Origin of the sequence: Sunxiuqinia rutila (assembly GCF_050589705.1) — a bacterium.
Taxonomy (GTDB): domain Bacteria; phylum Bacteroidota; class Bacteroidia; order Bacteroidales; family Prolixibacteraceae; genus Sunxiuqinia; species Sunxiuqinia rutila.
This window is the reverse complement of sequence record NZ_JBNGOT010000011.1, coordinates 1-57,671: the sequence shown is the minus strand read 5'-3', so window position 1 is coordinate 57,671 and position 57,671 is coordinate 1. Positions and strand designations below refer to the sequence as shown.

Below are 57,671 nucleotides of genomic sequence, written 5' to 3'. Positions count from 1 at the left end.
ACCATTGTCGCCAAGGTTTATCGTAGCCAAAACCATAAAGAGTGGCTGATGCTGTTGTAATTGTATTTTCCTTCGAATTTATGTTGGCGATTTTTACCATATCATCGGCATAGCCCCACATAAAGTATCCGGACATCCAGGGATCTTTCTCGTTTGCCCATTTATCTATGCGCGAATTTTCGTATTTGATTACCCCTCCACGATTCGTAAAATCATCATTTCGAGGAATAGAGCCTTGCTCCAGTACCTTCCCCATAGGAATCATCTTTTGGTTGGGCCAACGCGATAAGTGCATGGGGATTTTATTGACAAATATTTCGCCCCAAGCATTGCCATAGGGACGAGCAAATCCAACGTTCCGCAAGCTTCCATAATTGGTGATTCCAGCTTTTTTTAGCTTGACGGTGTAGTAATTTTCGGGAGCATCATCACCGGAATTTTTTTGGATGAATTTTAGGGGGATAGAGGTGCCTCCGGTGAAAAAAACCGGATCATTAGGGTGTCCTTGTATCGCAATATTAGATAAGCTTTCATCGAGTGAAAGTGTTTTATTGATGGGGTAGGTTCCTCCTTCCAGATGAATGGTTACGAACGACTGGTCGCCGTTTGCTCTATTGGCTTGGACAACATTTAATGCTTTTTGGAGTGATGCAAATGGTTGCGTTTGGCTTCCCGAATATTGATCGCTTCCGGTAGGGGAGACAAAAAGACGATTTTCTTTTGCTGCAAGTGATGTGAAAAACAAGAGCCCCAAAAGGACAAAGCTGAAATTGAATGTATGATTCATGTGGATTTATTTTTTCGTTATATACCTACACTTTTCCCGTCTAAATCCCACTCAGGATTTACCTGAATGCCTAAGTGCTTCAGAGCCGTAACTGCAATGTCAACAACATTGACTTGTTGATTAAGTAGGCCTTTTTTGACATTATTCCCGTTGGCAATATAAAAGATGGTGGTATGTTCCGGGATATCTTTCCCATGTCCGAAATTGCTACCTCCATGATCGGTTGAAACTAAAATTAGCCAATCTTCGGTATGGAAAGTTGGCCGTTCTTTTATGGCCTGAACTATTTTGCCAACTAATAGGTCTGCTTTTTCGATTGCTTTTAAGTATTGCTGACTTTCTGTTGTATAGTCATGCTTGTGTCCGGCTCCGTCTACTTCATCCAATTGGACAAACAGGACATCCGGATCGCTATCTTTTAACAAATCAACAGCTCTGCGGCTTACTTTTTTATCTCTCAGGAGATAGTTGGCAATATCGGCATCACCTTCTTGTAAAATGTTATGAATGGGGCTCCAGTTCACCACCGAATAAGTTTTCATCGTTGGATTTTGTTCTTTTATCCGATGGAAAAAATGGGGATATGCTGACAGGTTCGGGTTTTTATATTCATTTGATATTACTTTATGCTTTTCGTGCCATACACCGGTAAGCATTCCGGTCCAGCAGATACCACTACTGCTAATCGGATCTGTTTGGGCATTAAAAGAATAAGCTCCATTTTTCCATAATTGATCTAGGTTAGGGGTTCGAGCTTCCAATAAACAATCCGGTTTACAACCATCAATGCCAATAATTAGGACTTTGTTTTGTGCAGTGGCAAGAGTTACTGTAAATGACAAAATCATTAACATAATGACACTTCTTGTTGCTTGATAGCCCAGCTGTGTTGCTTGTTTTTTCATCATCGTTTATTTTAGAATGAATACTAGCGAAAAAGATAATAGTATTATAATCAGGTGTATTGATTTCATCCTTTAGGTTGGATTAATGGTTTGCCATCTGTTCAATTACATCTAGTAATAATTTAAATTCTTCATCAACAAACTTCGTATCGTAGGCTTGTATCTTTAGTTCTGTATTTAAAATGTTATGCATAATTTCTTGGTGGTTTTTCTCTTTTAATTTTGCAATAGCCCATTCAGTGTAAGCGTTGTTTTCTCTGTTTTTCTGAAGTAATTCTTCAAGCATTTCATGCTTCTCAAAATTTTGCAAAACCCTTAATTGAAGATATAATTTTGAACTCTCGTTTAGGTATTCGGGGGTGTGGTGTTTCATGATTTGATGGAAGTATTGGTTTGCTTTTTCGATATCTCCCTGTTTTTGATGAGCATTAGCCAAGAGGTAATTGTCCAGCCTTTCATCAACATCGTAATGTTTACCAACTCCTAAATGTTTGGGCCATTTTTTTGCATTTTGTGCGTATTGGATGGCTGAATTATAATCTTTATTGATATATGCTTTGAGGGCTTGACGAATGTAAACTTCATGGTAAATAATTCGACCTTCAGTTGCTCCTTCGAACGGTAATACTTTAAAATCTTTTAAAAACATCGCACATTGCTCATATTTTTTGGAGTCTAACAAGATACGGGCATAAAGCATTCCCAGAGACGACATTTCAGGACGACTCTCAAATAATGCTTTGGCTTTTTGGCTTGCAGTAGTCAAATCGCCTATCTCTTGGTAATAATTGATCCAGGCAAGTTGCAGGCGCCAATTGGATTTATCGATGGTGTTGGCATGTGATAAGGTTTGCTTTTTTAACGATTTGTTTTCAGGAAATAGTTTCAACTTGGCTAAATAGAAAGGAATAAAGTCGGGTTCATCATTGCATTCGAGAAATAACTCTTTTGCTTCTTGAGGATTATCCGTGCTCCATCGCTGCAAGGCCAGGTAATATTTTAGTTTCCAATGCGGGTTTTCTTTAGCAAAATAGCGCAATATGGTTGCGGTTTCCTTTCGATGTGGGAATATCATATCAGCTGGCATTTCAAGCATTTCATTTAATTTTTCCTGTTGATGCTCTTGATCCAAGTAGGCTAACCACAATGTAACAATAGGGTGGACTGGCGATAGCTTTAGCAGTTCTCGTGATTCGTGTGTTGCTCCATAACTGAGGTATTCTGCGGCTAATTCTAAATAACTTTCAGCTGGAAGTTCGTTGGTTACTTGCTGTTGTACATCTTGTGCTTGGAGCATGCCCAACATAAACAATTCAAAATGATAAAAAAGACTGGTTGCATCAGTATTATAAATACGATTCAAAACTTTTTTGGCTTTTTGGGGAAGGTGCGTTTGGCGATACAATAAGGCTTCCATTTTAAGGGCAGCGATGTTATTCGAATTAAAACTCAATGCCTTTTCTATGTATTCTAATGCTTCCTGCCACTTTTGCTCAGCCATGAATATTCGAGCTAATGAGGTATAGGAGGCTGTTCGGTAGGAAACGTCTTGGGAGGCTATTGAATAGCCGCTTTTTGCCTTGTTTATATTTTTTAGATCCTCATTGATTAAGCCATAGAGGTAATTGGCTAATCCGTCATAAGTATTTATTTCCAGTGATCTTTTTACGTTTTCTAGCGCCTCGGAGAGATTTTGCTTTCTGTAGTAGCTTAATGACAACCTATTTAATGCAGGTGCATAGCTTGGTTCTTTTTCGAGGCTGGCGATGTAAGCTGTATGTGCCTCTGTATATCTTCGCTGTTTTTCCAATTCAAGTCCCTTGCAGTATAATCCGTAGGCCGACTCCCAATTGAACTTATCGTTTGGCAATACCGGACGATCCGTTAAGGATTCTTTATCGTTTGAGTTGTAGCTCAGTAATTTGTCTCCAAGCTCAACAGTAAACTCTGTCTTTGGCGGGAGTAGGATTGTTTCTTCTACTAACTCCAGTGGACTCAGATTTATTTTTTTCTTGAAGATTTCCCCTTCCTTTGTCTTTACGATTAATTTTTCATTTAAGGGGCAAAGTGGACTCAGTCTCAGTGTTAGTTTTTCGCCCTGTTGTTCGATATTTAATACGGCATGTTTTGAAGCAGCGACCATGCCTTTGGTTCCCTTTAACGGGAACCAAATTTCATGCATGATATCCGTGTCAAATGGTGTAAACTCTTGGTGCTTAAAAGGGGTGAAGGTACTGCTATGGGCGGCTTGGTTGAACAGTTTCCCCGCTTGATATTCGATATATTGACCATTAGAGTCGGTTAACAAATCTTCCCATATCATGCCTTGTTCTGAAAGACCCCAGATCCATATTTTTTTTCCGGGTTTATCATCATAGCTGGCATGGTGTCCAAAGCCAAAATCATCGTCGTGCCAGTAGCCCCCGAAAAAATCGGAATACGTACCCAAAACATGGTAGGATTTGTAAATACCAAAGTCATTGTTTTTGTACCTTGAAATATCTCGGTTATTCTCTATCGGCCAGTTGCCCAATTCTCCTCCATGGCCAATCCTTTGGTTACCTGGATAGATGAATTCCAAATCACCATCTGCTTTAGCTGCTGCATTCATCCAGTGATAGTAGCTTACCGGAACTTGATTAGCGTTGAACCAGGAAACCTTAGTTTCAAAATAGGCTTTGTCTTTCTTGAGTCTGATTTCGACATTCCATTTGGTACGTGAGGGCAAATCTAAGGCGCCCACAATACAAGAAACGCTTCCATCCGGATTTTCTTTCAAGGCGTAATCAACAGGTGTAGCACAGGTAGGTATGTGACCGATATCTCCGAAATTGTATTCCAAGCCTCCAGAAGACCAAGCTCCACGCATAGCAACATCCCGAAATTTGACCACATCATTGAAATATAGGAATTCCTTTCCTGTTGATTTTTCTATGGCGCCCCAAATTTTACCACCTACAGCAGGGCAAACATACACTTTAATGTATGGATTCTCCAAAACCACCATCTTCCAATCCTGAAATGATCCCTTATCGGTATATCCGTCAAACCTAAAGTAAGGGTAGATTCGATTGATGGAGGGTATCGGATCTGGTTGGGAAAACATATAGGTTTTCATGTTTCGGTTTTCCTCGTATATGCTTGCATTTTGAGCTTTGATTGACTGCATGGTTAATCCGGTTAGTAAAAAAACAAGTATGGTTTTTAGATCCATTTCTTAATTGTTTTTAATTCTTTTAGCTTCTAAAATAATCGTTTCAAAAGGTTTAAGTGTAATTTTGTGATGTTTATTGGAATTTACAATTAAATCTTTTGTATCCTTTTTTTGTCTTTGTGGGCTTTTTAATTTGAACATGCCTTGATAATTTTGAGGAAGTTCAAAAAGCTCATTGAGTTTAAGCTCATATTCTACTGCTTCACTGGTTGGGTTTCGCAGGGACAAGATACCTTTTTGAGGTGACCACGATGCAAAACCATAAACTTCCAGATTCATTGGGCTTCCACCTACCCAATGGGTATCTTTTAAGATACTTTCATTTGTTTTTGCCCATTTTGCTGCTTCGGCAAGTATGGGCCAGAATTTGGGGTTCATTCGGTCATGACTGATGTACAACTCTTGCAAGCTGGAGCCTCCTCCAAAAAATGACCAGACCATATCTGAGAAGTCACCAAGGCTGTCGTTGATACATGTTTGGGGATGCCCAAGATTGGCATAGGCAATCCCTACTGACATGATGGAATTTAGCGGATAATAGGGGGCTTTTTTTACGATATTGTTATAGAGAGTGCCGTCTCTGTAGGTCATAAATTGCTGAGTTCTTGATCCTTCGCCAGCCAAGTGTAAATCGCCCGATCCACGCCAGGTGCAATCGGCATATTTTAACCAAAACGGAGAGGGCCAGGAACCAACCGTAATATTTATGTAAACATTAGGATTATGTTTCCGGAGGGTTTTTATCAATCGGGTTCCTGCCTCCATATCGGGCAGGTATTCGGGATTTGAGCCACCAAAACCATCATATTTAAAGTAGTTTACCTTGTAATTGTTCAACATATCAAGAGAACGCTCAAGAAAACGGTTGTAATAATTTTTCCCGGCCAGGCTTAAACCTTTGGCATTGGTTTCTAACCCTTCACGATGCGCTGATTCCACACGTCGCCGTTGATTATCCAGGTAACCACCAAAGGGCGACATCCAAACACCAATTCCTGAATTGTATTCTTTGCACAATTCAGCCTGTGGAGTAAATCCATCAGGAAATTTCACCGGGTGGAAATACCAAACGCTGTCTAAATTATCCCAACCATCATCAAAGACAAAGGAATTAAGTTGAATGCCATATGGTTCAATAAATTTTTTATTCCAGGCATGCATGCGCTCCAGCAGCTGTTCCGAGGTGAAGCTTGATGCTCCATCGTCGGTAATGTCCCACCAGCAATTGTAATGCAGAAACTGCTTATAAGGTCGAGCCCGTTCTCGTTCGGTATAGCAAAGAAATGCCCTTCGCTTTTGTCCTTCCGGCGCAACCCCACACACAGCCCATTCGGAGATGAACTTTCCGAGGACTAACTCGTCAGTTCTGTTTACATAAAAATTGAGCAAGTCATCTGTTTTTCGGTGGATGTGAAAAAGTCCTGTTGCGTTCTCTTTATTTTCTATTTCAGCCCTTATTAAATAACTGTTTTCTTCCTGGTAATTATTAAGGATGAGATGGTAAGAGCTACTTCCATTTTTGCCACATAGCGGATGAGAATCAATTGCTACTTGCTCGCCGTTTTCCAATAGGGCTATTGACCGAACATTGTATGGGGCGTTTCCTGAACCATGCTGTGCTGAAACCATATATTCACCCGGAGCATCAATCATTTCTGTTACGTCAATGGACTCCTGTTGCATACTTCCAATTTCTCGGGTCATTAGAGCTTTACTATGTGCTATTGGATGCTCCAGACCAAAGAAAAAGTTTCGATATTCGATGGGTGAACCTAGCACAGAACCAGCCATTCTTGCCCCCTCCAATTTTCCATCGAAAAAAGTGACCTTCCTAATTTTTGTAGCTTCTTTTATTGCTTTTACTTCGATATTCTGGCGGATGTAATTTGAACCATCACGGAGCTGTGCTTTCCATCGGATGGTAATATTTCCGGATTTATCAGCCAGCAATACACTTACTTCTTTTCCTGCAAAACGGAGTGCCTTAGTTGGTAAACTATCAGTGGGTATAATATTTCTAACTACTGCTTTTTGAAGAAGCTGAAAATCGAGATTGGTTAATTTGTTACCATTTTCCAGTTCAAGGGCAAATAAACTAATGCTTTTCAGATTAACCGTTTGTTGATCGTATTTGTTGGTGAACTCACGAAATACGATGGAATTATTTTCAATGCTCCATTTCGCGTTAAGGGCTTTATTGGATAAAATAAATTCTGTTTCCGTCAAATCACATCTGGCATCGGCTGGATATTCACCAGGGAAAAATGGGGTTTCTTGTGTCTTCGAATTCTGACAAGCTGTTACATTAAGAAGAAGACACAGTATGACTATATGGTAATTTCTTCTGCCAATTCTGGAGAGCTTTTCAAAGGAGAATTGCTTAGAGAAATCATTCATTTTGCTTTTCATTTATAATTTAACTGTTCGTTTCATTTAAATTGATGAATCCAGAGAGTGTGAAACTTTTGCTATTGGTGATACAATAGTTTTGAGAAAAGAATCTGTGCTGTTGGGTTTGCTTTTAGTTTGTTCATGAATTCCAATTCACAAATTATAATTTCTCCTTTTCCTAAAGGCAATTCTGCGATAGCCGCTGCTTTTCCATGATCTTCGACCCAATTGGTATTTCCGCTTGAGAGTATGGGAGTCCATTTTTCAGCGATAACAATTTTGTTTAAGAATGGCATGATGTATTCAGCCTGTTCATCATACCACATTCTGAAATCGAATGGCTGGACATCTTTCGTAAACCGGTGGCTCGTTTGAGGAGATACAAAATAGTAGCTTCCCATTGAGGTGTTTTGCACAATGACTTCAGTTTCTCCAATTTGGTGTTTACCAACGGGAACATCAAAAACAATGATTCGTTTGCCGGATCTGGCAAGCTGCTCAAATTCTTCTTTATTGTTGTTGAATAACTGAAAGTCGTTTATCAAAATAATATCGGAGGAATAAAAATCTTTATTATTCTCAATTTTCAATGCTTCTAAGATGTATTGAGCTTGTGCTGTGGTATTTCCCATTGCTGTAATTTTTTTACTTGCAGCTGAGTTTTGGACAGGAAAAACATCAATATTATTTGTGGTTGAATCAATTAGCTTGCCGTTTTTATCAAAAAGTGCTGCCCGCAACTGATAGGTTGTTCGTTTGCTAACCACAGGAGCTTTAAACGAAATATAGCCCTGAAAGCGCGAGCTGTTTGCCGGGATATCGGTGTTGGATTGTCCGGAGTAGATTACTCGGCCATGTTGTTCCAGTTGATACTTTAGCACATAATCTTGAGGTGTGGTGTTGGGATCATGACAAATCCAAGCTTCTGTTTTGGTCGTTTCACCTGCCCAAAAATGATGTCTGTCTGTACGCAGAGAAACGATGGTCGGCTTAAGAGCTTCCTGGTAAGCGAAAAAGCCCTTTTTGGGATTGCGGTCAACGTCCATAATCGTCTTCATCCAACCGGCAGGCCAGGCATCGATAAACAGGTGCATTGCAAAAGTGACCATATTGGTATCGCGACGGAAGGCTTCGGTAACCGTTTCAAGCGCCCATGCTTGATGGTCATGGCTGGCTTCGACCCAGTCTTCCAGCGAATATTGGGTATTGTACCACATGTAATGAAACTTATGAGTTTGGGCTGCATAAATGCGATTGGCTGTCCAGTTTTTCTCATCAGCTTTGTTTTTGGGCAACCACTCTTTTGGATAATACTTATACATGGTTTCCACAGGATCCAGTGCTTCTGCTCCAAACTCACCACAACCATAATACCAGCCGGGTTTTACCCACTGCCAGTAGCCGCGCACCAGCTTCCCAATTCCCAGACCTTGCCCGTTGTACCAAGTGTTATAGCAGTGGTTGTCAGGCAATCCTGGTGTGGGGGGATCATAGTCGCCATCACTTTTCTTGATAACACGATCGGGGTTTTCTTTATGAATGGCTTCATCCATGGCTCTAAAAAGGGCAAAGTACTCTTCGGGATGGGCCATATTGCGGTGAGGATGCCCTTCACCGTTGGGGAAACGCTCATTGATGTAGGTTACCAGTATGTTGCTGGGATGATTTCTGATCAGTCGTTCCATTTCTGCACTTTGCCGGACACACTCTTCCCATTGATTGTAACGAATGCCCCCAAAGGTTGGGAAGTCTGTTTGAAGCATGATGCCAAGCTTGTCAGCATACTCATAAATTTCAGGTTGCACAGGGCGTTGTGTTAAGCGGATAAAGTTCATATTGCAAACTTTTGCAAGTAATAGGTCGTCGATTAATTGATCCCAATCTTTTCGGTAAACATCCTGTTGTAAGAACCCCATGGAGTTTGCCCCTCGTAAGCGAATTTTTTCGTTGTTGAAGTAAAGCCGTCCTTTGGGAATCGAAACAGTATCCATTTTAAAGGAACGCATTCCAAACGTTTGCCTGTAAGAGTCGGTTACTTCTTGTTGTTGATTAATGACTTGTACTTGTGCTTGATAAAGCCAGGGGGTGTCATTGCTCCATGCCCTGAAGTCTTCCATGGGAATGGTGTAGGTAAAGTAGTTTACCCCATAGCCCAGTTTTATCTTGCTATGTTCCCAGTCTGTTGGTTTTTGGAGGTCTCCAATGCCCGGAATATGAAGGGCTGACGGCACAATTAGCGAATCTTTGACAATTGTAGCTTCAAAGTTTTGTCCGAAGATGGAGATGTTGAAAGTAACAGGTAGCCGTTCTTCATTAAAGTTGTTAACCTGAATTTTTAGTTCAGCCATCTCTTTGTCGTAAAGTGGGCGTATAAAAACATCCTTTATATGGATGGCGTTGCGTATTTCCAGATAGCAATCCTGGTAAATTCCCATACCGGCAGCACATTGATGTCCGCCATCGTAGAAATTGTCATAGCCTAATCCGGTTACGCCATATATTTTATCTCCAAATATCCGTTCTTTGCCTGCTGCAACAAAACCGGTTGTTGTGTAATCATTTTCAACCTTGACCAGCAAGCTGTTTTTCCCAGCTTGGGCAAATTTGGAAACATTAAACTCAAATGGTGCGAAAAAGCCTTCGTGGGAGCCAACATAAGTGCCATTCAAAAAAACACTTGCTTTGTAATCTACACCTTTAAAACATAGGAAAAGTTCCTGTCCATTTAGAGTTTTTTCAGGAATGTTCAATTCTTTAAAATAGTAGGTGACGGCTCTTCCGTATGGAGCGTCAAAATGAGGAACAGTTACTTGTTCCCATGTTCCTTGTCCTTGCAAGGTGGCAATAAAATTCCTTTGATCTTCTGTTGTTTCTTGTCTCCATTGAAAATTTTTCAATGGTATTTTTTTTCGATAGCTTTTAATTTGTGGTGCTAACTCTTTCATAAAGGGGAGGAAGGTTGCACGAGCTTGTTGTAGTTGTTTTTTTACTTGTTCCGGAGTGCGCTGAGGAGTTTGGACGATAAATTTATTTTTGTCGTTCCTGTTGAATGGAAGGAAGCTGTTGGGCAATACCGGAGGTGTTTTTTCTTCGAGCAGCTTATAGCGTTCGTTTTGTATTTTATTGCCTATTTCTGCAAAAAAATCATTCTGAGCAATGCTGTCAACAGGGTTTGCAAGTATGCAAAACAACAAAGAAAATAATGCAGGAGTGAGTAATCTTTTTATAACCATGATCTACTATAAACTGATGGATTTTGAAAGCTAGATGACACTAGCAATATGCTGATGTCATCTAACTTTTATATTTTTTGGATGCTGAAATCAATATCCTGGATTTTGTTTAAATTCCGCACCAACATTCCGGTCGATAACCGACTGTGGTATTGGGAATAAATTATTGTACTCTTTTATTGTACTCTTCGAAAGAGAATATCCAAAACGTTTGGTGCGATCGTAAATTAAACCTAACCTTCCAAGAGTCAACGTTCTGAATTCTTCACCGTAAAGTTCACGCAGTCGCTCATCCAGAATATAGTCGATAGTAACATCAGAAGCTGTGATTAAAGGAGCCTTTGCACGTGCTTTAATTACATTAATATCATCAGCAGCTTTGTCTTTCTGTCCTTTGCCTAAATATGCTTCAGCACGTAATAAATAAGTTCCGGCTAACCTCATTACATAAAAATCAGGAACAAATCCATTATCTGGCTTTTCGTCTTTGTGCTTATCGGTGCCAAATTTCTGGAAGTTTGGATAAATGTACCACATTGAGTCTTCTTTTGCCGTAAGAAATGATTTTGGAATCAGATCACCTTCAGCATAAGAAACTCCATCCACTGTAACATCAGCAGCAAAGTAATACTTACGCTTAACACTTGATTCAAGGTTTCGAATATCACCCTCTGTATTTTTCCAAATGCCATAATTAACATGGTCGGTTCCTCTTAAGAAAGCAACTCCGCGACCGGTTGAGTCTGCCGCTGTTCCGCTATAACCTGCTTTACTAAACAACCAATATCTGTTCCACATGGCACGTTCAATGGTTGGGCGACCATAATTAACAGTTCCGCCCGGTAAATTGTATTCGAATTGAGCAACCCAAATAGCTTCTTTATTTCCTGTTTGATAATTGTGATTTCCCATTCGGAACAAATCCCAATAGACGGTTTTGTCCGGTTCATCGGCACGTACCCCAAAACGCTCGGTCATTAACTGGTAATCTCCATCTGTGCCATCAATGACCCTTGTGGCAGCGGCAATTGCCTGATCGTAATCTTTTAAGCAAATATAAATTTCGGCCAACAAATGATCAGCTGCTGCTCTAACAACTTTACCCGGAGTATCAGTAGTTAATGGTAAATTGGATTTTGCAAATTCCAGGTCTTCCTTAATAAATGTATAACATTCTTCCTTGGTATTTCTTACGAAATCAACCTTAGGCTCTGTTAAAGGCGTTTCGATAATGGGCATTCCACCATAAATATTTACCAGGTTACGGTACGACCAGGCTCTGAAAAAGCGGCCTTCTGCAATAATCTCATTTTTCTCGGTTTCACTATTCCATTTCACACCCTCCTTTTGAGCTGCATCAATTACTGTATTGGCATACTTAATCATCTGGAAATTGATATTATACCAGTTCCCATTGAAGCCTTCAAATTCGTTAACTTTCGTCCAATCATTGTAAGCCACATCCTCAGCCAAGGCATAGTGCATAGCATCCATTCCATAACCGTTTTGCCATATATTAGCTGCTCCATCTCCGGAGTTGTACATCGATTGTAAAGTTCTGTAATTTGCTCCCAACAACGATTCAAACTGAGATTTAGTTAAAAATGCATTATCTGTTGTTAAGGCATCCTTCCTTTCTTCGCTTAAAAAGTCTGCATCCGACTCACAGCCCGGAAGCACAAAGATTCCTGCTGCAATTATTGAAAATATAATATTTCGTAATTTCATAATGTTTTAATATTAAGTTATTAGAAACTTAGGTTAACCCCCATCGTGAATGTTCTTATTACCGGACTTGAAGATCCAATTTGTCCGGCGTTTTCGGGATCAAGCCCTACCCAATCGGTAATAGTTAAAAGGTTTTTGCCACTTACAAATACTTTCAGGTTGTCAACTTTAAGCTTTTCTGTAATTTCATTATTAAATGTGTAGCTTAAAGAAACATTTTGCAAACGCCCAAAAGCTCTTGATTGATAAAATCCATAATTAAGAGAATTGCTATAATCAGGACGAGGGATGGTATTACTAGGATTATCTTCTGTCCAGTAATCCTGATTTAACCAGTTTCCTGTAATTGGAATTAAACCTAAGTAAGCCCTTTCATTACCAGCCATGTAGTAATTATTCTTACCTCCTCCGGCAACAATAGCCACATCCATATAGAGTTCAAAATTCATATAACTCAAGGTATTTGAAATATTCATTCTGAAATTTGGATTACTGTTCCCGATGATAGAGCGATCATCAGCATTTATTTTGCCATCAGGTTTTCCTGTAAGGTTGCCATTTTCATCTTTTCCGTTTATATCCACAAATTTCACATCGCCAGGTTTTGCACCATAAGTTTCAATGTATTCTGTGTCCTCGGTCTGAACAATACCATCAGTAGTATAATTATAGATCACTCCTAAGGATTCTCCAATAAACCAGTTACTACCAATATCGTTGTCTTCTACTCCGTCTCCATCAGCATCTAAACCGTACAAGGAAACCAGTTTATTCCGGTTTAACCAAAAGCGTAGACCTGATTGCCATTTAAAAGCATTGGATGAGTCTACATTAATACTGTTCAACGACAGTTCAAATCCTTTGTTGTCAACCTGTCCAATATTGGTTTTAACACTTCCGTAGCCGGTCATTATGGGTAAATTTCGAGTAAGCAACTGGTCGGTTGTTTTACTTTTATATACATCAATATCGCCACTTAAGTGCCCACCGAATATCGAAAAGTTCAATCCTAAATTCATTGCAGTTGTTGTTTCCCACGAAAGTTCTTTATTAGCTAAAGATGAAGGATATGAATAGTTAAAAGAGGTTTCACCAAAAATAGTGGTTCCAAATGCAACTCCTGCCGTTGTTGCATAAGGACTGATCCCTTGGTTGCCATTTTCACCATAGGATGCACGTAGCTTTAGATAATCGAGAGCAGGAATATTGTCCTTTATAAAATCTTCTTCGCTAATTGTCCAGGCAACTGATGCCCCTGGGAAATTCCCAAACTTACTTCCTTCGCCGAAGGCAGAATATCCGTCTCGCCTGAAGCTTGCTGTAACATGGTATTTGTCATTATAGCTGTAGTTTGCTCTTGCGATATAGCCAATATTGCTATATTCACTTACGGAAGTCGTTCCACTCTTTTTTTCAGGATCAGCCAGGTTTAATCCATTATATCCCAATACAGACGTTCCCAGTTTTGAGAAATCGCTGGCAGCAAACCTTACAACCTCGCCTAAATATTGGTCGCGGGTATAACCTGCCAGTAGATCAATATTATGTTTTCCGAATGATTTTTTATATGTTAATAAGTTGTCTATTATCCATCTGCTGGAGGTACTTGTTTGATTATAGCCATTTGTACTGTTTAAAAACTTTGTAGGATTCTCAATATCCTCTGGTTTCCATGTGTTTGCATAAGCCATTTCATGAGTGAATTGCGCCCTCCTTCCAACTCCTTTACGTTTTGAGTAGTTTAAGCGATAGTTCAACCCATCAATAAAAGGTACTTTTACATTTACAAAACCTTTTCCGCTAAAGCTCCAACCTTTGTCTAAGTCATCGGTATAAAAACCAGTATATGGGTTATATAGGAAGCTTGTGGTAGGGTATCTTTGAAGTACTTTATTTTCGTATCCTTCCACCCATTTATAACTGTATGGGGTGTACCAAGTTGCCATGTACATTTCTGGAGCAATACCGGAATAGTCATTTTCTGTATAATTCATATCTATACCGTATGACAACCAGTCAGTAATGTTGTTTTCAAGTTTAGCTGTTACGCTTGCTTTAGTAAAATTATCGTTATCTAGAATACCTTTTTGGTCGACATATGTTCCTGATACATAATAGTTCACTTTTTCTGTAGCACCTGAAATACTTGCTTGGTAATTCTGAATTGGTGCAAATTGAGTTACCTCTTCTATCCAATCCATTTGGTGATCAGCATTGTACGCTTCTAGTTCCCGGGGGCCTAATATATTTTCTATACTTAAGTCTTCAACACCTGTTAATCTTAAGTTTTCTCGTCTCCATTCTAGGAAATCTTCCCCTTTTCTCATCTCTGGAACACGAGTCCAGTTTTGGATTCCCAAGTAGGAGTTAAAATTAATTACCGGTTTCCCCGATTTCCCGCGCTTAGTTGTGATTATAATAACTCCGTTTGCCGAACGTGAACCATAAATGGCTGCAGCGCTGGCATCCTTCAATACATCCATTGAAGAAATGTCATTGGGGTTAATTTCATTCCAACTTCCTGTGAATATCATTCCATCCAGAACAATCAACGGAGAGTTATTACCTGTAATTGAGTTTTGCCCACGAATCATTAATCCGGGAGTACCACCGGCACTGGTAACAGCCCCAATATTTACACCTGTGGTAGTTCCCTGAAGAACTTGTAAGGCTCCGAGGTTAGGCAGGTTTACCAAAGGCGTGTTATCAACGCGAACACTCGCAACAGAGCCAGTTAAATCCTTTTTTGTTGTTGTTCCATAGCCAATAGCTACTACCTCTTCCAGGCCAATAACATCACTCTCGAGTGTGATTGTTAATTCTGTTTGATTATCTACAACGACCTCTTTTGACTGCATTCCAACGAAGGAAATGAGAAGTACATCATTTGTTGTTTTAAGCTGAATAGCAAAGTTCCCTTCTGGATTGGTAATGGTACCATTGGTGGTGCCTTTTTGAATTACGGTAGCTCCAGGAATTGGGACACCTTCCTCGTCTAAAACCTTTCCTTTTACAGAAAAGCTTTGAGCAGTAGTTGAAAGTGTACATACGAGCAGCAGTAATACTGCAAAAAACAAATTCTTCATAAGCATGATTTTTTAGTTAGAGTTATGAGGGTAAACTTACCACAGATAGGCTGTGGAGAATAGAATTGATTCGGATAAATTTTGACAGGGATTCAGGAAATTGACACAAATTCGGAATTCTTTAGTACGCTTTCGGAATAGCTCTTTTAGTACTTTGGAAAATGCTACTTTTATTGACTATTAATTTTATTAGAGAAAGAGAGTGATGAGTTATTTGTGCCAAACACTAACTGTAGTATTTGTTATTATTTCACTTCAGGTAAACGGAGGTAAACTGAATTTCATTCAATATGAAATGAAAGATGGTTTATCTTTTAACAATGTTGATTGTTTGGCCGAAGATGAAGAGGGACTAATTTATGCTTGTACCAATCTTGGATTAAATGTTTTTAATGGCAGTGAATTTACCGTCTATAATCAATACAACACTGACGGTTTTTGTAATAAGATTTCAGTTGTCTTGCCTTTTGAAAAGGGATATGTATTAATTGGTACAGTTGAGAAAGGTCTTTTTCTATTTGATAAATTTAAAGAGAAAATAGTACCACTCTTTATCAATGAAAAGCAGCAGCTGGGTTGGATAACTGATATGAAGATTGATGCTGATCGAATGATTTGGATTGGCATTGAAGAAGGGAAATTGTATTGTGTCAGCAGCGATGATTTAATCAGCAAATATAAGAAAGGAGAGGCACTAAGCTTATCTCGAATAAGTCAAATACCCGTTTTGAGAATTAATTCATTGTTGGTTGTGGATCATGGAATATTGCTTGGTAATGATGGATCTGAAGTATATCGAATTCGAAAAAGTGGAATTGGGTTTATTGTTGATTCCCCCTTGCTTTTGAAAGAAGTAAAGCGGGTATATAAGATTACCAAAAAGGGAAATGCTATTTTCCTGGGAACTGATCGCGGATTATACCGATTAGACAATCAAGAGTTACTTTCATATAATGAGACCTATGCGCTCAATGAGGCATGGCAAATGGAGGGCCTAATAATTCGGAGTATATCTGTTTATTTGGAAGATTTGTGGGTGGGGACCGAAGGACATGGCTTATTTAAAGTATCGATTGATTCCCTAGCGGAATCTGCAATTCAGCAGATAAATTATTCTAACAGCAAACGCAATGGAATTAATTCAGATTATATTCTTTCATCTTTAATTGATTCAGATGAAAACCTTTGGATTGGAACCTGGTTTGGAGGAATTAATCATTTAGATTTGAAAAAGCAGAATTATGTTTTCATTTATGATCAGCAAAATGAGAATGATATTTACTCGAACATAATCTGGTGTTTACAAAACAAATCGGAAGATGAATATTGGGTAGGAACACATGGAAATGGACTATGCAGCTACCGATTGGATGAAAATAGCTTTGTGCAGGAAAAGTATAGTCCGGAACTCCAGTCGATATCGTCGATGTATCAGACATCTGACAATAACTATTTGTATGTTGGAACCTGGGGGCATGGAGTTAAGGTCTACAAAGCCCAATCAATGGAAGCCTTGCCACATATGGAAAAAGCTTTGACTAGGTTGGCCGATGATCGTATTTATTCAATACTCCCAGATCCCAATGGGAACATATGGATTGGGTGTTTTAAAAATGGCTTACAACGTCTATCCAAGGAGAATCTAGAGCTGGAACCAATTGTATTAGCAGAAAAACAGATCGATATTCGTTTCATATTAATAGACTCCATTAAAAATACTATATGGGTCGCTTCTTTGCAAAACGGACTATTTCGAGTTGAATGCTCTGAAACTTGGGAGCCAATGTCCGTACTCCATATCGATAGGTTTGACGGACAAACAGAACGTCTTAAGCCTGAATCCTTGTTTTTGGACGCAAACAGACAGTTATGGATTCTATCGCGCGATGGCTTGGGATTTTATGATGAAGCATCACAAAAAGCGAAAAAACTGACTATTCTGAGTGGATGCATTACCACAGGAATGACGACCGATCACCAAGGCTCTTTTTGGGTGAGTACCTATAACGGAATTTATAAGGTGGATCCCGAGAATGGACATTCAGAAGAAATGCTGACCGATCATGCCTTTCATTCCATCATATACAATAAAGAAGAAAATGTACTGCTGGCAACCAGCGATGAAGGAGTTTTGAAAATTGATCCTGATCATGAGATGAATACAGGGAGTGAGCCAAGAGTAATTTTGTCAGAATTGAAAATACTTGATCAGGAGGTGAAGCCGGGAACCAAGTTTGCCGAAAAAAAGATTTTAGACAAACGGCTAAATTATTGTGATACCCTGATCATTCCTCATTTTAGTCATACGTTCTCAATTCGTATGAATACCCTGTCTTTTTCAAAAATACAAAAAGAGAAAATTAGCTATATACTTGAGGGCTTTGAAGAAATCTGGAATATTATGCCAGGAAAGTCGGCAAAAGCAGTATATACCAATGTCCCTCCAGGACGTTATCAGTTTAAAGTTAAAGCAGCGAATGAGTATAACCAGTGGTCGGCCGAACGTAGCTTGTTGTTAATTAAACAAAAGCCATGGTGGGCAACGCATCTGGCCTGGGGCATCTATCTTATTTTGGCAGCTGGGGCTGTGTTTTGGATAGTCCGTGAAATCAATATACGATTTAAAATTAGACAAGAATTAAGGATTGAACGAATTAAGCAGGAACGCGAACATGAGTTGTATCAACAAAAGGCTGTTTTCTTCACCAATATTTCACATGATTTGCGCACTCCTCTGACCTTAATTATTGGACCTTTGGAAGAAATGTTGGAAAGCAAACAGTTTAATGATAAGGTGGAACAAACACTTCAACGTATGTTGAAAAATGCCCGAATGCTTTTGGGATTAATTAATCAAATTCTAGATTTCCGAAAAGCTGAGACAAATAATTTGAAACTGGAGTTAAAACAGATTGATCTGAGTGTATTTCTGCACCATGTCTATAGTCAGTTTAATGAGTTAGCGCAACAAAAGAAAATTGATTTTGATTTGGTTTGTCCGGAAGACTCTATCATGTTGGCAGCAGACCCTCAAAAATTGGAATCGATATTGTTTAACCTATTATCGAATGCAATTAAGTTTACGCCTTCCTATGGAAGTATTCTTGTTGAATGCCGCACTGATGATACAAATGTGATTATTCGGATCTGTGATACAGGAAAAGGAATGGCTCAGCATGAAGTTCCTAATATTTTCAATCGCTTTTATCAACTGAAACCTTCGGGAAAGTCCCTAGGCACGGGGATTGGATTAAATCTGGTGAAACGCTATATGGATCTTCACGAAGGGAGTGTTGAGGTACAAAGTAGCTTAGGAAAAGGGAGCCAGTTTACACTTATATTTCCGCGAGGCGAGGTGCAGGGGCAATATGAGGAATATAGTTTTCAAACATCCATTTCTTCTTTAAATGTTGAACATCAAGAGAGCATAGAGCAGGATGGCTTAAAAAAAGAGCCGGTCTTGGTTATTATTGATGATCATCAGGATATTCTTGATTACCTGAAAGATATTTTGGAGAAGAACTATCGCGTTTATACGGCAATAAATGGGAAAGAAGGTCTGAGCTTGGTCGCTCGTAAACACCCTGATCTGGTTATAAGTGATATTATGATGGAGGATATGGATGGCTTGATGGTGTGTAAAAAGATAAAATCCAATTTGAATAGTTCTCATATCCCGATTATTCTTTTAACGGCAAAAAATGCATTGGAAGATCGGATTGAGGGATTTGACAGTGGAGCTGATGAATACATTGAAAAACCTTTTAATAGTAAGCTATTACTTACTCGTGTTCGTACATTGATTGAACATCGCGAACTAATGAAAAAACGCTTTCTCCTTTCTGACCTAAAAAGCACAGATGTGGCTCCGTCTTCGGTTGATGAAAAGTTCATGACCCGAGTAGTTAGTATTATCGAGTCGCAAATAACTGATTCTGACTTTACGGTGCAAAGTTTGGTTGATGAAATGAAAGTGAGTCAGGATCAGCTCTATCGGAAAATAAAAGCATTGACAGGCTTGTCGATCAATCACTTTATCCGTCTTTTGCGATTGAAACGAGCAGCGCAAATGTTGGCTTCGGGACAATACACTGTTAGTGAGGTGGTTTTTCAGACAGGATTTAATAATCCGTCATACTTCACGAAGTGTTTTAAAACAGAATATGGAGTATTGCCAAGCGACTATATGCAGAAAGCAAATGCTTAGTGTTAACACGAAGGAATTGTACGAGGTAGTCGGTATTTGAAAAGGAAGAATTCTTGTTTTTTCCGTGTTTATTATCGTGTTTTTGTGACTGAGAATAACAATTCACTATTTTGTTGACGAATTAAAGATTGATTTTTAAACCAACTAAAAAATAGATTTACATGAAAAAACGACTACTCCTTGTAGCGCTTGTGCTCGGTTCTTTATCGGGTAAACTGTGGGCGCAGGTGAATTACCTGAAAGAATCGGATGCTGATTTTCAAAAACGTATGGAATGGTTTACCAATGCCAAATATGGCATGTTCATTCATTTTGGCTTGTACAGTCAGCTTGGGGGAATTTATGAAGGAAAAACAGTTAAAGGCTATGCGGAATGGATTCAATCATCGGCGGATATCTCACGGGAAGAGTATGCCCGGTTAATTGATACCTGGAATCCAAAGGATTTTGACGCGGATAAAATAGCACGGTTAGCCAAAAAGGCTGGCATGAAATACTTGGTGATTACCACAAAGCACCATGAAGGGTTTTGTTTGTGGGATTCAGAGTATACCGATTTTGATATTGCCAGTTCGCCCATGAAAGGACGTGACCTGATTCAGGAACTATCTGATGCCTGTAAAAAGCAAGGAATCAAATTCGGCACGTACTACAGTATTATTGATTGGAATCACCCTTCGCAACATCGCAATGATTCTGGGAAAGATGGATGGAATCGTTGGGGCCAGGTGGCTATGATTTCTGAGAAAAAGCAAGAATACATCGCTTATATGAAAAATCAAATCCGCGAATTGGTTGAAAAGTATGATACTGAGATTTTGTGGTTTGATGGCGATTGGGTGAATTGGTGGGACATGGAAACTGGCGAGGACCTGTACCAATACATTCGTGCGTTGAAACCGTCGATCATTATCAATAATCGGGTGGCCAAACGAGCCGAGTTTAAACGAGACTTCGGAACCCCGGAACAGGAACATCCCGGAGATGCACTGGATCATTACTGGGAGGCGTGCTATACCATGAATGATTCATGGGGATTTAAAAAAGAGGATCATAACTGGAAAAGCGCTGATAAAGTTTATACCCAGCTCATGGAAATCAACGAAAGAGGAGGAAATCTCTTGCTAAACATTGGGCCCGATGGGGAAGGCAATGTTCCTGAAGAAAGTGTTCAAATCCTAAAACAAGTAGGCAAGAAACTAAAGAAGAAATAGTCCTTGAGCTTGTTCAGTAGAAAGATTCCTGTTATGGATTAGGATGAATTCTAACGGGACATGAGTCTGTTTAAGGATGGAAAACTTACGCTTGTTTTTCTTCCTCAAACAGACTTTTCTTTTTTTGATAATTGCCGGGAGTTAGCCCGATTATTTTTTTGAATTGCCGGTTAAAATAGGACAGATTATTGTAGCCACATCGGAAACAAACTTCAGAAATCGAAAGATTCCCTTCAATTAAAAGCTTGCAGGCAAAACCTACCCGCACTTCATTGATAAATTCACTGACCGATTTTCGTGTCTTTTGACGAAAGAAACGACACAAGGATGCAGGAGTCATATTGGCAAGCAGAGCGAGCTCTTCCAGTTTAATTTCTTTTTCAAAATTGGTGAGGATATAATCATAGATTTTGTCAATTCGCTTGGAATGGTGTTTTTGATAATGATCGGCAAACGGAATGCCTGATAGAATGGTATGATTTTCCACTTGAGCTAATTTGTGTAGCATTGTAAGCAAGTGTGTGAGTCGGTCAAAGGGTTGTTGGTCGATCATTTTTCGGAGTTTCCGTTTTACCGGATGTCCCTCGGGTAAATGGTAACTGATTCCGCGAGGAGAAAGCTCCAATAGTTTTTTTATTGGCGCCATCTCTGGTAATTCCCATAGACCTTGCCCTAAAAAGTCTTGTCCAAAATGCAGTACAATCGCACTCACTTTCTTTCTTGAGTTGTGGTCGAAGTAGCTGTCATCACTTTTCCAAACATGGGGTAATCCAACTCCTAAAAGCACCAAATCCCCACTGGCAAAGCGTGATATGTCATCTCCAATGAAACGGGTTCCTTTGCCGTGAATAATATACACCAGTTCCAATTCAGAGTGATAGTGCCAGTGGTCGTAAAAGGCAGTACGGGTATCTTTCCGAATTGAAATGGATTGGTGAGCCTGTTTGGTTAGCTTAAAATATTGTGCCTGCATAAGATGTCATTTAGTGATAGTATTTTGTTACAAATAGAATCAAATTTACTGGATTTATTGATCTATTGAAAATATAGTTCAAGTTACAGGTAAAATGATTCAACAATTCTATGGAGGAACAATGTAATTTTGAACTATTCAGGAAAGCGCTATTTCTTTTCAACAAAAGGGATAAACGATTTCTGGTAAGATTCAGATAGAAAGTACAGTGAGATGTAATGATTACTACTACAACCAATAATATATAATGAGATGAAGAATCTACACTTTTTAATTTGTTTATTCATGTTCTTACTAATTGCTCCGTTGGGTTACGGACAATTAGCTGTTGTTCCTCGAAACTCCTCGGTAAGTCCTGTGAAAGTTGACTTGAACGGGCGATGGAATTTCAATGATTCCTTTTCCGGAAACCTTGCTGAGGTGGGCAATCGAGCAAAAAGATGGCCTCAGATTGAAGTCCCTGGAGAATGGTCCATGCAGGGATTTCAGGTTGAACCTGGAAAGGCCGGAGTTTATTCGCGTTCGTTTGAAGCGCCAAAAGCTTGGAAGAACTGTCGGATCTTTTTGCGTTGCGATGCTGTTTTTAGTCAGGCCGATATTGTCATTAATGGTAAAGAGGCCGGTTCGCATGTCGGGCCGATGGTTGCTTTTGAAAAAGAGATAAGCTCTTTAATTAAGCCCGGAAAAGAGAATCGGGTAACCATGGCGGTAACAGCCGAAACGATGGCCGATACTTTGATGTCTGGAACGCAATATGCAGCTCACCAATTGGGTGGAATTTTGCGTAAGATCTATTTGTATGCAGTGCCTGAAACATATTTGGCTGACTTAGTTGTGGAGACGCCTTTGGATAACCAATACAACCACGCGTTGTTAAATGTATCAGCGAATCTGAAAAATGCTGCATCGGTTGACCAAGCGGATATCACTGTTCGTTTATTCAGTCCAAGCGGCGATCAAGTTCAGTTAGCCGATTCGCGAAAAACAGTTCAGTTCGATGGAGCGAAAGAGCAAGCTATCCAGTTTTCATGTTCGGTAAATAGTCCGAAAAAGTGGGATGCTGAACACCCTAACCTATATCGCTTAGAGATTGAGCTAAGTTCATCAGCTGGAGTTGAAACCATTGTCCGGAAAATTGGCTTTCGTCATATTGAGGTCGTTGGAAACCAGCTCTTCGTCAATGGAGTAGCTATTAAGTTAAAAGGGGTTAATCGGCATGAGGTACACCCACTACGAGGAAGAAGCCTTACATCCGAATTGTGGAAACAAGACGCCGAATTGTTTAAGCGTGGGAATGTGAATTATATTCGGACTTCACATTATCCGCCATCCGAAGAGTTTATTGCCTTGTGCGATAGTCTTGGCTTGTATGTTGAACTTGAAAACCCCGTCAGTTGGGTAGGCCATCATGCCAACGAACATTGGAAGACGCATGATGCGAAAGATTCGGATATGTATCCTTATTTCGAAAGCATTGCACGTGCCGATATTGCATTCTTTCGGAATCATCCAAGTATCTTAATCTGGTCAATGGCTAACGAGTCGATGTGGACTGATAATTGGTCGCGCTTGGCCGACTTTTATGCCGAAGAAGATCCGACTCGTCCGGCTACCTTTCACGATCAGGCCTATGGTGGCTTCAACAACTACGGGAGTAAAAAAATGCCCATAGCAAATATTCATTATCCGGGAACGGGTGGTCCACGAGTAGCTGAGGACTTTGAACGTCCGCTTTTGTTTGGCGAGTATGCTCACCTGAATACTTATAATCGGGAGGAAATTGTAACGGATCCTGGCGTGCGCGATGCATGGGGAAGGGGCTTTCGAAAAATGTGGGAAGGCATGTACAAAAGCCGTGGCTGCTTGGGCGGAGCTATCTGGTCAGGTATCGATGATGTTTTCTATTTACCTGATGGACGTGCTGTTGGTTACGGTGAATGGGGCCCAATTGATGGCTGGCGACGCGAAAAACCAGAATACTATCACATGAAAAAGAGCTATTCTCCGGTAAAAATACATAATCAGCAGGTTGATGTGCCTGAGGCTGGGCAGCCTGTTCGTTTGCAAATTGAGAACCGGTTTAACTTTACGAACCTGAGTGAGTGCAAGATCTACTGGGAAGTTGGAACGGAGCAAGGAACGGTGGATATGGTGCTGCAGCCACAAAAAACAGGCATCCTGAATATTTATACTGGCAACAGCAATCTTGATGGAAAAATACTGACGGTGCGTATTGTTTCGCCTCAAGGCATTGAAGTGGAAGCTTGTGCCATTGAGATCGGGAATGTGAAACGCGATGATTTTCCTTTTCAGAAAGTACAGACAACTCAAATTTCAGCTTCAGAAAGCAATGAGCAGTTAACGATCGCAGGGCAGGGATTTGAATGGTTATTTGATTTGAGCAAAGGCGACTTGAATGGAGCTTGGGTCGATGATAATAAAGTGTTGGCTGGTGGAGCTGAATTGATGATGCTTGAATTAAGAACAGGTTCCTGTAATACCGAACATAGCTTGGAGATTCCGCTGCATAATTCGATTTGTACGGCCAGGGAAGTGAATGAGGTTACTTGGAAACAAACACAAGATACTGTGCTCGTTTCAGTGCAGCTAAGCTATGCCGAAGCAGAGGGAGTAATTAATTACTCGTTTACAGCCAATGGCGATGTTCATGTTGATTACCAAATGAAATCAAAAGTGAAGATGAATCCACGGCAGTGGGGATTAGTATTTTCAGCGCCTGCTACTTCAGCAAATTTACAATGGTATCGTAAGGGCTTGTGGAGTTGGTATCCTGAAAATCACATCGGGCGTACCAATGGTAAAGCAGTCCCTTTTGGCGAAAAAGCCTTCCGTGTTGAGTCGTTTGGTCAAGTGCCGGAAAATGATTGGCGTTATGATGCCATTCTGTTGGGAACTAATGATTTCAGGGCAACGCGTGAGAATATATACTGGGCAGCTTTGTCTAATGCTGGAGGCGACGGAATTACGGTTGTTGCTGATGGAAAACAGGCCTTCCGCTCCTTCGTTGACGGTGCTGACAAAATCAGTTTCTTGGTGGCTGGCTATTCAACCGGTGGAGGCGATTTGTTCTTTAGTGGACATTATAATGATGAGCGTATACCTCTGGAAAAAGGAAGTATCCTGCACTCAACAGTAAAATTACAGCTAATCAAAAAATAGAAAAAGGTTCTTTGGGTATGGTGTATTTGAGATAGCTGGAAACAGTTTATCAATACACCTTAATCTGAAGAACCAAAAGTAACGGAGTTAAATCGATAAATATGAAGAAGTTTAGTTTGTTAGTTGCTATTCTGATATGCACCTTAGCGGTTGGAGCGCAACTTACATTTGATCGTCAAAAACTGGAGACCATTCGCTGGAGTCCGCTTCCGACGGAAGTTTTAGGAATTAAAAAACTACAGTTAGACCTGAATGGAAACTGGCATTTTAATCCGTCGCCTGAAGATTCATTCTGGACAAAAAAGACCGTGGCAAATTGGAAAACCATTGAAGTGCCAGGCGAATGGGTTATGCAGGGCTTCGAGGTGGATGCCGGACAGTATGCCGGATATCAGCGGAATTTTCAACTGCCGGAAAACTGGAACGGTTACCGTATAAAACTCAAGTGTGAAGCGGTATATAGCGAGTGTACTGTTTGGGTTAATGGCCAAAAAGTAGGAGGGCATCTGGGCGGATTTACGCCTTTTGAATTAGATGTGACGGATGCCGTTAAAAAAGGAGAAAATACCATTGCTCTTCAGGTTCGTAGCGAAAGTGTGGCCGATACGCTTTCTTCGGGATCGCAATATGCGGTTCATCCTTTAGGGGGAATTTCTCGTCCCATTTATTTGGTGGCACTTCCTGAGGTTAATGTGGCTTCGTTTCACGTTCGAACCCAGTTTGATGAAAATTACGAAGATGCTGATTTGTTGGCTGAATTTACGCTGAGTAATGAAACGGCACAGTCACATCAGGTTGCATTGAATTTTAGACTGACAGACAATCTGGATCAACCGGTTGCATTTGGAGGCGACAATAAACTGACGGTTGAGACACAAGAAGGCAGGAGCACCGTTTCTGCCAAACTGAACGTTAAAAAACCGGCTCAGTGGGATCCGGAACATCCCAATTTGTATCACTTGCATTGTGTCGTATTGGTTGATGGAAAAGAAACAGCAACGATAGTGCGCCGTTTTGGGTTTAAACAAACCGAGGTTCGCGGCAATCAGGTTTTTGTAAACAACCGCCCCATCAAGTTAAAAGGTGTTTGCCGGCACGAGGTGGATCCTCTTCGTGGACGATCACTTACCGGTAACACTTGGTACGAAGATGTAAAACTCTTTAAGGAAGGAAATGTCAATTACATTCGTACTTCACACTATCCTCCTAACCAAAAGTTGCTGGATGCTTGTGATGAATTGGGGATGTTTGTTGAGGTAGAAGGTCCTTTTTGCTGGGCTGGCAAGAAGCCTGTTAACAATTCGAATTATTTTGAAGCTATTGTTCAGCCCATCCTTGAAATGGTTGAATTGAATAAATCGCATCCGTCGGTTTTGCATTGGTCAATTGCCAATGAGTCGTACGATTTTAACGAACTTTTTAAAGAGGCAGCTGATTTGGTGAAGGAAGCAGATCCCTCACGTCCCCGTATTTTTAGTCAATACGGACCTGACGGCGATGGCGAATATTTAGAACTTGCAAATCATCATTACCCAGGTCCAGGTGGCCCCGATAAATACAAGAATCATAAACGTCCGATTACTTTCGATGAGTATGTACACTTGAATGCCTACAATCGTTTTGAGTTGATGACTGATCCGGGTGTTCGCGACTTCTGGGGCGATATTCTTTACCACATGTGGGAGAAAATGTATGCAGCAAAAGGTGTGCTCGGTGGCGCTCTGTGGGCTGGTATCGATGATACTTTTTTTTTACCATCGGGACATGCTGTTGGTTACGGTACCTGGGGGCCTGTTGATGGCTGGAGAAGGCCCAAACCGGAATACTGGCATATGAAGAAAATCTATTCGCCTGTAAAAATCAAGCTGGAAAATGGACAAGGAGATGAGCCTGTAAAGCTGACAATTGAAAACCGCTATTTCTTTTCGAATCTGAAAGAATGCCGAATTGTTTGGACCAACAATGATGAGCAGGGGATATTAGCTGTTGATGCTGAACCTGGCGCAACGGTGGAGGCTATTTTTCCGTTTAGCAATGATGAAATAGGAAAACTTGCTATTTCGGTTTATAAAGATAGTGAAGTTGCTGTAGATGAATATGCTTATGATTTATCGATGCCGAAAGCAGAAACGCTTGCAAAGAATGATGACCGCTTTAAATGGAGCCAGAAGGGTGATCAAAAAATTGCCGTAAGTAAAAAGCTGAAGGTTGAATTTGGCCCCGAGGGATTTCATGTTTCGGATTCAAAAGGGCACGAAGTGTTAAGTGACTGGCCGGTATTGATGCTTGTATCTGCTAATAATAAGGGCGATACACAAATGACCAAAGAAACGCCGGACTATACGCTGTATTCGCCCACAGCATCCAATCGAAGCATTCGTTCGGTAGAGCTGGAAAAAGGAGAAAAGCAACTGAAGATTATTCTAACGGAAGGATACGACGAGGCTACAGGTACTATGGAAATTAATATTCAGGCTGATGGGAACATGAACGTCTCATACGATTACACCATGCTGAAAAATGAGAATTTCCGTCAGTGGGGCATCGCGCTTTCTTTGCCTGAAACATTCAATACCCTGAGTTGGGAGAAAAAAGGACTGTGGACCGTTTACCCCGAAGATCATATTGGACGGCTGAAAGGTGAAGCGAAACTTTTTTACAACGATGAGCGCTGTGGATTAGCGGGCCCTTCGAAAAAGCCTTCCTGGGCATATCATCAGGATCAAACGGCTTACGGAAGCAACGATTTCCGTTCGACCAAACGCAATGTGTTTCATGCTTCTTTATCAACTGAAGAAGAAAGTACCCTTGAGTTGAAATCTGATGGAAGTCAGCATATACGCAGCTGGCTTGAAAATGGTAACATTCATTGGTTGGTAGCCGGATACGATAACCCGGGATCGGAACGATTCCTGCGTGGGTTTAGTTCACATGCCCGTCTTTATGATATTCCACTAACAAGAGGACAGAAACTAAGTGGACAAATAAAACTGACAATTACAAAAGAATAAATAACATGACTGATAATTATTGGAAGGATGACGAAGAGCTTTTCGGCTTTATCCGAAAGGAACTTTATACTGCGGTGGTCGGAGATATTATGGATAAAATGGGCTTGCAACATCAGTTTCTACCACCACAGATCAGACCTCTCAAGGAAGAGATGATGTTGGTGGGACGGGCGATGACTGTTTTGGAAGCTGATTGTTTTGAAGAACTGAGTCCGGGCTCTCAAAATCCACTGATGAATAAACCATTCGGCTTGATGCTCGAAGCTCTGGATAACGTAAAGCCTGGAGAGGTTTACATCTGCTCTGGTTCTTCTCCTGCCTATGCTTTAGTTGGCGAACTGATGCTTACCCGTATCAAAATGTGTGGTGGCACTGGAGCTGTTGTCAATGGCTATTCGCGCGATACCAAGGGGATTTATGATGTTGATTTACCGGTGTTTTCTTATGGCCCCTATTCTCAGGATCAGGCGCCTCGTGGTAAAGTGATTGACTTTCGGGTGCCCATCGAAATGAACGGGGTTCGTATCAATCCTGGTGATATTATTGTTGGTGATATTGATGGCGTTTGTGTGGTCCCTCAGTCGGTTGAGAAGGAAGTATTTGCGCACTCTTTGGAAAAGGCTCGAGGGGAGAAAACGGTATTAAAAGCTATCCAGGATGGGATGAGTGCTGTTGAAGCCTGGAACAAATACGGAATCATGTAAGGCAATGTATAAATAAGAAATAGCCATGATTGACGGATTTTAAGATCATGGCTCTAACGATAGAATGAATGAAGATTACAGATGTAAAAGTATGGTTGGTTGAAGGTGTAAAGTACAACTGGACTTTATTGAAAATTTATACCGACGAAGGAATTACTGGGGTTGGCGAAGCGACAAACTGGCCCGGAAGTCAAATGATTGAAGCCGCTGCTATTGAAGCAGGAAAACGTATTATCGGATTGGATCCGATGCGGACTGACTTTATCTGGACCAAATTGTATCGCGATTTGAATTGGGTTGGTCCTTTTGGTGCCAGCATGTGTGCTATTTCGGGTATTGACATGGCCTTGCTCGATTTGAAAGCAAAGAAACTGGGAGTCCCAATGTATGAGTTGCTGGGAGGGGCGTTTCGTACAAAAATCAGGCTGTACGCCAACTACTGGTTTACAGGTGGCGGTCACAATGCCGAGGACTACGCACAACAAGCCCGACAAGTTATGGATGCCGGCTTTAAGGGTGTTAAGTTTGATCCATTTGCGCATGTCAACTATTTGTATGGTGAAGACCTAAATACGGACTTGGGCTTGAGTCAAGAGCAACAAAATCGAGCTTTTGAGGTGAGCAAAGCTGTTCGCGAAGCGATTGGACCCGATGCTGACCTGATGATCGAAACGCATGCAATGCTTAATTTCAAAACAGCAGTGACCATGGCTGAACGATTGGCTCAGTTGAACATTACCTGGTATGAAGAGCCGGCAGGCCCTGAAAATGCCAATACTTTGAGAGCCTTTCGCGAACGCATCGACCCTAAAGTGTCGATTTGTGTTGGAGAGCGTCATTATACACGTCACGGAATTCGGGATCTGCTGGAGAAGCAGGTGGTGGATGTTATTATGCCGGATATTACCCGTTGTGGTGGCCCTTCGGAAATGAAGCGCATGGCAACCATGGCCGAAACCTACAATGTATTGTTGGCACCGCATAACCCGAATGGGCCCCTGTCAACATTGGCAAGTGCCCATGTGTGTGCGGCTGTTCCCAATTTCTTCCGCCAGGAGTATATTTATTGCGATGTGCCTTGGCGAGATGAAGTAATTGATCATGCCATTGAGGTCGATCAAGGTTACCTGGTATTATCTGACCGTCCGGGTTTAGGTGTCGATTTGGTTGAGCAGGAAATGGAGAAGCATCCGGGTATCCGTATCGCTAAAAAAGGTTTTTATATTTAGCAATAGGAAAGTACGAAGTGACTAAAGTATATTGACAGAGTTTTTAAGTCTTAAGTTAGTTCGAAGTTGTCCAAGAATCTATTGTCTTGGCTCTAACAAAAGTGTCTTAAAAAAATATAAACAGATAAAACCAATAAAAATGTTAGGGATTAATCTAACCGATAAAGTAGCTATTGTAACAGGTGTTTCCAGTGGTATTGGTGCAGGAGTCGCAAAAGTGCTGGCTGAAGCTGGCTGTCATGTGGCTGGTTGTGCAAGGACATCTGAAGATCAGGATAGTGTCAAAGATTTTATCAAGAGTGTTGAAGCTTTTGGGAGGAAAGCTTTTTACCAAGCGGTTGATGTTACCTCAAAAGAGCAGATTGCCTCTTTTGTTGAAAGTGTTGCCCGTGAATTTAAGCAGATCGATCTTGTGGTTTCCAATGCTGGGGTAAACGTATTTAAAGGAGCTTCGCAGTGCTCCGAAGAAGATTGGACTTACAATCATGAACTAAACCTGGCTTCGCATTGGCGTTTGGCAAAAGCAAGCCGGAAACATTTAGAAGCGAGTTCTTCAGGAGTTTTTGTCGTTATGACTTCCAACCATGCTTACTCGTCAATTCCTGGTTGTTTTCCATACAATGTGACCAAAACGGCACTTACTGGTTTGGTTCGTGCCATGGCAATTGAATGGGGACCCTCGGTGCGGGTTGTGGGAATAGCTCCTGGATTTATCGATACTCCCGGAAACGATAAATGGTTTAACTCGTTCCCGGACGCAGCCGCTGAACGTCAACGAACAGTTGATTTGCATCCGGCGGGAAAACTTGGCACCCCAGAAGAAGTTGGAGCATGGTGTGCATTTTTAGCCAGCAGCTTTGCCGCTTTTGCTACAGGCACAACTTATCTGCTTGATGGGGGGCGGTCAGCGTTGATGCAGGATAGCTAAATTAGAAAAAGAATGAGAAATCGATGCATGAGATTTTCTTTATTGCTTTTCATGCTAACCTATTACCAATATGCTCATGGGACAAAAAGTAGAAGTTGTAAAGAATACGCCAGCGGCTATCCTAGGCGAAGGTGCTGTGTGGCATCCAATTGAAAAGGTGCTTTATTGGGTTGATATTACCGGGGAAAAACTTCATTGTTATGACCCGGTAAAGAATGAAAATAAAACCTATCCAATGGGGAGCATGATCGGAACCGTTGTGCCAGCAATTGGAAAATTTTCGGTTGTCGTTGCTTTGGAATCCGGGATTCATGGAGTGTCAGGGGAAGGTGTGCTACAGAAACTGACGGGCTATCCAAAGGAAATGCAAAATAATCGTTTTAACGATGGGAAATGTGATCCGGCTGGACGTTTCTGGGTAGGCACCATGAATAAAAATGTGGTGAAAGATGCCGGTAATCTCTACGCTTTTGACGGGCATGAGCTTACCGTGAAGCAAGCCAATGTAACCATTTCAAATGGGATAATTTGGTCTACTGATGGACAAACCATGTACTATATTGACACGCCGGAGTTTGCCATCTTTGCGTACGACTTTGATTTAGAAACAGGAAATCTGTCCAATCGTCGAGTAGCTGTGAAAATTCCCAATCAGCTTGGCGCTCCCGATGGCATGACCATCGACTCAGAAGGGATGCTGTGGGTAGCGCACTGGGGAGGAAAAGCCGTAATCTGCTGGAATCCTGAATCAGGTGAGCAAATACAAAGAATTGAAATTCCGGCTCCACACGTTACTTCTTGTGCTTTTGGAGACGAAAATTTGCAAACCTTGTACATCACCACTGCCCGGGAAGGGATGACGGATCAGCAATTGCAGCAATATCCGTTAAGTGGATCTCTTTTTAAGATTCAGCTTGACGAGCAAGGCAGCAAGGCCGGAATTTTTAAAGGATGGCTGGACTAGTCAAAATGACATGATAGCAAAAGACACTCTCTTTGCTATCATGTCATTTAATTATATGTTCTGTTAATATTTTTGTTTGGACAATATAGTTCACCAATGTGAGAATATAGTTCATCGATAGGGGATGAAAAGCCTTTATTTTTATCAATCACAAAGCCAACTTAACACTAACCAAACGAAGAATAAAAAAACCGGCAAATGTTTGCGCATTTGCCGGCAATAAACATGATGCTACCAACATCATGCAGGTAAGTTAACAGCCAATAGTGGCTATTTTTAAACTTAAACGTTCAAACTTATGAAAAAAAATGTTGAGTCGGGATGTGTTTGTACCAGATACAAGCAATTTTCCCGGAAAGTTAATTTATTGTTGACAACTCTTCTATTCTTTTCTTTTTCGGCAACGGCTTCGTTGCCAGGTTTTTCAGATGATTTGTTAGTTCTGTTTTCCTCGGGAGCTCAGGAAAAGAAAATAACAGGAAAAGTTGTGGATAGTGGAGGGGGACCGTTACCCAACGCAACGGTTACGGTTTTAGGATCCACTCGTGGAGTAATAACGGATTTTGATGGTCAGTACTCAATTGAAGTTGAAGCTACTGATAAACTGGTATTTTCTTTTATTGGGATGGAAAGCCAGACAGTGGAAGTCGGGAATCAGACGACCATAAATGTAACACTAAATGAAAAGACTGACGAGTTGGATGAAGTAACGATTGTTGCCTTTGGAAAGCAGAAAAAGGAAAGTGTTCTTTCATCCATTGAATCTGTAAATACAGAAGACTTAAAAGTTCCATCGAGTAACTTGACAACCGCATTTGCCGGTAAAATGGCTGGGATGATTTCATACCAACGCAGTGGTGAACCCGGACAAGATAATGCTGAGTTTTTTGTAAGAGGGGTTACCACATTCGGTTATTCAAAATCACCACTTATTCTGATTGATGGTATAGAGTTGTCAGCGAATGATTTAGCTCGACTTCAGCCTGATGATATTGCTAGCTTTTCAATCATGAAAGATGCTACAGCCACTGCCTTGTATGGTGCGCGTGGTGCAAATGGAGTTATTTTGGTTACAACTAAGGAAGGTAGAGAGGGGAAAGCGAAAGTTAATATTCGTTTTGAAAATTCTATTTCACAGCCTACCAAGGACATTGAATTTGCAGATAATATCACATTCATGCGCAAACATAATGAAGCAGTATTGATGCGCGATCCTCTGGGGTTACCTCGCTATTCAGAAGAAAAAATTATCAGAACTGCTAATTCAGTTGATTCGTATCTCTATCCTGATAATAACTGGAAAGATATGCTGACCAAGGATTATACAATGAATCAGCGGCTCAATTTTAATGTAAGTGGCGGGGGGAAAGTTGCCCGGTACTATTTAGCCGCTTCGCTAAACCAGGATAATGGTATTTTGAAAGAAGCTGAAATGAATAATTTCGATAACAATATTGATTTTAAGAAGTACCTGTTGCGGTCGAATATTAATTTGAACATCACCAATTCAACAGAAGTGGCCGTTCGATTTCATGCTACATTTGACGATTATACCGGCCCGGTACATGGCGGTTCTGAGTTGTACAAAATGGCACTTTATGCGAATCCGGTTTTATTTCCAGCATATTACGAACCTGATGAAAACAACCAATTTACGCGACACATTCTGTATGGTAATTATGAAGATGGTGATTATCTTAACCCCTATGCCGAATTAACAAGAGGTTATAAGGATAGTGACCGTTCCTTGATATTGTCTCAATTTGAGATAGAGCAGAGTATGGACGCTGTAACAGAAGGATTGTCTTCTAAATTGATATTTAACACTAACAGGGAAGCCTCTTCAGGGATAAGCAGATTTTATAACCCCTACTATTACAGACTTGTTGGTACAGGAAGTGAATATTTGCTGGATGCTATCAACCCGGAAAGTGGTACAGAATATTTAGGGTACCTCGAAGATAATAAGGCGATTAGCATAAATACATACTACGAAGCTTCTTTAAGATACGACCGTACCTTTACTGAGAAGCACGGTGTTAGTGGCTTATTGGTTTTTATTGGAAGAGAAAGTAAATATTCGAATCCTGGCTCTTTACAGCAGTCTTTGCCATACCGCAACCTAGGATTAAGTGGACGGTTTACATATTCATATGATTCGCGTTATTTTACAGAGTTTAATTTTGGATATAATGGGTCTGAGCGATTTGCAAAGAATGAACGCTTTGGTTTTTTCCCTTCAGTTGGGGTAGGATATATTATTAGTAACGAAGAATTCTTTACTCCTCTCAGCCGGGTCGTTAACAATCTAAAGCTGAAAGCTACTTATGGTCTGGTGGGGAACGATGCTATTGGTTCTGCTCAAGATCGCTTCTTTTTCATGTCAGAAGTAAATCTAAATAATAATAGCAAGGGGGGCACTTTTGGAACCCGTTACGATTATTTCAAGCCTGGAGTAAGTATTGGTAGGTATGAGAATGATCAGATAAAGTGGGAGATAGCCAGGAAGTATAATTTGGGGTTTGAACTGGGGCTGTTTAGTGCTCTTGATATTATGGTTGATTTCTTTGGTGAGTCGCGGTCTAACATTTTGATGAATCGTATTACATTGGCTAACATGGGGCTGCAAGCAGGCGTTAGAGCTAATGTTGGTGAAGCAAAAAACCATGGTGTCGATATTTCTTTAGATTATAATTACAGTTTTAACAAAGATTTTTGGATTACAGGAAGGGGGAACTTTACTTTTGCTCGCAGTGAAATGGTCAAGTTTGAAGAACCGGACTACACTTCTACTCCCTGGGTTTCTAGAGTTGGTCAATCTTTGGATCAGGTATGGGGATATGTTGCCGAACGTCTTTTTGTAGACCAGGCAGAAATTAATAATTCTCCAACTCAGTTTGGTAAGTATTTACCCGGTGATATTAAGTATAAGGATATCAATGGAGATGGAAGAATTACACCGTTGGATAAGGTTCCGATTGGGCACCCAACAGTTCCTGAAATTATTTATGGATTTGGTTTTTCGACAGGTTATAAAAACTGGGATCTTTCCTGTTTTTTCCAAGGCTCTGCACTTTCTTCATTTTGGATTGACCAAGGAGCAAGTGCTCCATTTCGTCCTGCACCGATACCAGGTGGAGCTTCTCAGTTTTTGCGTGAAACTTTATCTAAGCGTAGCCATAGTAGTTTATTGCAAGCTTATGCTGAGGATCACTGGACTCCTGAAAATCAAAACTTGTTTGCACTATGGCCTCGTTTGTCTGAAAATGTCGTGGAAAATAATAACCAGACAAGTACCTGGTTTATGCAGGATGGCGCTTTCTTACGATTAAAATCACTAGAAGTTGGATATACTATTCCGGTTAAATCAATTGATCGACTTCGAATTTATGCAAGTGGAACTAATCTGTTAACGTTTAGTAAGTTTAAGCTGTGGGATCCCGAAATGGGAGGATCAGGAATTGGATATCCAATACAACGTGTGGTGAACTTAGGCTTGCAAGTAAATTTTTAAACCTTAAAATCCTAAAGAAATGATAAAATTTCGCTTATATTATATTATCCTGTTGTCTTTATTATCCTCTTGTAATTACCTTGATATCGTTCCAGATAATGTGGCAACAATCGACAATGCATTTACTGATAAGTTTAATGCCGAGAAGTACCTGTTCACCTGCTACTCGTACTTGCCTAAGATGGGCGATATTGATCAAAACCCAGCACTGCTGGGAAGTGATGAGGTAAGTAAAGCCTTATACCATGAAAATCAAAGAGGAGTATTATTGGCTAATGGCTATCAGAGTATTGTTAATCCTTTGTTTAATTATTGGAATGGAGGGAATGGAGGCCAGCCATTGTATGTGGGCATCAGAGATTGTAATACCCTGATTGAACGTATTGATGAGGTTTCTGATATGACTGAGCGTGAAAAGAGAACCTGGAAAGCAGAGGCTAAATTTATCAAGGCCTACCTGCATTTTTACTTGATACGTATGTATGGTCCTATTCATATCATTCGTGAGAATATTTCTATTAACGAGTCTATAGAAAATTTGAAAATGTCTAGAGATCCTCTTGATGAATGTTTCAGTTACGTTGTGGAATTATTGGATGAAGCGATAGCTGATTTACCGGAATTTAATGAGAATAGTACGCTTGAACACGGACGAATTACTGCTACCATAGCAGCAGCTGTTAAAGCAAAAGTATTGGTAACTGCAGCAAGTCCTTTATTTAATGGAGAATCCGGTTTTCAGATTCAGAATAATGATGGTACTCCTCTATTTCCAAATGGTGATGCTGCAATTGTAAACCAGAAGTGGGCAGATGCTTTAGCTGCTTGTGAAGAAGCGATTACTTTGGCAGAGCAAAATGGGCATCGATTATTGCAAATTGATGATTTTGATGAGAGTGGGAGTGTTTCTGATTCTACGCGACAGAAAGTCGTATTGGGCTATCGGGTAACCAGAAGAGATAATAATAAGGAAGTTGTATGGAGCCATACCAATAGTATTGTTACCGGATTGCAGGGCGATGCTATGCCTCAGTATTTCAGTCAGCTCGATTATCATTCTAATGGAAACTATGGTGTGCCATTAAAGATTTCCTTGATGTATTATACCAAAAATGGTGTTCCTGTGGATGAAGATGCCGAATGGCAAAATGAGAATTTGAACCAAGTAATACCAGCAGACGATGATCATCGGTTTCATTTAAAACTGGGCAAACGCACGGTGAAAAGAAATTTTAATCGGGAGCCACGTTTTTATGCCGATTTGATTTTTGATGGAGCCTTGGTGTATGGTCATCAACGTACGTTTTCAAATGATAAAAATCAGAATCTTGATTATATCGATCATTTACAGGGTGGATATACTACTGCCGGATATGCGCACAAGTATTGTCCATTTGGTTACTGGCCACATAAATTAGTTAGTATTGAATCGGGTGAGGCCGGCCAATTTTGGCACTATACAGGATATGCTTTTCCCGCATTAAGACTGGCCGACTTATATTTATTGTATGCCGAAGCACTCCTGGAATCAAATCAACTGGATGAATCAAAAGTATGGATTAATAGAGTAAGAGAGCGTGCCGGACTAAAAGGAGTGGATGAAGCATGGCAAGCTTATAGTATTAATCCGAATAAGCCAAGCACAAAGGAGGGGCTACGCGAAATATTGCATCGCGAACGCCTGATTGAAATGGCTTTTGAAGGCAGCCGGTTTTGGGATTTACGTCGTTGGTTAGAAGCTGAAGATAATTGTAATGTGCCAGTTCAGGCATGGAATCCACAGGAGTCGACACCAGAAAAGTATTACCAACCACAAACACTTTATTATCCAACTTTTACCACTAAAAACTATTTCTTCCCAATTGCTGAGAGCGAAATAACAAAGAATCCAAATTTGATTCAAAACTATGGTTGGTAGGCTTACAATTATTAACATTAAAGAGTACGTATTATGAAAAAAATAATAAACTATATCTTGCTCTTTGTCGCCTTAGTTGGATGCGAAGAGAAATCACTGGAGCCCATATCTGCTGATATGGAAGCGCCTGGAGTGGTGACCGATATTACTGTGAAAAATATTTCAGGAGGAGCAGAGATTGCATATACAATCCCTGGAGACAATGATCTGCTTTATGTGAAAGCAACCTACACTATCGATAATGGGAAAGAAATGGAGGTGAAATCATCGATGTATGAAAAGTTATTGGTTGTGAAAGGATTTAATGGAGCTGATAATACGAAGCAGTATAATGTACAGCTAACCTGTATTGATCGGAGTAATAATGAATCAGAACCGGTTACAGTAAAAATACAACCTGAGATATCACCATTGCAAAAAGTAAAAAATAGCATGCAGATTACGGAAGCTTTTGGTGGAGCCCTGTATAAATGGGAAAATCCAGAAGAGGAACCGATCACTTTCTTTTTTATGGCTGATACGATTACAACAGAAGGAGAGGAGGCAGGAGAACTTGTATCAACTCGTATCCTTAACACGACTCAAAAAGAGTGGCAGTATATTTCCAGAGGATTTCCGGATAAGCCACGCGAATTTGCTGTGGTTATGAGAGACAATTATGGAAATGAGACAGAGTTGGTTAAACCGGAATCAATTATTACTCCTTTAAAAGAAGAAGCGTTGGATAAGTCATTGATGACTGTTTTTGAATATGGAAATAACCCAGTTGATGATAAATGGAATTGGTGGGAGGGATTACCCAGTGCTCTTATTGATGGAGACAGAGGATCGGCTATAATCTCTTACCAAACACCTTATCCGCGGCATGTAACTATCGACTTAGGTAAAGTCTATAAGCTTTCCAGGTATGTGATGTTCCAACGAGGTGCAGGAGGAAAGCATCATTGGTTATATACTTATGGTAATCCCAAGACATGGTACGTATATGGTCGAGCCGAAGCTCCTGTTATGAATGAAGAGGTAACAGAGGATCTGGATGGAGATGGTTTACAGGACTGGACAAACTATTGGACACTTATTAGTAACGACGAAATTGTAAAACCATCAGGACTTCCTGGTAGTGACGTAAGTCAGGAAGATATTGATGCAGCACTAGATGGGCATAACTTCGATGTTCCATTAGAGACAAAACCAATGCGCTATTTTCGTATAGGTGTATTGTCTAATTGGGGAAATACTGGTTGGGTAAATTGGCATGAAATGGACTTTTATGGAGTTGAATTATAAATTGAAATTAATATGAAAACAAATAAATATTTATTACTGATCTCCATTTTCGTCTTAACCATGTTTTTTGGCTGCGAAGATATGATGGATACACATAGTGAATATGTCCAGGATGGAGAGATCATTTACAGTGTAAAAGTAGACAGCGTGTACCTGTTTCCTGGAAATAATCGGGTGAAGTTAAAGGGGTATCTGAAAAATGCTTTACAAGTAACTAACATCATCGTAAAATGGGAGAATGCGGACAATTCTGAACAAATTGAAACCATTGCATACGACTTTAATCAGTCGCCAGATTCTTTCATGGCAGAGATTCCAATAGATGAGGGACAGTATTTGCTCGAGTTTATTACAATGAACGAGGCTGGAAATACATCTGTATCGACAAAAGTTGATGGTAAGGTTTATGGCGAGAAATACCGAAGCTATCTTGAGAACAGACCTATTCAAAAGATACTGCCTAATATTTCCGGTGGAGCTATGATTACTTTTGCTCCGGCAGCAAGCAATCTGGTTACGATGAATTTTGAGTATCAAACAGTAGATGGAACCCAAAAGAACTTAGTTATTCTTCCGGATCAATCAGAGCTTCTTATTGAAGATGTTGATTTATATGTTCCAATTAATTATGCTAGCGGCTATATCCCCAGCGAAACGGCCATTGACACCTTTTTCTGTGATGTTGAAGAAATAAGCCTTGAATATCTTACCGATATTGCTTTTGAGATTGATAAATCGTCTTTTGAGATCATTGATTTTTCGACAGAAGAACAAGCAGCTAATGAAGGTGGGGGTAATGGTCCTGCTGTTAATATTATTGATGGTGATAATAGTTCATATTGGCAGAGCCAATGGGCTGATGGTATAGGTCAAATACCTCACCACATTACGATTGATATGAAAAATGAGTTTAATGTTACTCAAGTTGACCTTTTTAGACGAAATTCAAATAATCATACGAAAACCGTGGTTCTGGAAGGAAGTACCGATAATGTTAATTGGGAAGAATTTGGAACGCTTAATTATTCTTCTGACGGCTCAATTCAAAAGGAACTGATTGAACTGACCGATGGTAAACGTATGAGGTATATTAAAATTAATGTCACGGAATCAAATGTTCCTCCATATGTTTCTTTAGCTGAGATTTATGTTATCGGAAAACTATAATCGATATTCTTTTGATCTTATAAATTAATAAGAGAATTATTCTGGTATTTAAAATTAAACCAGAATCTCGATTATTTGCTTGAAAGCAACGATTTTTGAGACTTACTATATAAAAAACTCATTGTTGTCTTGTCGAAGTTTGGCTTCAAAACAAGATTCAATAATGAGTTTTTTGTTTGCAAGGCATGGCAAAATGCTTGGCTCCCAAACAATGTAATAGGTTGAAAGGTGGAGTGCAACCATGTCATCATTAAAGTATATATTCCTGTAAGAATTGTGTTTGGACAATATAGTTCATAAATGTGGAAATATAGTTCGTTTAATCTGTACGGTAATCTTCTATCTTTAGAGGCTTAATAGTAAAACATAACCTAATTAAATCGTATGGATTTTTTGACCGGATTACTCATTGTTGTTCTTGCAGGCGTGTTGCAAGGATCATTTTTCTTACCAATGACTTATACCAAAAAGTGGCAATGGGCACATAGCTGGTTTGCTTTTTCGTTGTTGGCTATGTTGTTGGTTAATTGGGGGATTGCCTTGCTAACCATCAATGGTATTACTTCTATTATTGCGGCTGTTCCGGTTCAACTACTGTTGCTGGTTGCCGTATTTGGTTTATTATGGGGGATTGGAGCTATCCTTTTTGGCAAGGCAATGGATATGTTGGGAATGGCACTCGGCTATCCCATTATTATGGGCATTAATGCCATTACAGGGACTTTAGTCCCGGCCTTAGTTTTTTCATCTTCAATTTTTTTAGAGCTCAAAGGACTGTTAATTCTTTTGGGGGCCTTGGTTTCGGTTGTCGGAATCTACTATTGTGCGAGGGCTTCCTCTCAAAAAGACAAAAGTTCGAAACTTTCGGGCTATACAACCACGGGCCTGATTCTGGCTGTTATCTCTGGCTTTACTTCGTGTTTACCCAATTTAGGAGCTGCTTTTAGTCAGGATATTACCCGAATTGCTGTGGAGCACGGAGTTGGGCAGGCGATGGCTGGAAATGTAATCTGGTCGCTGTTTTTCACCATGGGAGCAATCGTGAATATGGGATATTGCCTGTTTCTTTTGATTCGGTCGAAAGAACTGAAAGCTTTTGTTAATGAGTATAAGATGATGAATTGGAGCCTAATATTCACCATGTCGTTGATGTGGATTGGAAGTTTCTATGCCTATGGTTACGGGGCTGTTATCTTAGGCGATTTAGGTCTTGTCGTCGGATGGCCGCTTTTGGTATCATTATCCATTGTCATTGGCAACCTTTGGGGAATATTCCGGGGAGAATGGATAGGAGCTCCTCATAAAGCCCGTAAAACGCTCAATTTTGGAGTTCTTGTTTTAATTGGTGCCGTTCTTATCATTGCCGTAAGCAATCGATTTTAAAACTATTGCAGCTTTCTTTTTTATGTTGAAAAATAAATATACTATACCTTGCTTGGTGGGGCTTAATGTATTATAATTTAATTTGTTAATGGGTTGGTTTTGGGAAGATCCAGAATATTAACACAATTAAATTTTATACTATGGAGATGTATTGGGATATCATCTTTGAACTGAAAACGGAGTTGTCAAAGATAGAGGCCGTCTCGAATAATACTATTGATCAGGTGGAGTATGCCATTGGTCATTGCAAGATTGCTTTGGAAAAATTGCGTAAGTTGGTTGTGGTAAAGGGATTCCCCGATCGCGAATCGGAGATTCTGTTTTTCAAGGAAATTAAGCCTGCGGCCTATGGGAGGTTACTGTATTATCAATTGGTTTTCGAGATTGAAAGTAAACGCAGAAACGCCGATGTCCTGTTAACCAAGCGGTACCTTCAGAACTGCCTTTACAAAATCAATGAGTTCATGGAGAAACGTCATCTGAAAGTACAGTATTACCGTTGTGGCTATAAGCATTTGGATGAGCAGTATTTTCTACGATCAAACGCTGAAATTCCCCTGGAGTTGAGAGACAGCAGAGAGTTGTTGGATGAAGCGTTTTTTACCTGGCACGACCATACCTTTTCGGTGATTATGGCCAACGAAATGCTGCTGGATTACCTCAGTAAAGAAATCGAGAAACTCGAAAACCTTAGCAATAACAAAGTCAATGGGGCTAACTCAAGTTATTTGTGGTGTGGTAAAAAGATTGACCTGGCAGAGTTGATTTATGCCTTGCATTATGCCAAGATGGTTAATGGAGGAAAAACAACAATTCGGGAACTTGCAGGAATGTTCGGGCAGTTATTTGGGGTGGATCTGAGTAAGGATATTTACCGGTTCCATGCTGAAATCCAGCAACGAAAAATCGATCGGACCAAGTTTTTGGATTTTTTACGTTCCGTGCTTCAGCAGCGGCTGGATGAGGATAACGAATAAATCAGAATATTAACGTTCAAAAAGCTAAATGCCATGTCAATCGAGACACCAAAAATTCGTAAAAATGTTGATTTGATTAATGCCTTTTCTGGCTGCCCCATGGGCAAACCCTTGGAAGATTGTCCTTTTCGCGCATACTATGAGCTCAACAATGAACGGGAGCAGATTTTGCAAATTGAAAGCATTGAGCAGGAAGAACTGGATCGGATGAGGGAATTTCACCGGGAATGTGTACAGCACTATCGTGAAAGGAAAAGAAAAGGAATGGCTGTGTCTTCGTGATTTTTGCTTTAGTGCCCTAAGTGCTTCGCGATTCACCTGAAAAACCACACATGTCTTGATTCTACTTTACGATAAAAAACACCTCACCTGACAAGCCATTGATAACAAATTAATGCTGAAGGCTGCAATTTTGAATGAAATCAAAATGATCGTTTCGATTTAGCGAGTATAAAGCCCAACTTATTTGGGCCTTACCAAGCGAGAGAAACGACTGATAATAATGAATCATTCAAAAGTAAACGCTATGCCATCAGAAATTTTAACCACCGACGATCTTCGTGAGTTCAAAATCGAATTATTCGACGAGCTTAAAAAACTGTTCAAAGAAAACCAGGGGCTGCCTTCCAAGAAGTGGCTTCGTTCGGGCGAAGTCCGTAAGTTGTTGGGTATTTCGCCGGGAACCCTTCAAAATATGCGGGTAAACGGTACGCTTCCTTTTACCAAAATGGGAGGCGTTTTGTACTACGATGCTCAGGATATCTACAAGATTCTGGAAAAGAACAAAAGCCAGTCGCTCATTCGATTGGGGCAACGGTAATGAACTACCTCCGGCATCTAAACGGTTTCTTTGAGCGGCTGGCAGGGGATAAACGCCTGTCATCCTACCACATCAGCCTGTACCTGGCCTTGTTTTGGCAATGGAATGCCTGCCGGTTTCGAGATCAGTTTGTAATTTCTAGGGCGGAGATGATGGAGCAGGCCCGGATTGGTTCTGCCAATACCTATGCCCGCTGCATGAAAGAACTGACTGACTGGGGCTACATTCACTACAAATCATCCTCCAACCTGCATCGGGGCAGCGAAGTCCGTTGTATTCGGTTTGATCAGACAACTGACTCTCCTGCTGATGCTGATTTTGATACCAGTATCAAAGCCGGGACTGCAGAAGATACCGGAAAAGATACAACAGGAGATACCAGTTCTGCCACCAAGCTTAAAACTGATACGACAGGGAAGACAGCAGACGATACCAGTACCAGTTCGAAGACTGCACGAAATGCATCAGTTAATACCGCAGGAAAGACTGGTATTATAGGCAATATCAAAAAAGATACTTCTGCCAATACTACAGATGTTAGTGGCAGGACTATCAGTAGCAAATTGGATACTGCAAAGGATACGGCCAAGGCCCAGAATCATTTTACCGGTATACAAGCTGATACCGGAATTGATACAGCAAGTGATACACTTCTTATAAACAATACAAACAAGAATAAACAAGAAGAGAATCAAAAGAAGCAGGAAAAAGCAAAAAATGAAAATCAACAGGAACAGGGAAGCGTAAAGAATGGTGAAGGACTGAACCATCGGAGCGATGATGAGGAACTTAACATTCCGGATTTTTCGGAGGTGTCATTTTTCTTTCAACAAAACCGATTCCCGCCAAGTGAAGCCCAGCAATTTTATTCCCGGTACTTGTCCCTGGGATGGAAAACCGGAAATGCGCAACGAATTGTTTCCTGGCAAGCCCTTGCCCGGAAATGGATGTTAAACAGCCAAACACAAAAAAATCATGAAAGACCATTCAATCAAATCGGCGCAGGCCGCTTCAGCATCGCGACCGACAAGGATTATTCAGAGCCCTTATGAGCAAATTGCAGCGTTTAAAGGTGGGGTATTCCATTTCAATTTTCAGAAAAGTGTGCTCTGGATGGAAGAAAAAGGGAAAATGTTATTCGGGGATAATTTTGCCATTGCTCCCGCAGATCTGAACCTGATCTACAAACTGTTGATCTATGCCATTGGAGACAAGGAGAATGCAGAAAGACTGGGTCTCAACCTGAGGAAAGGCTTGTTGATTTCGGGACCAATTGGTTGCGGAAAGAGTTCGCTGGCCCGGCTGATCAGCTATTTTTGTCCGCGCGAAAAACAGTTTATGGTCAAGCCCACCCGGGAAATCAGCTTTGAGTTTGAAAAAAACGGGTATTCGGTGATCAATCATTACAGCAAGGGATCGTATTTTCGGATTGGTGGTTTGCCCGTGCCCAAGGTGTACTGTTTTGACGACCTGGGCCTGGAGCAGACCCCCAAACACTTCGGAAATGAGTGTAATGTGATGGCGGAAATCCTGTTGGCCCGCTACGACCTGTTTGTTGCCAAACGTATGCTGACTCATTTGACAACCAACCTTTCGGCCTCGGAACTGGAAGCCATTTATGGGAACCGGATTCGTTCCCGGATGCGCGAAATGTTTAACCTGGTTGCCTTCGATAAAGCGGCGAAAGACAAACGGGTATGATGCCCCTGCGGCCTGTTCACTTCGTTTGCTATGCACTTCGGGAACAAGCCTCGGGCTGCCAGTGAAAGCGGCCTGCCTGGTTTCAACAAGCAGCGCCACGACATTGCCTGACGAACCGCTTTGTTTTCCCAATGCAGGCAACTTTCTGTTTTTAACAGGTTTTATCCCTTGATTTTTTAGAGTTTATGATCCTACTTTAAAGGTTTTCCCGTGCACCGGAACCATCGCTCAGGCTCACTCAACCGCTTCCTTTATCCGCTCGCTGCCGTGCACGAAACCAGTCGCTGTTTCGCTCACCTTCACTCTGAAGCCGGTTTGCACCCCACGGCAAGAGTCGCACCGTTTGTTTCGCTTCGCTTTAAGCCCGGGCGACACTTGCCTTTAGCCTGCCCACTTCAATAATTTGTCCTTTGAAATTCCCAATCAGCCAAAACCAAAAGGAAAGCCAATTTAACCGGTCTCCCCGAAGTCCTGCGCTGAGCAAACTGCAAGGCCAGAGCAAGTGCCCCACCTTTATGATTATTTTTCACCGAACCAATTCAACATTTTTGTTTTTGGATTGGTGGGCCAGCCTTGCACTTTTGCCCCGACCGGCTGAGCAATCGGCTTTCTTTCTTTTTTTGCCTTTTTTCTTTCTTTGAGGTAATGGTTTGTGAGCAATTCAAAATCCAATAAAATACCCCATTAAAGACGGGTTTATTTCCCAAAAAAACCTTGGAACGAACAAAACCATTCAAAGAGCCTGAAAATAAAAACACTCCCTGTTTTTTGTTTAACCATATAAAACACCCCACCTGACAAAGACTGTACAAAAAGTCAGCGCCTGCTTTCCAACCTTTGTTGCGGTGATTTGAAAAAGTGCTTTTGCCGCTTTCAAACTTCACCAAAGTTTAACCTCTAAAACACGCAGAACATGTTTGGAATTGATCAAATCAGCTGGGGACAGTTTGGCACTTTCATTTTGATACTACTCGCATTCTGGTACCTGTGGGTAATTTTGATGGCTATTGCTCATCAGGCAAGGTTCAAGCGGAATCACCCTTTTGAAGAAGATCAAGCCACCAGCTTTGCTCCGGAAAATTTAAGGCCGATTGCCGTTAGCTCCTTGGATCTTCCTTCACGACTGATCCCATTTTCACTGGAAATGGCTATTGCGCTGCCCGTATCCTTTTACGAGGAGACTGGCCTGGATGAAGGCTATGCCATCAGCTGCTTTGCCCGCCCCAACGATTCCCGTCTTCCTGCAATTCTGGAACAAGTCCAGTATCAACAATAACCCTTAAAAATTTTAGCGATCATGAAAACAAAGGTTCAACGATTCTTTTTCAAGGCAGTCCCCGTGCTTGCAGTTGTTTTTCTCCGTGGTGCTTATGTTTTGGCCCAATCCTCTGCCGGAATTGATCAGGCTACCGCTGAAGTCAGCTCTTATGTCGATCCGGTCTCCAACCTGATTATTGCCATTGGCGCTGTAGTAGGCCTGATAGGCGGTGTTCGGGTCTATATCAAGTGGCAAAGTGGTGACCAGGATACCCAGAAAGCCATCATGGGCTGGTTTGGTGCCTGTCTGTTCCTGATTCTGGTGGGGGTAGTTATCAAATCCTTTTTTGCCTGATGAAAAGCTATCCGGTCAAGAAAGTCGATACCCGCTTGTATATCAAGGGGCTTTCCGGCTCCCTGGTCTTTCGGGCGCTCTATGGGATACTGGCAGCCTTTTTCGGCTTCTCTGGAATCTACATTCTTTGGGGAGTTTCTCCGGCCGTGCTGTTGGTTGTGCCGATGTTCTTTACTTACCTCTACCGGCTGCATAAGATTCATGCAAAATATGGACCGGAAGGCTGGGATAAAAAACGGACGGCCCGGAAGCTGCCTCAGTTTATCAGCTGTAAGCGAAGGATCAAGTGTGCGCATCAAACCCTACAGCCCCTGAAGCCATGAAAATCAACAAGCTTGAAAAAATGCTCCCCATACTGGGATTTAAGGAAGATATCCTGCTCAGTAACAACCTGGATCTGACCCTTGGCTTTCGGCTGGAGCTACCTGAAGTACTTTCCTGTAGCCGGGAAAAGCTGTACCGGCTGCACGATACCTTCCAGCGGATGATTAACCTGCTGCCCTCGGGAAGCCTGGTACACAAACAAGACCTGTTTTTGGTTCGATCGTTTAACCCACAGGAGAAGATCGCTTCCAGCCGGGGGCATGATACCGGCAGTTTGAATGCCAGTTACCTTCGCCACTTCAAGGGGCGCCAGTCTTTGAGCCACGAATGTTTCCTGTATATCAGCCTGCTGAACCGGGGCCTTTTGAAAAACTACCTGGAGTCGGCTTTGATCTTATCGCGCCGGGAGCATAAGCTGGAGAACCTGCGCTTTGACAGGATTTTGGAACTGAAAAGCAACCTGACGGCTGTTTTTACCCAAAACGGAATCGGTTGCCAGCCTCTTACCCTTACTGAAGCAAGCGGAGATGAAAACCGACTGGGCCTCATTGAGCGTTTTTTAAGCCTGAACTTTAGCGATGACCATCCGGTGCTGGGTGGAATTGACTTTCGTGACCGGCTGAAGGTGATGGATCAGTTTGTGGAGATCCTGAGTTTGAGCGATTATTCCCATATCCCGGGTGAGCTGCGCCCCTGGACCTCGCATCCGCAAACCGGCCTGCCAGTGTCGATGGTGTATCCGGTGAGCTTTCACCTGCCATTTTCACACATCACCAACCAGTTCATCTACCTGCCCGAACAACAGGAGATCAAAGCTTACCTGGAAAGCAGCTACAAAAAGATTTTCAGCCTGTCGAAGTTTTCCTCGGAGAATAAGGTCAATGCTGGCTTGATCGAATCTTTCCTGGATCAAACGCAAAGCTCGGGAGAAAAGATTGTGAAAACACATTTTAACCTAATGCTGTTTGATGCGTCACTAAAGCAGCTGAAACAGCATAAAAGTGAAGCGGCCTCAGCCTTTTCTCTGATGAACTGTTTTCCCTACCGGCACAGCCATGATTTACCACTGTTATTCTTTGCCTGTGTGCCATATTCCACCCAGCTTCCCGAAACGGAGCTGTTCATTACCCAGGTGCCCCAGGCCTGCTGTTTGACCAGCTTTGAAGGTGAAATCCAAAACAGCACTTCAGCTTTTACCATTTGCCTGTCTGACCGGCTGGAAGGCTGCCCGGTGGATATTGACATCTCGGATGAGCCCATGCAGCGCCACCTGATTCATAACCGTAACAAAATCATCATTGGAGGATCAGGCTCCGGGAAATCGTTTTTCACGAACCATTTGCTGCGTCAATATGCTGAAAGCGAAAACTGCCACATTGTTTTGCTGGATGTGGGACGAAGCTATGAGCTGCTGACCCGCTACCTGGATGAACGGCTCAAAGCCCGGGGAGGAGCTATGATGGTGGAGTTTACCGCAGAGAACCCCATTTCGTTTAATCCTTTTATGCTGGATGGACAACCTGATATTGAGCACAAACAGACCATCCTGTCGGTGATCTACACGATTTACAAAGAAAACCTGTCGGAAATGGAGAAAGATGTGATTTCCCATTCAGTCACAGCCTTTTTTGATTCCGATCGGGTAAGCGAACGTTCCTTTAACGGGTATTATGCGTTTTGTCGGGATTTTATCCCTCAGCTGGTGAAAGAACAAGCCCTTCGGTTCAATGTCAACGAATTCTTCTTTCTGCTTTCGAAATTTTACCGGGGAGGGGAGTACGACTATTTGTTGAACCGGCCCATGAATACCGATGAATTCTTCCGTTGTCCGTTTCTGGTATTCGAACTTGATGCGATCAAAGACCATGCGGTGATCTTTCCGGTAGCTACCCTGATTATCATCAATATCTTTCTGCAGAAGATGCGGCGGCTGAAAGGCGTACGCAAAGTTATCTGCATTGAAGAAGCCTGGAAGGCCATTGCCACCCCGCAAATGGCTTCGTACATCAAATATTTCTTTAAAACCATCCGGAAATTTTTTGGCGAGGCGATGGTGGTTACCCAGGAGGTGGACGATGTGATCTCTTCTCCGGTGATTCGTGATGCGGTGATCAACAATGCAGATACCCGCATTCTGCTTGACATGAGTAAGTTCCGCAATAAGTTCGACAGTATCAGTAAAACACTGGGACTGTCGGAGTTTCAGAAAGAACAAATCCTGTCGATTAACCGGAACCTGCCTGCAGGGCGCAAGCTGAAGGAAGTATTTATTGGTCTGGGCAGTTACTCGCAGGTCTATGCCCTGGAAGTCAGCCGACCGGAATACTATTGCTATACCTCTGAGCAAAGTGAAAAGGAGGAGGTGCTGAACAGCCTTTCCGGAGGGGCTGGTACTTGCTTTTTAGAAACCTTAAAATCCATTTGACATGAACTTTAACTACAATGCGAAATCCCTGTTTTTAGCCTTGGTTGTGCTGATGTTAACGCACTGCCTGACAGTTGACAATGCACAAGCGCAGGCCCCGGTAACCGATGTGGGAGCCGGGATTCAGCGTGAAGCCCTTTGGGATCAGGAAAAGGGAATTCTATCTGAAATCAACTGGTACAACATCCTGATCAAAGTCCTGAACGGAGATATCAAGGGCTTGACCGGTGAGCTGTTAGGCATTGACCAGCAGATGCTGGAAAGCCTGCAGAAAGTATCTTCCCTGATCAAAGACTACAAGCGGGTGAAGGAAACCAAGGACATGCTGGATAAAATCATCCAGGTGTATACCGAAAAGCTTCCCCTGCTGGTGGAGGATGAGAATTTTTCGCCGCGCCAGGCTGAAGCTATCGTGCAATCCTTTGACCTGATACTGGATGACAGCCGCCTGCTGATTACCACCGTTTTGAATGCCATCGTGAAGGACGATCTTTTTTTAATGGATGATAAACAGCGTTATGACACGATCAATGGCATTTATGAGGATGTCCGCAAACATTACGGAACGATCTGCTATTTGTACAACAAGCTGTTGTATGCTTCTTACCAGAAGAGCTTTGAGTCCGGTCAGCTGAAAAGCTTTGCCTTTTACTACTCCCTTTACAATTAATGACAATCCAAAAACAGAAAATGATGATTAAACCAACAGTCATAAAAATAACTTATTGGGTCCTGCTACTGCTTCTCATAGTGCTTCTTGGGGAGCGAAAGTCCCACGCCCAGCTATTGAATGTCAAGCCCTGGCACGGATACTATCCGGAAATGAACGGTACTTACCCACTGAGCTTTGTTGCTTTTAAAGGCTGGTTAATCCCTACACCTCATTTTTTTGTCCGGAGCTGGCCGACACACTACTATGTGGAGCTTGGAGCTTTGCCCGTTTCTGATGCCGGCGGCTATGCCGATATGCTTCGAATCAATTTTTTGAAGCTGGTTTCCCGCCTGATCGAAAAGGGGCAGATGAAAGGCCGGTATCAGGAAACTGCCCGGATTAAAGATTATACGCAGGAACAAAAGGAGATCGAAAAGCTTCTTTTTGATGCCCGCTCAGACCAGTTGCCGGATGTGTATGACCTTGCTGGTGCTTTTATCCGCCTGTATCAAAGTATTAACCGGCTGGACAAGCTGGAAGACTGCCATTGGATGAAACAACTACTGGAAAAGGATGCAGATGGCCTGCTGGTCCGCTTCATCACGGTCAATCTGCTGCAAACGGATCACGGTCAAAAACTGGAAGCCTTTTCTGAAATCCGCCGTGAACTTAGCCGCCAGACCGGCGATGCGGACTATGCTTACCGAAAGGTGCATTACTACCAGGCTTATGCACAGTCTGGTCAGAGATCCTTTGCCTTTATGATTCAATAGATAACCGCTAAAAATGAAGACAATGCTCTTACAGGTAATAACTACCAATGACTTCTTCTCTTTTACAGAGGTGCTGATCCGGGGAGGGCTGGACAATGCCCGGCTGCTGGTCAATATGGCCCGCGCTATTGGTGGTATTGCGGCCTTTTTTTACATCTCCAAACGGATCTATGAACAGCTGATTGCCGACAATCCCATTTCAATTCTGCCTTTGCTCAGGCCTTTTGCCCTGGTGCTGGTGATTAGCTTCTGGGGGCCGTTTGTTCAGCTGCTGATGGTACCTACCAATGGATTAACCAGATTGTCGGAGGCCATCTATGCCGATAAAAAACACCTGGTAGGCGAGCGGCTGGAGCAAAAGCAGGAGGCCATTCTGTATGCTGACCTGCCAGCCTTTCAGGAGAATGAAGAGAAGGAAGCGATGCTCTGGGACAAGGGCATCAACATGCTTCTGACCACTTATAACATCATTTCCGGGAGGGCACTGCGGCACCAGATTAACTTTTACCTGATGGACGGAATCCGTCAATTGCTGGAGGCCTTGTTTGAGGTGCTGATCTACCTGGTTGCTTTTCTTCGAACCATCTTCTGCGTGCTTTTGGTGGTCTTTGGTCCCCTGGTTTTTGCCATCTCCATCTTTGATGGATTCCAGGAAAACTACCTGAGCTGGATTGCCCGCTTTATCAATGTGAACCTTTACCTGCCCATTGCCTTGATCATCCTGTCGCTGGTGCAGGAGGTGCTGATCTTTGTGCTGGAAGCTGAAATTGCTCAGATCCAAAGCTCCCTGATCTATACGCCGTCCCTGTATTATGTCTCTAACCTGGTAGTGCCGGTCTGTGGCATTGTCGGGCTGATGATGGTTCCCAAGATTGCCTCCTGGATCATCAGCGCTTCCGGAACCAATACCGGTGGCGGCCGACTGATACGCACCGCAGCAGTGATGGCCATCACCAAAGGAGCCCTGAAATAGCAGGCAGTAACTTAAAAAGTCAATATCAAATACCCATTATCAATGAAAAAGATTTTTGATATCCAACGCAAGTTTCGGTTCACCGTCTATATCCTGCTGGCAGTCAGCCTGGTCTTAACGGGCTTTAGCTCCTTTGTTTTTGTCCGCTCACTCAAGCTGGTGGAACATTCCCGGGAGAAGATCTACGTGCTGGATAACGGGAAATCCCTGCTCCTGGCCCTTCGGGAAGATATCTCTGAGAATCGTCCGGCTGAGGCCCGCGATCATGTGAAGCGCTTCCATGAACTATTTTTCACCATGGAACCTGACAAACAGTACATCGAGAACAACACGCGGGAAGCTCTCCACCTGGCGGATGGTTCGGCCATGAAGCAACACCGTTCCTACAAGGAAAACAATGTCTATAACCAGGTTATTGCCTCAAACATCAGCATGACCCTGCAGACGGACTCGGTGCAGATCGACTTTTCGGCTTATCCCTATCGGTTTTGGTATTTCGGGAAACAGCGGATCGTCCGGAAGTCTACCATCACCCTGCGTAAGCTGCTAACTACCGGGCAGCTTCGTAACAGTTCCCGCACAGACCATAATCCACACGGTTTTCTAATTGAGGACTGGCTGATTACCGATAACCGGGATCTGGAAACCCACAAGCGCAAATCTTTTTAACCCTTAAAACCCGGAACAAGTGACTCGATCTTATTCATCAACTAAAAGGCAAAAGCCGGAAATGCCACGCTTCCAGGACGTGAGCCGATTTACGCGAATCATCAACCAGCTGGACAGCCGGGACCGGAAGCTCGATCCCCAAAAACGAAGAAGCAAATGGATGCTTGTTCTTTTTATCCTCTTCTTGCTTTTCCTGGCCTCTTTCCTGATTTCCTTCCCGGACTTTTCCCATGAGAAGATTGGAACTAAAGAGCAGTTCTTTCCCAGTGAACCAGAAAACTCCGGGCAAGCAGCCATCCCCGGTTTTGAGCTGCCGGTGGATTCCTTTGAAAACCTTTTAAAACAACATATCCATGAGAGCATACCTGAAACGAAATAAACCCTTATTGTTCCTGCCCCTGGTGATGGTTCCCTTTCTTGTGCTGATTTTTTACATTCTTGGCGGAGGGGAAAACCCCAAGGGGAAAGACCAGAGCCAGGCACGGCAAGACAGCCTTCAAGGGGCCAATTATGACCTTCCTGATGCCGACCACAGCCTGGAGATCCTGGATAAAACAGCGGTAAGCCAACAGGCTGATGAAATCATCCTAAGCCAGGATTACGGCTTGTTTGAAGATTCCTTTGAAAAAGAAAACGACTTGTCAGATCGCAGTACTACAGAGGAAGTGTCGGGAAAGGGGAGTGAGTCTGCAGTCGTGGCAGAGCAGGGAGCAAGTTCCACTGATCCTGATAACCTGTTAGGGCACATCCAGCGTCGGGAGCGAGAAATACGCCGTGAGCTGGAAGCCGGTCAACCCAAACAATCAAACCTAAAAGCCAAGGAGTCGGTGGCAAAACACCCGGTAAATCCGATTGAAAAGGAGAATGTTACTAGCGAGGCCAAACCAGCAGATCAAGCCTTTCCAGCAAGCGGAATCGAAGAGTTAGACCGTGTTTTTAGGCAGGCCCAGCAATTGGCCCGGCAAAATGACTCCCTGAAAAGCTCCCTGAAGGAAGCCAATGCTTTTCGGGAGAAGCTGGAAGCCGAACGCTTCCGCTCGTTTACCCTTGAAAAAGGGCAGCGTTCTGCATTTAAGCCTGCTGAGGTCCCGACCACCTTATTGAAAGCTGAGGTGTACGAAACAAGCACAGTACTGACTGGCAATCGCATTAAACTGCGACTGCTGGAAGAGGCTTCAGTCGGGGGAATCATGATCCCGGCAGGTACCTTTATCTACGGAGTTTGTGAAGTTGCCAATGAACGGCTTCGCATCACGGTCAGCCAGCTTCCGTATCAGGGAGCGTTTATCCCGGTTGACCTTAGTATTTATGATCTGGACGGACTGGTCGGGCTGTATGTGCCGGACAATGCTGCGCGGAAAGTAGCGAAAGAAGTAGGCAGCTCAACCAATACCTCTTCCATGTTTGGGATGACGGGAAACCCCTTAAGCTACGCCGGTGTTCAGGCAGCAGACCGGACCGCACGCTCCCTGCTGCGGATGGTCAGGCTCAGAAAGGTCACCATCAAGAAAAATACCCTGGTTTATTTAATCAATCAACCCAAATAGAAACCCTTATGAAAGCATTAGTTATTCTTATCCTTGGCATGTCGCTGTACTTGTCGGCGAGCGCTCAAACCACGACCAATTTTATTCAGCTATCCGATACCAAGACAAGCCACCTGGTTTTTCCTGAACAGGTGGACTATGTGCAGGCAGGCGATTATTCCCTGGTACAGGCGGAGGTCGTGCCGGAACTTTCTAACCTGGTGCGCATGAAAGCGACCCAAGCCTTTGAGAAGCCGGTGTCTTTAACGGTGGTTTGTGCCGGCCGGATTTATGCGTTCGAGCTTGGCTACGGCAATGAGGCACCCATTATCTACCAGGCAGCGTCTTTTCACGCTGAAGATGCCCAAACCTTTAGTGGCAAGCTGCTACCCGATGGTGTGCTGAGGGACTTGTGTGATCAGGTTTTGGATAAGCACCGGAAGAACTACCGAAACCGAAAGGTTCAAAGGGAGGGGATTCGTCTTCGACTAAACTCCATACACCTGCATGATGATGTTCTGTTTTTGGAGTTGGAAATCCGAAACCGGACTCCCATGGCCTACGATGTGGAGAGTGCTCATTTCTGGATTACTGATAAACGTCAGGTAAAAGCAACCAACGTGCAGGAATACCTGATTACGCCGGATTACACCCGAAATAAAATCCGCCGTATTCCGGGCTACACCACGGTTCGGGAAGTGTTTGTCTTTGAAAAGATGACCATCCCTAACCAGCGCATCCTTCTAGTTGAACTGAACGAGAACGCACTGGGCAATACCGGACGAAAACTCAGTCTTGAGCTTAAAAACAAGGATATTCTCCAGGCGCGTAAACTCTAATCTCTTGTCATCCGAATACTCTAATCTTCTCATTCTTCAACCTTCCAATCTTCCAACGATGAATCATGAGCCACATGACCTGGTAAAACTGCACGAGGGATTCCGCTTTTTCAGCTACCTGTTACTGATCTTGTCTTTGTACGTGGGGAGTATCGGTTACTTCACCCGGCAGGGACTGGTAATCCCGGAGTTTTCTCCTTTGCTGGAAAAGCTGCAAGGCCTGCAATTTCTGTCGGATGTGCAGCTGTCCAAACTGGTATGCCTGGTCTTTCTGGCCATCACCTGCATAGGAACCAAAGCACACAAGGACCGGGAACTGGCCGTACCTGTTGTTGTCCGTCAGGTGGTAGTCGGACTCCTTGTTTACTGGGGAAGTTTACTCTTTTGGGATTGGTACCCGTTGACTTATATGGGATTGAGCTTCGTCGGCTTTGTACTGCTGAATATAGGCTTTGACAACATCTCCAAGCTGATTAATGTGAACCTGATGAAAGATCGCTTTAACATCGAGAACGAGAGCTTTCCACAGGAAGAAACCTTGCGTGAGAACGAATATTCGGTGAACCTGCGCTCCACTTACCTGTATAAAGGCAAAGAACAGCCGGGATGGATTAACATTGTAAATCCCTTCCGGGCCACGATGGTGATTGGCACACCCGGCTCCGGCAAATCCTTCTCGGTTGTTTTGCCCTTTATTCGTCAGCATTTGGCGAAAGGCTTTGCGATGTGTGTGTACGACTTTAAATATGCTGATCTTTCAGAGGTCGCCTATAACCATTTTCTGAAAGCCCAAAAAAGCGGGAGTCTTCCAGGCTCAGCCCGCTTCTATGTCATCAACTTTGAGGATATCCGAAAATCCTTCCGGTGTAACCCCTTGGCTCCGGAGCTCATGGAAAGCCCTGTCGATGCCTTTGAATCCTCCCGCACGGTGCTGTATAACCTGAACCGGGAATGGATCCGTAAACAGGGGGAATTTTTCTCGGAAAGTGCCGTGTCCTTTTTTGCGGCCGTGATCTGGTTTTTGAAAAAATACCGACAAGGGGAGTTCTGCACCCTGCCGCATGCCATTGAGCTGTTGCAACTGGATTACGATGAGCTGTTTGCCGTCCTGGAACAGGAAAACGATGTTGCCAATATCATCAACCCTTTTATCAATGCTCACAAGCGTGGAGCTAATGAACAGCTGGAAGGGCAGCTGGGAAGTTTGAAAATTGCCATCTCCAAAATCATTAGTCCGGAGATTTACTGGATCTGCTCCGGGAATGATTTTTCGCTGGATATCAATCACCTGCAGTCTCCTAAAATCCTGTGCCTGGCCAATAATCCACTGCGCGTGGAAATGTACGGGGCCGTTCTTTCCCTGTTTATCACGAGGATGCTGAAAATCATAAACCGAAAAGGGCAGCACCCTTCATCCCTGATCTTTGATGAACTGCCAACCCTATACTTTCGGGGGCTGGACACGCTGGTTGCCACGGCCCGGGCCAACCGGATTGCGACCCTGTTGGGCGTTCAGACCATCGACCAGTTGATTCGGGATTACGGGAAAGAGCAGGCCAATGCGATTACCAGCAACATTGGCAACGTGTTTTCCGGACAGGCAGCCGGTGAAACGGCCCGGTTTATCCAAAACCGGATGGGCAAGATTTTGCAGGAACGCCAAGCCATCAACATTAACCGGAATACCCAGTCTTCGACCTTTTCAACCCAGCTGGACTACCTGATGCCGGAAGGCAAAATCGCCACCTTGCCCCAAGGCTGGATGGCCGGGCAAGTGGCCGATAATTTTGGAGAGACCGTGGCCCAACGAAATTTCAACGGACTGATTCGGGTAGATGTCAATGCCTGGCAGCGGGAAGCGGCCCGTTATGTGCCCATTCCTGATTTTTACAGCTTTGACAACATCCCGGAGGTACTGGAACGAAACCGGATTCGGATTCAGAACGATATCCGCTTGATGGTTAATCAGAAGCAGATGGGTCCTAAAAAGGCTCAAGTAGAAACACACTAGAAATGACTTTCTATGATTGAACATGCAAGCTACCTTACATGCCGGCCCTCCCAATTGCTTAACTTGGGGAACTTTTTACTGGTATTGATTCCGGTACCGGCGCTTTTATTGTTGAACGATCTTATTGATAGGCATCTGCTGGCAGGGGTTATCCCGGAGAACATGGAAGATCCGATACTTTGGATGCTGGTTTTTTGGGGAATCGTCACTGGTGCAAACTTAGTCTATCACATGCTCCGGATACAGAGTATCTGTTATGAAATTACAGCCGAAGAACTACAGTTTCACTCGGGTATTCTGAGCCGGAAACACGAATACATCGAACTTTACCGGGTAAAGGATTTTCAAGTTCAAAGGCCTTTGATCTACCGGATTTTTGGCCTGGGCAACCTGCTTATTTATACCTCGGATAAAACCACTCCGGTATTAAAAATGGCAGCAATCCGGAATCCGCAAACGATCTATAAAAACCTTCGCGATTTGGTAGAACAGAATCGCAGGGAGAAACATGTTTTCGAAGTTGATTAATAACCCTTTAAAAATTAGAGATTATGGAACAAAACACACGCATGAAGGTGGAAGATATCCCCTTCGACAAACTGGAAAAAGCCGGAATTGACCGCAGTTTTGTGGACCGGATGGAGAAACGCGAACTGAACGATTTTTTGAACGGTTTCCGTTCTGAAAAGCTTTACACCATCAACGCCCGGATCAATGACCAGGATTATAAGATTCCGGCTAAGATTCGCCTGAGACAAGATCAGGATGGGAACGTTGATGTGAGAGTTCATCCCATTCAACGGCTTCATATCCCTGATGAATACCTGGGGCACAAGTTCAGCAAAGACGAAAAGGGGGCACTGCTGAATGACAAGAACCTGGGAAAGACCGTTGAGCTAACCAGTAAAAATGGGCAAAAGGATACCTACTACCTCGGAATTGACAGCAAGACCAATGAGTTGATTGCCTTAAAGACCCGCTATATCCAGATCCCGGATAAAATCAAAGGGGTGAGCCTAACAGCGGATCAAAAGGAAAAGCTTGCCGCAGGGCAGAAGGTGACCATTGCCGGGATGACCGGTAAAAACGACAAAAAGTTTGGAGCAACACTTCAGGTGGATGCTGCCGGCCGGAATATCAGTTTTAAAGATTTTAAAAGTGAAAAGCAGGAGCAAAGTCCGGAGCAAAAGGCTGAGAAAAGCAAAGGAGCCCAACAAAAAGTGAGTTAATCGTTAGTCAGTCTCGTTTCCAACGAAGGGGAAATTCTGAAGTCAGGTTTCCCTTTCTTTTGCCCCGTTCAGCGATGAAACGAAGAAGAAATTCAGAAGGGAAATCTTGATAGAAAG

At 42.4% G+C, this 57,671-nt stretch carries 41 protein-coding genes (1 of these 41 running past the window's edge); 32 read left to right on the top strand and 9 right to left on the bottom strand.

Annotated features, from left to right (window positions below):
• From ACRD6K_RS14435 to ACRD6K_RS14405, 7 genes are all read right to left on the bottom strand, one after another.
• Positions 1-787: the 5' portion of a right-handed parallel beta-helix repeat-containing protein gene (locus tag ACRD6K_RS14435; protein ID WP_430973811.1), read on the bottom strand. Its footprint begins 1,319 nt before the window's first position; the window shows 787 of its 2,106 coding nt (coding positions 1-787); it begins with the start codon at positions 785-787; the stop codon falls past the left edge of the window.
• Between the two features lie 17 nt (positions 788-804).
• On the bottom strand, positions 805-1,695 hold the full coding sequence (locus ACRD6K_RS14430; RefSeq protein ID WP_430973810.1) for an alkaline phosphatase family protein: 891 nt from the start codon (positions 1,693-1,695) through the stop codon (positions 805-807).
• 79 nt (positions 1,696-1,774) lie between these two features.
• On the bottom strand, positions 1,775-4,906 hold the full coding sequence (locus ACRD6K_RS14425; protein ID WP_430973809.1) for a DUF5107 domain-containing protein: 3,132 nt from the start codon (positions 4,904-4,906) through the stop codon (positions 1,775-1,777).
• A gap of 3 nt (positions 4,907-4,909) precedes the next feature.
• Positions 4,910-7,303 (bottom strand): alpha-amylase family protein, encoded by a 2,394-nt coding sequence (locus tag ACRD6K_RS14420; protein ID WP_430973808.1) that lies wholly within the window; start codon positions 7,301-7,303, stop codon positions 4,910-4,912.
• A 71-nt stretch (positions 7,304-7,374) separates the two neighbouring features.
• Entirely contained in the window at positions 7,375-10,530 is a 3,156-nt protein-coding gene (locus ACRD6K_RS14415; protein WP_430973807.1) for a glycoside hydrolase family 2 protein, read from the bottom strand.
• A 90-nt stretch (positions 10,531-10,620) separates the two neighbouring features.
• A complete protein-coding gene (locus ACRD6K_RS14410) occupies positions 10,621-12,258 on the bottom strand; it encodes a RagB/SusD family nutrient uptake outer membrane protein (RefSeq protein WP_430973806.1) in 1,638 nt (545 codons plus the stop codon).
• Positions 12,259-12,278: 20 nt separating this feature from the next.
• Complete coding sequence (locus ACRD6K_RS14405) at positions 12,279-15,344, bottom strand: SusC/RagA family TonB-linked outer membrane protein (protein ID WP_430973805.1); 3,066 nt, start codon at positions 15,342-15,344, stop codon at positions 12,279-12,281.
• 205 nt (positions 15,345-15,549) lie between these two features.
• Here ACRD6K_RS14405 and ACRD6K_RS14400 point away from each other — a divergent pair, with 205 nt between their 5' ends.
• Together ACRD6K_RS14400 and ACRD6K_RS14395 are read left to right on the top strand one after the other, a co-directional pair.
• Entirely contained in the window at positions 15,550-19,551 is a 4,002-nt protein-coding gene (locus ACRD6K_RS14400) for a hybrid sensor histidine kinase/response regulator transcription factor (RefSeq protein ID WP_430973804.1), read from the top strand.
• A 161-nt stretch (positions 19,552-19,712) separates the two neighbouring features.
• Entirely contained in the window at positions 19,713-20,765 is a 1,053-nt protein-coding gene (locus ACRD6K_RS14395) for an alpha-L-fucosidase (protein WP_430973803.1), read from the top strand.
• Between the two features lie 85 nt (positions 20,766-20,850).
• Here ACRD6K_RS14395 and ACRD6K_RS14390 read toward each other — a convergent pair whose 3' ends face one another.
• Entirely contained in the window at positions 20,851-21,738 is an 888-nt protein-coding gene (locus tag ACRD6K_RS14390) for an AraC family transcriptional regulator (RefSeq protein WP_430973802.1), read from the bottom strand.
• Between the two features lie 285 nt (positions 21,739-22,023).
• Between ACRD6K_RS14390 and ACRD6K_RS14385 the strand changes: the two genes are divergently transcribed.
• The 16 genes from ACRD6K_RS14385 to ACRD6K_RS14310 all read left to right on the top strand — a co-directional run bounded on the left by ACRD6K_RS14385 (position 22,024) and on the right by ACRD6K_RS14310 (position 44,521).
• Positions 22,024-24,918, top strand: coding sequence for a glycoside hydrolase family 2 protein (locus ACRD6K_RS14385; RefSeq protein ID WP_430973801.1), 2,895 nt, complete (start codon positions 22,024-22,026; stop codon positions 24,916-24,918).
• Positions 24,919-25,019: 101 nt separating this feature from the next.
• Positions 25,020-27,929 (top strand): glycoside hydrolase family 2 protein, encoded by a 2,910-nt coding sequence (locus ACRD6K_RS14380; protein ID WP_430973800.1) that lies wholly within the window; start codon positions 25,020-25,022, stop codon positions 27,927-27,929.
• A 5-nt stretch (positions 27,930-27,934) separates the two neighbouring features.
• A complete protein-coding gene (locus tag ACRD6K_RS14375; protein ID WP_430973799.1) occupies positions 27,935-28,633 on the top strand; it encodes an RraA family protein in 699 nt (232 codons plus the stop codon).
• A 68-nt stretch (positions 28,634-28,701) separates the two neighbouring features.
• Positions 28,702-29,862, top strand: coding sequence for a mandelate racemase/muconate lactonizing enzyme family protein (locus ACRD6K_RS14370; protein WP_430973798.1), 1,161 nt, complete (start codon positions 28,702-28,704; stop codon positions 29,860-29,862).
• A 139-nt stretch (positions 29,863-30,001) separates the two neighbouring features.
• Complete coding sequence (locus ACRD6K_RS14365) at positions 30,002-30,790, top strand: SDR family NAD(P)-dependent oxidoreductase (RefSeq protein WP_430973797.1); 789 nt, start codon at positions 30,002-30,004, stop codon at positions 30,788-30,790.
• Positions 30,791-30,866: 76 nt separating this feature from the next.
• Positions 30,867-31,754 (top strand): SMP-30/gluconolactonase/LRE family protein, encoded by an 888-nt coding sequence (locus ACRD6K_RS14360; RefSeq protein WP_430973796.1) that lies wholly within the window; start codon positions 30,867-30,869, stop codon positions 31,752-31,754.
• Positions 31,755-32,052: 298 nt separating this feature from the next.
• A complete protein-coding gene (locus ACRD6K_RS14355) occupies positions 32,053-35,268 on the top strand; it encodes a SusC/RagA family TonB-linked outer membrane protein (RefSeq protein WP_430973795.1) in 3,216 nt (1,071 codons plus the stop codon).
• A gap of 19 nt (positions 35,269-35,287) precedes the next feature.
• Positions 35,288-37,186, top strand: coding sequence for a RagB/SusD family nutrient uptake outer membrane protein (locus ACRD6K_RS14350; protein WP_430973794.1), 1,899 nt, complete (start codon positions 35,288-35,290; stop codon positions 37,184-37,186).
• Between the two features lie 33 nt (positions 37,187-37,219).
• Positions 37,220-38,473, top strand: a complete 1,254-nt coding sequence (locus tag ACRD6K_RS14345) for a DUF4959 domain-containing protein (protein ID WP_430973793.1) — start codon at positions 37,220-37,222, stop codon at positions 38,471-38,473.
• Between the two features lie 12 nt (positions 38,474-38,485).
• Positions 38,486-39,640, top strand: a complete 1,155-nt coding sequence (locus ACRD6K_RS14340; protein WP_430973792.1) for a DUF4998 domain-containing protein — start codon at positions 38,486-38,488, stop codon at positions 39,638-39,640.
• A gap of 384 nt (positions 39,641-40,024) precedes the next feature.
• Complete coding sequence (locus ACRD6K_RS14335) at positions 40,025-41,023, top strand: L-rhamnose/proton symporter RhaT (RefSeq protein WP_430973791.1); 999 nt, start codon at positions 40,025-40,027, stop codon at positions 41,021-41,023.
• 140 nt (positions 41,024-41,163) lie between these two features.
• Complete coding sequence (locus tag ACRD6K_RS14330; protein ID WP_430973790.1) at positions 41,164-42,000, top strand: RteC domain-containing protein; 837 nt, start codon at positions 41,164-41,166, stop codon at positions 41,998-42,000.
• A gap of 33 nt (positions 42,001-42,033) precedes the next feature.
• Complete coding sequence (locus ACRD6K_RS14325; protein WP_430973789.1) at positions 42,034-42,282, top strand: hypothetical protein; 249 nt, start codon at positions 42,034-42,036, stop codon at positions 42,280-42,282.
• A gap of 244 nt (positions 42,283-42,526) precedes the next feature.
• Positions 42,527-42,820 carry a helix-turn-helix domain-containing protein gene (locus ACRD6K_RS14320; protein WP_430973788.1) on the top strand — a complete coding sequence of 98 codons (294 nt, stop codon included), beginning with the start codon at positions 42,527-42,529 and terminating at the stop codon, positions 42,818-42,820.
• Positions 42,820-43,872 carry a hypothetical protein gene (locus tag ACRD6K_RS14315; protein ID WP_430973787.1) on the top strand — a complete coding sequence of 351 codons (1,053 nt, stop codon included), beginning with the start codon at positions 42,820-42,822 and terminating at the stop codon, positions 43,870-43,872. Before ACRD6K_RS14320 ends, ACRD6K_RS14315 begins: the two co-directional genes overlap by 1 nt.
• Positions 43,796-44,521, top strand: coding sequence for a P-loop NTPase family protein (locus ACRD6K_RS14310; protein WP_430973786.1), 726 nt, complete (start codon positions 43,796-43,798; stop codon positions 44,519-44,521). The genes ACRD6K_RS14315 and ACRD6K_RS14310 overlap by 77 nt, the downstream gene beginning before the upstream one ends.
• A gap of 519 nt (positions 44,522-45,040) precedes the next feature.
• On the opposite strand, the gene ACRD6K_RS14305 is transcribed toward ACRD6K_RS14310, so the two are convergent.
• On the bottom strand, positions 45,041-45,193 hold the full coding sequence (locus ACRD6K_RS14305) for a hypothetical protein (RefSeq protein ID WP_430973785.1): 153 nt from the start codon (positions 45,191-45,193) through the stop codon (positions 45,041-45,043).
• A gap of 241 nt (positions 45,194-45,434) precedes the next feature.
• On the opposite strand from ACRD6K_RS14305, the gene ACRD6K_RS14300 reads away from it, so the two are divergent.
• The 14 genes from ACRD6K_RS14300 to ACRD6K_RS14235 are packed head-to-tail and all read left to right on the top strand — an operon-like array spanning position 45,435 to position 57,554.
• The gene (locus ACRD6K_RS14300) at positions 45,435-45,797 is read left to right on the top strand and encodes a hypothetical protein (protein WP_430973784.1); all 363 of its coding nucleotides are present in this window, start codon (positions 45,435-45,437) and stop codon (positions 45,795-45,797) included.
• Positions 45,798-45,818: 21 nt separating this feature from the next.
• Positions 45,819-46,133, top strand: a complete 315-nt coding sequence (locus tag ACRD6K_RS14295; protein ID WP_299578015.1) for a DUF4134 domain-containing protein — start codon at positions 45,819-45,821, stop codon at positions 46,131-46,133.
• Positions 46,133-46,456 carry a DUF4133 domain-containing protein gene (locus tag ACRD6K_RS14290; protein ID WP_430973783.1) on the top strand — a complete coding sequence of 108 codons (324 nt, stop codon included), beginning with the start codon at positions 46,133-46,135 and terminating at the stop codon, positions 46,454-46,456. The genes ACRD6K_RS14295 and ACRD6K_RS14290 overlap by 1 nt, the downstream gene beginning before the upstream one ends.
• A complete protein-coding gene (locus ACRD6K_RS14285) occupies positions 46,453-48,882 on the top strand; it encodes a TraG family conjugative transposon ATPase (RefSeq protein ID WP_430973782.1) in 2,430 nt (809 codons plus the stop codon). The genes ACRD6K_RS14290 and ACRD6K_RS14285 overlap by 4 nt, the downstream gene beginning before the upstream one ends.
• A gap of 1 nt (position 48,883) precedes the next feature.
• Complete coding sequence (locus ACRD6K_RS14280) at positions 48,884-49,552, top strand: hypothetical protein (protein ID WP_430973781.1); 669 nt, start codon at positions 48,884-48,886, stop codon at positions 49,550-49,552.
• A gap of 20 nt (positions 49,553-49,572) precedes the next feature.
• A complete protein-coding gene (locus ACRD6K_RS14275; protein WP_430973780.1) occupies positions 49,573-50,307 on the top strand; it encodes a hypothetical protein in 735 nt (244 codons plus the stop codon).
• Between the two features lie 22 nt (positions 50,308-50,329).
• Entirely contained in the window at positions 50,330-51,280 is a 951-nt protein-coding gene (locus tag ACRD6K_RS14270; protein ID WP_430973779.1) for a TraJ family protein, read from the top strand.
• Positions 51,281-51,322: 42 nt separating this feature from the next.
• Positions 51,323-51,949, top strand: coding sequence for a conjugative transposon protein TraK (traK, locus tag ACRD6K_RS14265; protein ID WP_430973778.1), 627 nt, complete (start codon positions 51,323-51,325; stop codon positions 51,947-51,949).
• Between the two features lie 19 nt (positions 51,950-51,968).
• Positions 51,969-52,328, top strand: a complete 360-nt coding sequence (locus tag ACRD6K_RS14260; RefSeq protein ID WP_430973777.1) for a hypothetical protein — start codon at positions 51,969-51,971, stop codon at positions 52,326-52,328.
• Positions 52,303-53,496: a conjugative transposon protein TraM gene (gene traM, locus ACRD6K_RS14255; protein WP_430973776.1), complete on the top strand. Its 1,194-nt coding sequence runs from the start codon at positions 52,303-52,305 to the stop codon at positions 53,494-53,496. The genes ACRD6K_RS14260 and traM overlap by 26 nt, the downstream gene beginning before the upstream one ends.
• Before the next feature lie 8 nt (positions 53,497-53,504).
• The gene (traN, locus tag ACRD6K_RS14250) at positions 53,505-54,314 is read left to right on the top strand and encodes a conjugative transposon protein TraN (RefSeq protein ID WP_430973775.1); all 810 of its coding nucleotides are present in this window, start codon (positions 53,505-53,507) and stop codon (positions 54,312-54,314) included.
• Between the two features lie 58 nt (positions 54,315-54,372).
• A complete protein-coding gene (locus ACRD6K_RS14245) occupies positions 54,373-56,325 on the top strand; it encodes a YWFCY domain-containing protein (protein WP_430973774.1) in 1,953 nt (650 codons plus the stop codon).
• 12 nt (positions 56,326-56,337) lie between these two features.
• Entirely contained in the window at positions 56,338-56,853 is a 516-nt protein-coding gene (locus ACRD6K_RS14240; RefSeq protein WP_430973773.1) for a PH domain-containing protein, read from the top strand.
• A 23-nt stretch (positions 56,854-56,876) separates the two neighbouring features.
• Positions 56,877-57,554 (top strand): DUF3945 domain-containing protein, encoded by a 678-nt coding sequence (locus ACRD6K_RS14235; RefSeq protein ID WP_430973772.1) that lies wholly within the window; start codon positions 56,877-56,879, stop codon positions 57,552-57,554.
• The last annotated feature ends 117 nt before the right edge of the window (positions 57,555-57,671 follow it).

Excerpts from the sequence above, each read along its gene's own strand:
- ACRD6K_RS14430 (WP_430973810.1), bottom strand. The coding sequence starts at position 1,695 with ATGATGAAAAAACAAGCAACACAGCTGGGCTATCAAGCAACAAGAAGT.
- ACRD6K_RS14425 (WP_430973809.1), bottom strand. The coding sequence starts at position 4,906 with ATGGATCTAAAAACCATACTTGTTTTTTTACTAACCGGATTAACCATG.
- ACRD6K_RS14420 (WP_430973808.1), bottom strand. The coding sequence starts at position 7,303 with ATGAATGATTTCTCTAAGCAATTCTCCTTTGAAAAGCTCTCCAGAATT.
- ACRD6K_RS14415 (WP_430973807.1), bottom strand. The coding sequence starts at position 10,530 with ATGGTTATAAAAAGATTACTCACTCCTGCATTATTTTCTTTGTTGTTT.
- ACRD6K_RS14410 (WP_430973806.1), bottom strand. The coding sequence starts at position 12,258 with ATGAAATTACGAAATATTATATTTTCAATAATTGCAGCAGGAATCTTT.
- ACRD6K_RS14405 (WP_430973805.1), bottom strand. The coding sequence starts at position 15,344 with ATGAAGAATTTGTTTTTTGCAGTATTACTGCTGCTCGTATGTACACTT.
- ACRD6K_RS14400 (WP_430973804.1), top strand. The coding sequence starts at position 15,550 with ATGAGTTATTTGTGCCAAACACTAACTGTAGTATTTGTTATTATTTCA.
- ACRD6K_RS14395 (WP_430973803.1), top strand. The coding sequence starts at position 19,713 with ATGAAAAAACGACTACTCCTTGTAGCGCTTGTGCTCGGTTCTTTATCG.
- ACRD6K_RS14390 (WP_430973802.1), bottom strand. The coding sequence starts at position 21,738 with ATGCAGGCACAATATTTTAAGCTAACCAAACAGGCTCACCAATCCATT.
- ACRD6K_RS14385 (WP_430973801.1), top strand. The coding sequence starts at position 22,024 with ATGTTCTTACTAATTGCTCCGTTGGGTTACGGACAATTAGCTGTTGTT.
- ACRD6K_RS14380 (WP_430973800.1), top strand. The coding sequence starts at position 25,020 with ATGAAGAAGTTTAGTTTGTTAGTTGCTATTCTGATATGCACCTTAGCG.
- ACRD6K_RS14375 (WP_430973799.1), top strand. The coding sequence starts at position 27,935 with ATGACTGATAATTATTGGAAGGATGACGAAGAGCTTTTCGGCTTTATC.
- ACRD6K_RS14370 (WP_430973798.1), top strand. The coding sequence starts at position 28,702 with ATGAAGATTACAGATGTAAAAGTATGGTTGGTTGAAGGTGTAAAGTAC.
- ACRD6K_RS14365 (WP_430973797.1), top strand. The coding sequence starts at position 30,002 with ATGTTAGGGATTAATCTAACCGATAAAGTAGCTATTGTAACAGGTGTT.
- ACRD6K_RS14360 (WP_430973796.1), top strand. The coding sequence starts at position 30,867 with ATGGGACAAAAAGTAGAAGTTGTAAAGAATACGCCAGCGGCTATCCTA.
- ACRD6K_RS14355 (WP_430973795.1), top strand. The coding sequence starts at position 32,053 with ATGAAAAAAAATGTTGAGTCGGGATGTGTTTGTACCAGATACAAGCAA.
- ACRD6K_RS14350 (WP_430973794.1), top strand. The coding sequence starts at position 35,288 with ATGATAAAATTTCGCTTATATTATATTATCCTGTTGTCTTTATTATCC.
- ACRD6K_RS14345 (WP_430973793.1), top strand. The coding sequence starts at position 37,220 with ATGAAAAAAATAATAAACTATATCTTGCTCTTTGTCGCCTTAGTTGGA.
- ACRD6K_RS14340 (WP_430973792.1), top strand. The coding sequence starts at position 38,486 with ATGAAAACAAATAAATATTTATTACTGATCTCCATTTTCGTCTTAACC.
- ACRD6K_RS14335 (WP_430973791.1), top strand. The coding sequence starts at position 40,025 with ATGGATTTTTTGACCGGATTACTCATTGTTGTTCTTGCAGGCGTGTTG.
- ACRD6K_RS14330 (WP_430973790.1), top strand. The coding sequence starts at position 41,164 with ATGGAGATGTATTGGGATATCATCTTTGAACTGAAAACGGAGTTGTCA.
- ACRD6K_RS14325 (WP_430973789.1), top strand. The coding sequence starts at position 42,034 with ATGTCAATCGAGACACCAAAAATTCGTAAAAATGTTGATTTGATTAAT.
- ACRD6K_RS14320 (WP_430973788.1), top strand. The coding sequence starts at position 42,527 with ATGCCATCAGAAATTTTAACCACCGACGATCTTCGTGAGTTCAAAATC.
- ACRD6K_RS14315 (WP_430973787.1), top strand. The coding sequence starts at position 42,820 with ATGAACTACCTCCGGCATCTAAACGGTTTCTTTGAGCGGCTGGCAGGG.
- ACRD6K_RS14310 (WP_430973786.1), top strand. The coding sequence starts at position 43,796 with ATGAAAGACCATTCAATCAAATCGGCGCAGGCCGCTTCAGCATCGCGA.
- ACRD6K_RS14300 (WP_430973784.1), top strand. The coding sequence starts at position 45,435 with ATGTTTGGAATTGATCAAATCAGCTGGGGACAGTTTGGCACTTTCATT.
- ACRD6K_RS14295 (WP_299578015.1), top strand. The coding sequence starts at position 45,819 with ATGAAAACAAAGGTTCAACGATTCTTTTTCAAGGCAGTCCCCGTGCTT.
- ACRD6K_RS14290 (WP_430973783.1), top strand. The coding sequence starts at position 46,133 with ATGAAAAGCTATCCGGTCAAGAAAGTCGATACCCGCTTGTATATCAAG.
- ACRD6K_RS14285 (WP_430973782.1), top strand. The coding sequence starts at position 46,453 with ATGAAAATCAACAAGCTTGAAAAAATGCTCCCCATACTGGGATTTAAG.
- ACRD6K_RS14280 (WP_430973781.1), top strand. The coding sequence starts at position 48,884 with ATGAACTTTAACTACAATGCGAAATCCCTGTTTTTAGCCTTGGTTGTG.
- ACRD6K_RS14275 (WP_430973780.1), top strand. The coding sequence starts at position 49,573 with ATGATGATTAAACCAACAGTCATAAAAATAACTTATTGGGTCCTGCTA.
- ACRD6K_RS14270 (WP_430973779.1), top strand. The coding sequence starts at position 50,330 with ATGCTCTTACAGGTAATAACTACCAATGACTTCTTCTCTTTTACAGAG.
- traK (WP_430973778.1), top strand. The coding sequence starts at position 51,323 with ATGAAAAAGATTTTTGATATCCAACGCAAGTTTCGGTTCACCGTCTAT.
- traM (WP_430973776.1), top strand. The coding sequence starts at position 52,303 with ATGAGAGCATACCTGAAACGAAATAAACCCTTATTGTTCCTGCCCCTG.
- traN (WP_430973775.1), top strand. The coding sequence starts at position 53,505 with ATGAAAGCATTAGTTATTCTTATCCTTGGCATGTCGCTGTACTTGTCG.
- ACRD6K_RS14245 (WP_430973774.1), top strand. The coding sequence starts at position 54,373 with ATGAATCATGAGCCACATGACCTGGTAAAACTGCACGAGGGATTCCGC.
- ACRD6K_RS14240 (WP_430973773.1), top strand. The coding sequence starts at position 56,338 with ATGATTGAACATGCAAGCTACCTTACATGCCGGCCCTCCCAATTGCTT.
- ACRD6K_RS14235 (WP_430973772.1), top strand. The coding sequence starts at position 56,877 with ATGGAACAAAACACACGCATGAAGGTGGAAGATATCCCCTTCGACAAA.